The sequence below is a fragment of the Roseateles puraquae genome (assembly GCF_002205845.1).
GTDB lineage: Bacteria > Pseudomonadota > Gammaproteobacteria > Burkholderiales > Burkholderiaceae_C > Pelomonas > Pelomonas puraquae.
The window spans coordinates 53650-107748 of sequence record NZ_NISI01000014.1; the positions used below are offsets into that span (position 1 = coordinate 53650).

General features: G+C 64.9%; 61 protein-coding genes (1 of these 61 only partly in view). 34 read left to right on the plus strand and 27 right to left on the minus strand.

Annotation, left to right across the window (positions count from 1 at the left end; genetic code table 11):
- Window positions 1-203, plus strand: partial view of a BPSL0761 family protein gene (locus CDO81_RS23925; RefSeq protein ID WP_088485771.1) — the 3' portion only. It extends 97 nt beyond the left edge of the window; 203 of the gene's 300 nt are visible here — the last part of the coding sequence; its start codon lies off the left edge, out of view; it ends in the stop codon at window positions 201-203.
- On the opposite strand, the gene CDO81_RS29330 is transcribed toward CDO81_RS23925, so the two are convergent.
- The 6 genes from CDO81_RS29330 to CDO81_RS23955 all read right to left on the minus strand — a co-directional run bounded on the left by CDO81_RS29330 (window position 197) and on the right by CDO81_RS23955 (window position 2829).
- Window positions 197-445: a helix-turn-helix domain-containing protein gene (locus tag CDO81_RS29330; RefSeq protein WP_088485772.1), complete on the minus strand. Its 249-nt coding sequence runs from the start codon at window positions 443-445 to the stop codon at window positions 197-199. The genes CDO81_RS23925 and CDO81_RS29330 overlap by 7 nt on opposite strands.
- A complete protein-coding gene (locus CDO81_RS23935; RefSeq protein WP_088485773.1) occupies window positions 442-771 on the minus strand; it encodes a helix-turn-helix domain-containing protein in 330 nt (109 codons plus the stop codon). The genes CDO81_RS29330 and CDO81_RS23935 overlap by 4 nt, the downstream gene beginning before the upstream one ends.
- A 483-nt stretch (window positions 772-1254) precedes the next feature.
- Window positions 1255-1473, minus strand: a complete 219-nt coding sequence (locus CDO81_RS23940; RefSeq protein WP_088485774.1) for an anti-sigma factor family protein — start codon at window positions 1471-1473, stop codon at window positions 1255-1257.
- Window positions 1467-2099 carry a sigma-70 family RNA polymerase sigma factor gene (locus CDO81_RS23945; protein ID WP_088485775.1) on the minus strand — a complete coding sequence of 211 codons (633 nt, stop codon included), beginning with the start codon at window positions 2097-2099 and terminating at the stop codon, window positions 1467-1469. The genes CDO81_RS23940 and CDO81_RS23945 overlap by 7 nt, the downstream gene beginning before the upstream one ends.
- Before the next feature lie 3 nt (window positions 2100-2102).
- Window positions 2103-2333 (minus strand): nitrate/nitrite transporter NrtS, encoded by a 231-nt coding sequence (gene nrtS, locus CDO81_RS23950; protein WP_206602164.1) that lies wholly within the window; start codon window positions 2331-2333, stop codon window positions 2103-2105.
- Window positions 2334-2367: 34 nt separating this feature from the next.
- The gene (locus tag CDO81_RS23955; protein WP_144397386.1) at window positions 2368-2829 is read right to left on the minus strand and encodes a hypothetical protein; all 462 of its coding nucleotides are present in this window, start codon (window positions 2827-2829) and stop codon (window positions 2368-2370) included.
- 167 nt (window positions 2830-2996) lie between these two features.
- Between CDO81_RS23955 and arsS the strand changes: the two genes are divergently transcribed.
- From arsS to CDO81_RS23995, 8 genes are all read left to right on the plus strand, one after another.
- Window positions 2997-3965, plus strand: coding sequence for an arsenosugar biosynthesis radical SAM (seleno)protein ArsS (gene arsS / locus CDO81_RS23960; protein WP_088485777.1), 969 nt, complete (start codon window positions 2997-2999; stop codon window positions 3963-3965).
- 59 nt (window positions 3966-4024) lie between these two features.
- Window positions 4025-4861 (plus strand): phosphate/phosphite/phosphonate ABC transporter substrate-binding protein, encoded by an 837-nt coding sequence (locus CDO81_RS23965; RefSeq protein WP_241517121.1) that lies wholly within the window; start codon window positions 4025-4027, stop codon window positions 4859-4861.
- Window positions 4854-5864, plus strand: coding sequence for an arsenosugar biosynthesis arsenite methyltransferase ArsM (arsM, locus tag CDO81_RS23970; protein ID WP_206602165.1), 1011 nt, complete (start codon window positions 4854-4856; stop codon window positions 5862-5864). Before CDO81_RS23965 ends, arsM begins: the two co-directional genes overlap by 8 nt.
- Window positions 5861-6865, plus strand: coding sequence for a metallophosphatase family protein (locus tag CDO81_RS23975; protein ID WP_144397387.1), 1005 nt, complete (start codon window positions 5861-5863; stop codon window positions 6863-6865). Before arsM ends, CDO81_RS23975 begins: the two co-directional genes overlap by 4 nt.
- A 77-nt stretch (window positions 6866-6942) precedes the next feature.
- Window positions 6943-7689: a phosphonate ABC transporter, permease protein PhnE gene (phnE, locus tag CDO81_RS23980; protein ID WP_241517122.1), complete on the plus strand. Its 747-nt coding sequence runs from the start codon at window positions 6943-6945 to the stop codon at window positions 7687-7689.
- Between the two features lie 26 nt (window positions 7690-7715).
- Complete coding sequence (gene phnC, locus CDO81_RS23985) at window positions 7716-8483, plus strand: phosphonate ABC transporter ATP-binding protein (protein WP_241517123.1); 768 nt, start codon at window positions 7716-7718, stop codon at window positions 8481-8483.
- A 16-nt stretch (window positions 8484-8499) separates the two neighbouring features.
- The gene (locus CDO81_RS23990) at window positions 8500-9219 is read left to right on the plus strand and encodes a haloacid dehalogenase type II (RefSeq protein ID WP_158218405.1); all 720 of its coding nucleotides are present in this window, start codon (window positions 8500-8502) and stop codon (window positions 9217-9219) included.
- 179 nt (window positions 9220-9398) lie between these two features.
- The gene (locus CDO81_RS23995; protein ID WP_158218406.1) at window positions 9399-9956 is read left to right on the plus strand and encodes a carboxymuconolactone decarboxylase family protein; all 558 of its coding nucleotides are present in this window, start codon (window positions 9399-9401) and stop codon (window positions 9954-9956) included.
- Between the two features lie 39 nt (window positions 9957-9995).
- Here CDO81_RS23995 and CDO81_RS24000 read toward each other — a convergent pair whose 3' ends face one another.
- From CDO81_RS24000 to senA, 5 genes are all read right to left on the minus strand, one after another.
- Entirely contained in the window at window positions 9996-11372 is a 1377-nt protein-coding gene (locus CDO81_RS24000; RefSeq protein WP_088485782.1) for an FAD-containing oxidoreductase, read from the minus strand.
- A 57-nt stretch (window positions 11373-11429) separates the two neighbouring features.
- Window positions 11430-12254: a phosphonate ABC transporter, permease protein PhnE gene (phnE, locus tag CDO81_RS24005; RefSeq protein WP_088485850.1), complete on the minus strand. Its 825-nt coding sequence runs from the start codon at window positions 12252-12254 to the stop codon at window positions 11430-11432.
- 4 nt (window positions 12255-12258) lie between these two features.
- Complete coding sequence (locus tag CDO81_RS24010; RefSeq protein ID WP_088485783.1) at window positions 12259-13086, minus strand: PhnE/PtxC family ABC transporter permease; 828 nt, start codon at window positions 13084-13086, stop codon at window positions 12259-12261.
- Complete coding sequence (locus tag CDO81_RS24015) at window positions 13077-13904, minus strand: phosphonate ABC transporter ATP-binding protein (RefSeq protein WP_088485851.1); 828 nt, start codon at window positions 13902-13904, stop codon at window positions 13077-13079. Before CDO81_RS24015 ends, CDO81_RS24010 begins: the two co-directional genes overlap by 10 nt.
- A gap of 312 nt (window positions 13905-14216) precedes the next feature.
- Entirely contained in the window at window positions 14217-15437 is a 1221-nt protein-coding gene (gene senA, locus CDO81_RS24020; protein WP_088485784.1) for a selenoneine synthase SenA, read from the minus strand.
- On the opposite strand from senA, the gene senB reads away from it, so the two are divergent.
- From senB to CDO81_RS24035, 3 genes are read left to right on the plus strand one after another with little or no spacing between them, the layout of a single operon-like run.
- Window positions 15432-16412, plus strand: coding sequence for a selenoneine biosynthesis selenosugar synthase SenB (senB, locus tag CDO81_RS24025; protein ID WP_168928274.1), 981 nt, complete (start codon window positions 15432-15434; stop codon window positions 16410-16412). The two genes, senA and senB, sit on opposite strands and share 6 nt — an antisense overlap.
- The gene (gene selD, locus CDO81_RS24030) at window positions 16409-17482 is read left to right on the plus strand and encodes a selenide, water dikinase SelD (RefSeq protein WP_088485785.1); all 1074 of its coding nucleotides are present in this window, start codon (window positions 16409-16411) and stop codon (window positions 17480-17482) included. The genes senB and selD overlap by 4 nt, the downstream gene beginning before the upstream one ends.
- On the plus strand, window positions 17454-18116 hold the full coding sequence (locus CDO81_RS24035) for an SAM-dependent methyltransferase (RefSeq protein WP_158218407.1): 663 nt from the start codon (window positions 17454-17456) through the stop codon (window positions 18114-18116). The genes selD and CDO81_RS24035 overlap by 29 nt, the downstream gene beginning before the upstream one ends.
- Window positions 18117-18321: 205 nt before the next feature.
- Here CDO81_RS24035 and merA read toward each other — a convergent pair whose 3' ends face one another.
- The 4 genes from merA to merT are packed head-to-tail and all read right to left on the minus strand — an operon-like array spanning window position 18322 to window position 21143.
- The gene (gene merA / locus CDO81_RS24040; protein WP_088485787.1) at window positions 18322-20004 is read right to left on the minus strand and encodes a mercury(II) reductase; all 1683 of its coding nucleotides are present in this window, start codon (window positions 20002-20004) and stop codon (window positions 18322-18324) included.
- A 37-nt stretch (window positions 20005-20041) separates the two neighbouring features.
- Window positions 20042-20464: an organomercurial transporter MerC gene (gene merC, locus CDO81_RS24045; protein WP_088485788.1), complete on the minus strand. Its 423-nt coding sequence runs from the start codon at window positions 20462-20464 to the stop codon at window positions 20042-20044.
- A gap of 15 nt (window positions 20465-20479) precedes the next feature.
- On the minus strand, window positions 20480-20779 hold the full coding sequence (merP, locus tag CDO81_RS24050; protein ID WP_088485789.1) for a mercury resistance system periplasmic binding protein MerP: 300 nt from the start codon (window positions 20777-20779) through the stop codon (window positions 20480-20482).
- A gap of 13 nt (window positions 20780-20792) precedes the next feature.
- On the minus strand, window positions 20793-21143 hold the full coding sequence (merT, locus tag CDO81_RS24055; protein WP_088485790.1) for a mercuric ion transporter MerT: 351 nt from the start codon (window positions 21141-21143) through the stop codon (window positions 20793-20795).
- Window positions 21144-21214: 71 nt separating this feature from the next.
- On the opposite strand from merT, the gene merR reads away from it, so the two are divergent.
- Window positions 21215-21622 (plus strand): Hg(II)-responsive transcriptional regulator, encoded by a 408-nt coding sequence (gene merR / locus CDO81_RS24060; protein WP_088485791.1) that lies wholly within the window; start codon window positions 21215-21217, stop codon window positions 21620-21622.
- Window positions 21623-21767: 145 nt separating this feature from the next.
- Here merR and CDO81_RS24065 read toward each other — a convergent pair whose 3' ends face one another.
- The 3 genes from CDO81_RS24065 to CDO81_RS24075 form a co-directional block, all read right to left on the minus strand.
- Entirely contained in the window at window positions 21768-22796 is a 1029-nt protein-coding gene (locus tag CDO81_RS24065; RefSeq protein ID WP_158218408.1) for a hypothetical protein, read from the minus strand.
- Between the two features lie 80 nt (window positions 22797-22876).
- Window positions 22877-23611 carry a cytochrome c biogenesis CcdA family protein gene (locus CDO81_RS24070; RefSeq protein ID WP_088485793.1) on the minus strand — a complete coding sequence of 245 codons (735 nt, stop codon included), beginning with the start codon at window positions 23609-23611 and terminating at the stop codon, window positions 22877-22879.
- A gap of 13 nt (window positions 23612-23624) precedes the next feature.
- Window positions 23625-24107 (minus strand): thioredoxin family protein, encoded by a 483-nt coding sequence (locus tag CDO81_RS24075; RefSeq protein WP_241517125.1) that lies wholly within the window; start codon window positions 24105-24107, stop codon window positions 23625-23627.
- 66 nt (window positions 24108-24173) lie between these two features.
- Between CDO81_RS24075 and CDO81_RS24080 the strand changes: the two genes are divergently transcribed.
- Window positions 24174-24728 carry a sigma-70 family RNA polymerase sigma factor gene (locus tag CDO81_RS24080; RefSeq protein WP_088485795.1) on the plus strand — a complete coding sequence of 185 codons (555 nt, stop codon included), beginning with the start codon at window positions 24174-24176 and terminating at the stop codon, window positions 24726-24728.
- Window positions 24725-25360 carry a DUF1109 domain-containing protein gene (locus tag CDO81_RS24085; RefSeq protein WP_158218409.1) on the plus strand — a complete coding sequence of 212 codons (636 nt, stop codon included), beginning with the start codon at window positions 24725-24727 and terminating at the stop codon, window positions 25358-25360. The genes CDO81_RS24080 and CDO81_RS24085 overlap by 4 nt, the downstream gene beginning before the upstream one ends.
- On the opposite strand, the gene CDO81_RS24090 is transcribed toward CDO81_RS24085, so the two are convergent.
- The 7 genes from CDO81_RS24090 to mtnP form a co-directional block, all read right to left on the minus strand.
- Window positions 25361-26068, minus strand: a complete 708-nt coding sequence (locus CDO81_RS24090) for a DUF6969 family protein (RefSeq protein WP_088485797.1) — start codon at window positions 26066-26068, stop codon at window positions 25361-25363.
- Window positions 26069-26089: 21 nt separating this feature from the next.
- Window positions 26090-26281: a hypothetical protein gene (locus CDO81_RS24095; protein WP_088485798.1), complete on the minus strand. Its 192-nt coding sequence runs from the start codon at window positions 26279-26281 to the stop codon at window positions 26090-26092.
- Window positions 26282-26765: 484 nt separating this feature from the next.
- The gene (locus CDO81_RS24105; protein WP_241517126.1) at window positions 26766-27302 is read right to left on the minus strand and encodes a DoxX family protein; all 537 of its coding nucleotides are present in this window, start codon (window positions 27300-27302) and stop codon (window positions 26766-26768) included.
- Window positions 27303-27320: 18 nt separating this feature from the next.
- Window positions 27321-28088: an HvfC/BufC N-terminal domain-containing protein gene (locus CDO81_RS24110; RefSeq protein WP_206602167.1), complete on the minus strand. Its 768-nt coding sequence runs from the start codon at window positions 28086-28088 to the stop codon at window positions 27321-27323.
- A 5-nt stretch (window positions 28089-28093) separates the two neighbouring features.
- Window positions 28094-28960: an MNIO family bufferin maturase gene (gene bufB / locus CDO81_RS24115; RefSeq protein WP_241517127.1), complete on the minus strand. Its 867-nt coding sequence runs from the start codon at window positions 28958-28960 to the stop codon at window positions 28094-28096.
- A 34-nt stretch (window positions 28961-28994) separates the two neighbouring features.
- Window positions 28995-29297, minus strand: a complete 303-nt coding sequence (locus tag CDO81_RS24120; RefSeq protein ID WP_088485802.1) for a BufA1 family periplasmic bufferin-type metallophore — start codon at window positions 29295-29297, stop codon at window positions 28995-28997.
- A 181-nt stretch (window positions 29298-29478) separates the two neighbouring features.
- On the minus strand, window positions 29479-30438 hold the full coding sequence (gene mtnP, locus CDO81_RS24125; RefSeq protein ID WP_241517128.1) for an S-methyl-5'-thioadenosine phosphorylase: 960 nt from the start codon (window positions 30436-30438) through the stop codon (window positions 29479-29481).
- 110 nt (window positions 30439-30548) lie between these two features.
- Here mtnP and CDO81_RS24130 point away from each other — a divergent pair, with 110 nt between their 5' ends.
- The 7 genes from CDO81_RS24130 to CDO81_RS24160 are packed head-to-tail and all read left to right on the plus strand — an operon-like array spanning window position 30549 to window position 37718.
- Entirely contained in the window at window positions 30549-32708 is a 2160-nt protein-coding gene (locus CDO81_RS24130) for an FAD-dependent oxidoreductase (RefSeq protein ID WP_193466536.1), read from the plus strand.
- A 10-nt stretch (window positions 32709-32718) separates the two neighbouring features.
- Window positions 32719-33417: a TIGR04283 family arsenosugar biosynthesis glycosyltransferase gene (locus CDO81_RS24135; RefSeq protein ID WP_088485804.1), complete on the plus strand. Its 699-nt coding sequence runs from the start codon at window positions 32719-32721 to the stop codon at window positions 33415-33417.
- A 22-nt stretch (window positions 33418-33439) separates the two neighbouring features.
- Window positions 33440-34042, plus strand: a complete 603-nt coding sequence (locus tag CDO81_RS24140) for a TIGR04282 family arsenosugar biosynthesis glycosyltransferase (protein ID WP_241517130.1) — start codon at window positions 33440-33442, stop codon at window positions 34040-34042.
- A complete protein-coding gene (locus CDO81_RS24145) occupies window positions 34039-35166 on the plus strand; it encodes an FAD-dependent oxidoreductase (RefSeq protein WP_088485806.1) in 1128 nt (375 codons plus the stop codon). The genes CDO81_RS24140 and CDO81_RS24145 overlap by 4 nt, the downstream gene beginning before the upstream one ends.
- Window positions 35163-36092 (plus strand): HD-GYP domain-containing protein, encoded by a 930-nt coding sequence (locus tag CDO81_RS24150; protein ID WP_088485807.1) that lies wholly within the window; start codon window positions 35163-35165, stop codon window positions 36090-36092. The genes CDO81_RS24145 and CDO81_RS24150 overlap by 4 nt, the downstream gene beginning before the upstream one ends.
- A 9-nt stretch (window positions 36093-36101) precedes the next feature.
- Window positions 36102-36314, plus strand: a complete 213-nt coding sequence (locus CDO81_RS28960; protein WP_088485808.1) for a GDCCVxC domain-containing (seleno)protein — start codon at window positions 36102-36104, stop codon at window positions 36312-36314.
- A gap of 24 nt (window positions 36315-36338) precedes the next feature.
- Complete coding sequence (locus CDO81_RS24160) at window positions 36339-37718, plus strand: alpha/beta hydrolase (protein WP_158218410.1); 1380 nt, start codon at window positions 36339-36341, stop codon at window positions 37716-37718.
- Window positions 37719-37777: 59 nt separating this feature from the next.
- Here CDO81_RS24160 and CDO81_RS24165 read toward each other — a convergent pair whose 3' ends face one another.
- Entirely contained in the window at window positions 37778-39892 is a 2115-nt protein-coding gene (locus CDO81_RS24165; RefSeq protein ID WP_088485810.1) for a putative bifunctional diguanylate cyclase/phosphodiesterase, read from the minus strand.
- A 281-nt stretch (window positions 39893-40173) separates the two neighbouring features.
- Between CDO81_RS24165 and CDO81_RS24170 the strand changes: the two genes are divergently transcribed.
- From CDO81_RS24170 to CDO81_RS24180, 3 genes are all read left to right on the plus strand, one after another.
- Window positions 40174-40584 carry a DUF4148 domain-containing protein gene (locus CDO81_RS24170; protein WP_088485811.1) on the plus strand — a complete coding sequence of 137 codons (411 nt, stop codon included), beginning with the start codon at window positions 40174-40176 and terminating at the stop codon, window positions 40582-40584.
- A gap of 112 nt (window positions 40585-40696) precedes the next feature.
- Window positions 40697-41320: a sigma-70 family RNA polymerase sigma factor gene (locus CDO81_RS24175; RefSeq protein ID WP_158218411.1), complete on the plus strand. Its 624-nt coding sequence runs from the start codon at window positions 40697-40699 to the stop codon at window positions 41318-41320.
- 20 nt (window positions 41321-41340) lie between these two features.
- A complete protein-coding gene (locus tag CDO81_RS24180) occupies window positions 41341-41556 on the plus strand; it encodes a hypothetical protein (RefSeq protein WP_088485813.1) in 216 nt (71 codons plus the stop codon).
- A gap of 114 nt (window positions 41557-41670) precedes the next feature.
- Here CDO81_RS24180 and CDO81_RS24185 read toward each other — a convergent pair whose 3' ends face one another.
- Window positions 41671-42177: a YHS domain-containing (seleno)protein gene (locus CDO81_RS24185; RefSeq protein WP_206602168.1), complete on the minus strand. Its 507-nt coding sequence runs from the start codon at window positions 42175-42177 to the stop codon at window positions 41671-41673.
- A gap of 143 nt (window positions 42178-42320) precedes the next feature.
- Between CDO81_RS24185 and CDO81_RS24190 the strand changes: the two genes are divergently transcribed.
- The 9 genes from CDO81_RS24190 to CDO81_RS24230 all read left to right on the plus strand — a co-directional run bounded on the left by CDO81_RS24190 (window position 42321) and on the right by CDO81_RS24230 (window position 54094).
- On the plus strand, window positions 42321-43163 hold the full coding sequence (locus CDO81_RS24190) for an AraC family transcriptional regulator (protein WP_088485815.1): 843 nt from the start codon (window positions 42321-42323) through the stop codon (window positions 43161-43163).
- Window positions 43164-43297: 134 nt separating this feature from the next.
- Window positions 43298-43867 (plus strand): carboxymuconolactone decarboxylase family protein, encoded by a 570-nt coding sequence (locus tag CDO81_RS24195; RefSeq protein WP_088485816.1) that lies wholly within the window; start codon window positions 43298-43300, stop codon window positions 43865-43867.
- Window positions 43868-44073: 206 nt separating this feature from the next.
- Complete coding sequence (locus tag CDO81_RS24200; RefSeq protein WP_158218412.1) at window positions 44074-44496, plus strand: hypothetical protein; 423 nt, start codon at window positions 44074-44076, stop codon at window positions 44494-44496.
- A 92-nt stretch (window positions 44497-44588) separates the two neighbouring features.
- On the plus strand, window positions 44589-45854 hold the full coding sequence (locus tag CDO81_RS24205; RefSeq protein ID WP_088485818.1) for a TolC family protein: 1266 nt from the start codon (window positions 44589-44591) through the stop codon (window positions 45852-45854).
- A 4-nt stretch (window positions 45855-45858) separates the two neighbouring features.
- Complete coding sequence (locus tag CDO81_RS24210; RefSeq protein ID WP_088485819.1) at window positions 45859-47382, plus strand: efflux RND transporter periplasmic adaptor subunit; 1524 nt, start codon at window positions 45859-45861, stop codon at window positions 47380-47382.
- Window positions 47379-50510: an efflux RND transporter permease subunit gene (locus tag CDO81_RS24215; protein ID WP_088485820.1), complete on the plus strand. Its 3132-nt coding sequence runs from the start codon at window positions 47379-47381 to the stop codon at window positions 50508-50510. The genes CDO81_RS24210 and CDO81_RS24215 overlap by 4 nt, the downstream gene beginning before the upstream one ends.
- Window positions 50511-50521: 11 nt before the next feature.
- The gene (locus CDO81_RS24220; protein ID WP_088485821.1) at window positions 50522-51325 is read left to right on the plus strand and encodes a TIGR02391 family protein; all 804 of its coding nucleotides are present in this window, start codon (window positions 50522-50524) and stop codon (window positions 51323-51325) included.
- Window positions 51326-51661: 336 nt separating this feature from the next.
- Entirely contained in the window at window positions 51662-52705 is a 1044-nt protein-coding gene (locus tag CDO81_RS24225; protein ID WP_088485822.1) for a DNA-binding protein, read from the plus strand.
- 141 nt (window positions 52706-52846) lie between these two features.
- Complete coding sequence (locus tag CDO81_RS24230; RefSeq protein WP_206602169.1) at window positions 52847-54094, plus strand: hypothetical protein; 1248 nt, start codon at window positions 52847-52849, stop codon at window positions 54092-54094.
- Window positions 54095-54099 lie beyond the last annotated feature (5 nt).

The window sequence follows — 54099 nt, forward strand, 5'->3', positions numbered from 1 at the left end:
AGGCGTCGGCCGAGCTGCTCATCCGCTACCCCGCGCTTGCCATGATCAGGGACTGTGGCGACCACGACCTGGAGTCGCTGCAGATTCAGTACGCCAATGTTCTGGCGGCTGCCAGGGACCTGTTCCAGCGTATGCGCGTGAGTTCGGCCTGCTCAGAAGGCCGCCGATACACCTTGCTGGTGATACTGCGGCATTTCTATTGAGGAATTCGGGCGTCCAGGCGCCGGCCGAAATCTTCCAGGGTCGATCCGCACGTGAAAGCCCAGAGCTGCAGTTCCACGACACCGACGCGCCGCATACCCGCTTCGGCCCGCGTCACGACACACGCCTTGACGCCCAAGCGCCGAGCGAGCTCTTGCGGAGTGAGACCGGCCTGCATGCGAAGTCGAACCAGCTCGTCAAGGAACACCGCGTGGGCCAGTCCCTGGCCAGTACGAGCGGTCATGGCCCAGGCCTGCGCCGGTCACGCCGTCCCAAGCTCAGGTCTTTGAACGAGGCGATCTCTTCCTTCACACCGTCGAGCAGCCGCTCGACCTCGGCGGGCGTCCCCTTGCTGCAGAAGGCCAGCGTGAGCAGCGTCAGCGGGTGAGTGCCCATGACCTGGGCCAACTGAACAATTTTGTTGAGCGAAGGCTCAGCGCCGTTGTTTTCGAGCCGGCTGACGTACGTCCGCCCGGAGACCTCGTAGAAGTCTTCCTGTGAGAGGTCGCGCTCAAGCCTCACGGCGCGCAGCGCCTTGCCGAAGTTGGGAACGGAAGCCTTGGAACTCATTGCGGGCGTCAATCGGCCCGCATTGGCTCATCACGTACCTTAAAGGACTACACCTTATAAGGTGCGTTGCCTCGGTGCCCATCCCGAGTACCACTCCAGGCGACATGGACCACGCCGAATCTGCAAAGCATCCCTCTGCCACTACTGATTCAGGCTGCGCGAGACTCAACACATAGATCGTCTGGTCGATCAGGAGTCAGCACCACTTGTGCCGGCGACTCGCCGTGAAAAGTCCTGCTGGACATGCGGCATGGAAAAAACGAGGCCCCGGGCGAAGCCGGGGCCGTAAAGCTTCGTCGGTGTCATCACGCCGGAGCTCCTGCTCAGGGAGGTTTAGCAGGGAGGCCAGCAGCGCTGGCCTCTGCGATACTTTAGCAGGCCGGGCCAATATGAATCCGACCACCCTGCGCCCATGAGAAGCACCATCCGTACGCGGTGGCTGTGCGTGGTTCGAGCTCCGTCGCCTGGAGGAAAGTTTGGGTCCTATATCGGACCGCGCTCGCCCTTTGACGGATCGTCCGTCACGGCGCGCCCCTCTGCGTAGGTTTGCATGGCCTGACGAATGACGCGCAAGTGCCGACGATAGTTTGTGCAACCGGAGCACATCATCAGATGAGCGCCCAGGCCAAGTCGCTGCCCGAATGAAATCGGCTCTTCCATTTCCAGGGAGCAGATTTCGGTCACCTCCTTGCAGCTCAGCATGCGGTCTCCCCGGGACGGCCCCAGCCCATTTCCATACAACCTCGCAATTTGTGCCTAGCTCGATGCAGGATGACGTGCAGATTGGTTGACGTGATGCTCAACTGCGCGCAGATCTCCTCGGTGTCAAACCCGAGAAACTCGCGCATCATGAAGACGCGTCCTGTGTTGGGCGGCAGGTGATCAAGGCAGGCTTCGAACACCCGCCAGAACTGCTTGGACTCCATCGACTCCTCCGGCGCCGGCCAGGTCTTCGGCCTGGCTGACTCGCGCCATGCCCCCTTCTCGCTGAAGAGCGCGTCCTGCCGCTCGATCCAGCTGTCATCTTCCTCAAGCAAGCTTGAGATTGGCACAGTGCGGCCCGCCTGGCGGACATGGTCAATGATGCGATTGCGCAGGATCGCAAACACCCAAGTCTTGAGGGTTGAACGTCCTGCAAAGGTGGATGACTGCTTGAGGGCGGCTTCAATGGATTCCTGCACCAGGTCCTCCGCCGTCTCGGCGTTACGAACCTGAAGCCTGGCGAACTTCAGCATGTCCGCTCTGAGCGCAATTAACGCTTCTGCACTGATCGCCTGGACGGCGGCATCAGGCGTGTCATTGCGGAGAGGATCCGTGGCACGGCTCATTGATCAATCACCTCGTTCCCTTGCGGCCTCGTTGCGCGCCGCGCTGTAAGCAGAGACGCAGAACGGCACCAGGTAGTTCAACACCAGATGCCACGGATCGACGGCCTGTCCGGCCATGATCCGCCCACCATTGTTGATGACGTTCAGCACCGTCCCAACCACCAGCGCTACCTTCAGCGCCGGCCGGGCGATGCGTCCGCTGACCATCAGCTTGAGTACCGCCCGCAGGTTCATGGTGGCCGTTTCCGCGCTCGGGCAAGGCGCAACTTCATGAGAACAGCATGCGGATCGCCGAGATCGCAGCCTCTTGCATTGCACCCTGCTGCAAGTCCTCCTTGCGCAGGATCAGGAACGTCGAAGCTCGGTCCTGAGGCCGGGCGAGTCGAAAACCTGCAGGTCCAACTGCCCTGGCTTCGGGCTGCAAATCCCTGACGGCTCGCATCACCACCGCTTCCATGGTGGCGAGGTCCGCCATGCCTGCAAAAACCACGGGAAGGCTGGCGTTCGACTCGCGGATCTTGCGGAAGACTGTGGCGGCGTCGGCCCCCAAAGAAGACGTGACTGCAGTCGAAATGATGGCACCTTGAGCCGGCGTTCGGATCTCTTGGTCGAGCTGGTGCAGGCCGTCGATCCGCACGGGTGCGAAGCCGGCCGTGACCAGGAAGGGACGCATTTCATTGACGATGAATGCGTGCGGGCGGGCGAGAAGTACGCGTCGCAGGGGTGTCATGGCTCGGCTTCGATTCGGTTCGGTTCTGGGCGCTTGTCTCATGGCGAAATGCCACGACCGGCGTCCTACCTGCCTGTTGACGGATCGAACTCCTTTTCCTTACAGACGCTCTGTAAGAAACAGGCTCCGCCGTCGTCCAAGCGTCATCGCCCACCGAAAGCTCACGCATGCACGCCACTCTGCCGCTGCTGGCCAAGACCGATTTCCCTCCGCTGGCCCGCCAGGTGATCAGTACCTTGCAGGTCAACCTGGGATATCGGTGCAATCAGTCCTGCGTTCACTGCCACGTGGGTGCTGGCCCGAACCGGACGGAAGAGATGTCGCGTGAAACCGTCGACGCGGTAATCGACTTCATGGATGCCAATGCATCCATCCAAAGCCTGGACTTGACTGGCGGTGCGCCGGAGCTCAACCCACACTTCCGTCAATTGGTCATTGCCGCTCGTGCACGAGGCCTGAAGGTGATCGATCGCTGCAACCTGACGATTCTTGAAGAACCGGGGCATGAGGATCTCACGGAATTCCTGGCCGCACATCATGTGGAGGTCGTCGCTTCCTTGCCGTGCTACCTCGAGGACAACGTGGACCGGCAGCGGGGCAAGGGGGTCTTCGACGCCAGCATGCGAGCGTTGAAGCGCCTGAACGACCTAGGGTATGGCGCGCCGGGCAGCGGCCTCGTGCTCAACCTCGTCTACAACCCGCAGGGCCCCGTACTCCCCCCCGCCCAGGGACCACTTGAGCGCGACTACAAGCGGCACCTGGATGAAAAGTTCGGGGCGCGCTTCAACAGCCTGTTCACCCTGGCCAACATGCCCATTCAGCGATTCGGCTCGATGCTGGTTTCCAAGGGCCAGTTCAACACCTACATGACCCTGTTGCGGGAGGCCCATCGTGCGGCCAATCTCGAACAGGTGATGTGCCGCAGCCTGCTCAGCGTGGATTGGCAGGGCTACCTCTACGACTGCGACTTCAATCAGCAGCTCGGGCTCGGGCTCCAGAGCTCGGGCGGCCGTCGTGCGCACATCACGGAAATCACCGCAGCGGCACTAGAAGCCTCGCCGGTCCGCGTCGCCGACCACTGCTTCGGCTGCACAGCCGGGCAAGGTTCCAGCTGCGGCGGCGCCCTCGATCAATAAACACCCTTGAGGAGAATCTGATGTCCCGCAGGCATTTCTTGCTTCAATCGGCTGCGCTCTTGGCCGGTGCGCTGCCAGCGCCCGCCATCATGGCCCAGTCCCGCAAGCTTCGATTTGGCGTGGGGCCCTTCATGCCCACGGCAGAAGACACCCGCAAGGCGTTTTTGCCTCTGTTTGCGCACATTGCGAAGAGCCTTGGCGCCCCGGACTTCGATCTTGCTGTGAGCACCGACTGGGCGGGGCTCGCGGTTGCGATGGGCTCGGGCCAGCTCGACGCGGCCTGGATGGGCCCGTGGGGCTACGTCATCGCCAACAACGCGACCGACTGCCAGGCCATCGCGACGGTCAAGTACGACGACAAGCCCACTTACCAAGCCATCATCGTCGGTCGCCCCGACATCAGTGTGGCCCGCTTTCCGGACGACACGCGCGGCCGATCGATCTCGTTCGCCGACGTGGGTTCCACCTCGGGTTGGCTGATTCCCACCTTCTATGCGTCGAAGGTGTGGAAGATCGATCCCAAAGCGTTCTGGAAGTACAGCGAAGGCGCCTCGCATCCGGCCAACGAGGTGGCTGTCGCTTCTGGACAGGTCGACCTCGCCACGGACTACGACCGCAACAGAAACGCCATGATTGCGGCCGGGCGGATCAAGCCCGACGCCACGAAGATCGTCTGGACCTCGGACCCTCTGCCCAACGATGCCTTCGCCGTTCCGAAGCAGGCGCCCCGGGAGTTCACGCAGCAGTTGCAGTCCATCTTGCTGGCTTTGAGCGGTGACGCGGCCAAGGCCCTCATGCCCCCCCGCTACACCGGCTTCGTTGCCGCCACCCACGCCAGCTACAAGATGATCGAGGACGCGGGCCTCGCCATTGGCCGGATCAAGGCTCGTGGCTGATTCCGCGCCGATCATGGGCGGATACCTCGCCGCCGCTCAGGCTTTCTACGATGCGGCCGCCGAGACACCTGCACTGGGCGCGTGCTGCGTGCAGCGCAATGACCTGGAGCTGCCAGGCTTGGTGGTGCCGTCAGCGATGGAGGCTTTGACCTTCAGCTGTGGGACAACCGTCCATCCCGGCGAGTTGGCCGATGCCCCGACGGCGCTGTACATCGGCGTCGGCGGTGGGCTGGAAGCCCTTCAATTCGCGTGGTTCTCTCGCCGGCCTGCAAGCGTGATTGCCGTGGAGCCCGCGCCGCGCATGCGGCAGGCGGCGGAGGCAAACCTCATTCAGGCGGCAAGCCTCAATCCTTGGTTCGACCCAGCCTTCGTACGTGTCATGGCGGGCGACGCCTTCGCGCTGCCAGTTCCCGACGAGAGCGTGGACCTGGTGGCGCAGAACTGCCTGTTCAACATCTTTGAGCCCGCCGACCTGCGCCGTGCACTGGCCGAGGCAGCCCGAGTGCTGCGTCCGGGTGGGCGGTTGATGATGAGCGATCCCATCGCCGAACGTGACATGCCCAAGCACTTGCGGGCTGACGACCGCTTGCGCGCCATGTGCATGGCTGGCGCGTTGCGATTCGAGGACTATGTGGCTGAAATCGCCGCGGCGGGATTCGGTGTCATCGAGGTTCGGTCACGAAAGCCCTATCGCTCGTTGGAGCGCGTCGCTTTCGGACTGGACGCGGACCTCGCGCTCGACGCACTCGACACGGTCTCTCGCAAGACCGGACCGTATGGATCTGTCTGCGAGGCGGAGATCTTCACTGGGCGCCGCGCGGTCTACGTTGGACCGAACGACCGTATCGAGAGCGGCGGCGTTGAATTGCCCAGGCACCTGCCGATTGCTGTCAGTGATCGCACGGCTCTGCGACTGCAGACACGCCCGGAGAAGGATGTATTGATCACCCCGCCCACCTGGCGTCATGCGCCGGTGCGCACGGAAGTGGAGACGCTTGCATGAATTCCCCTGGCCAGTCTTGCCCCATCGAGTACCAGTACGCCGCTGCAGACTTTCGCGGCATGACGGTGGACCGAGTCGATACCGCTTACGTGATCGGTGGCCTGTACGGCAACCTCGACGCTTTGCACGCCATCCTGCGCATGCAGCAGGCCGAGGCCCGCCAGGGCAAACACGTGAGTCTCGTCTTCAACGGCGACCACAACTGGTTCAACGTCGACGCAGCGAGCTTCAAGGAAGTCAATCAGGTAGCGCTTGCGAGCCTGTCGATACGAGGCAACGTCGAGGCCGAACTCTCACGGCCGACGGACGCAGGTTGTGGCTGCAACTATCCCGACTACTTCAATGCCGACTACGTCGCCCGATCCAACGCGATCATGTCGCGGTTGCAGGGTACGGCGCGCGAGTTGCCGGTGCTGTGCCGAGGTCTGCAGGATTTGCCATTTTTCCGCGTCCTGGCTGTAGGCGAGACGCGGGTGGGCATTGTTCATGGTGACCCAGAGATGCTCGCGGGCTGGTCGTTCGCCGCTGAGCGCTTGAGCCCGATCGGCAAGTGCTGCTCGGGCGATGAGGCGGTTGCAGAACTCACGCCACCATCGAAGCTGGAACGTTGGTTCCGCGACGCGGATGTCGATGTCTTCGCCAGCTCCCATACCTGCCTTGCGCATGCGCGCGACCTGCAAGTCGACGGGCGAACCCGAGCGATTTTCAATAACGGCGCCGCAGGCCTGCCCAACTTTGCCAACGAAGGCTTCGGCATCGTGACCCGGATCTCCGCCGACCCGACGATCCCACGGGGAAGCTTGTACGGTTTGAACCTAAACGGTGTTCGCTACGACGCGATGCCGGTGCACTACGACGCGGCGAGCTGGGTCAGACACTTTCTTGCCAACTGGCCGCAGGGTTCACCGGCCTATGAGGCCTATTTCAAGCGCATCGTTGCCGGACCGGATTTTGACCGCCACGACGCAGTCGGCGGGGGCGTGACCCTGACGGTTCAATGATGCAAGAGCCCAGTTCCGCCGTCTTGCGGGCCTTGGAGGCGCGCGCTCGGGAAAGCGTTGGATGGAGCGGCCGACGAGTGCTTCGGGCTGCCTGCCTGGTCGCACTGCTGGTCCTGCTGGCTGCGAGCGCCCGTCTCGCCCAAGTGGACCTGGGGCGACTCATCGAGGGTCTGCCTAAGTTGGGCCACTGGTTGGCTACCGCCTGGCCGCCCAAGCTTGACGAGGTACCGATCTTCCTTTGGCGTACGGCCGAAACGGTGGCGATGGCAGCCGTAGGCACCGCCATCGCCACGCTGCTCGCAGTCCCAATGGCGCTGCTGGCCAGCCGCAACCTCACGCCCTGGCCCAGGCTGTACCTGCCTGCTCGCTGGCTGCTCAACGGACTGCGAGGAATCGACTCCTTCGTCTTCGCACTGCTCTTTGTCGCCGCTGTCGGGCTGGGGCCGTTCGCAGGTGTCTTGGGCATCGCGCTGCATACCTGGGGCAGCGCCGGCAAGTTCATGGCAGACACCATCGAGAGCGCGCCTCTCGGACCCATGCAGGCCGTCGAAACCACCGGGGCCGGGCGCCTGATCGCAGCGCGATATGCCCTTGTCCCTGAGGTGCTGCCCGCGATCCTGTCCAGCACGCTGTATTTGTTCGAGTTCAATGTGCGCGCATCCACCGTGCTGGGTGTCGTGGGCGCCGGCGGCATCGGCCAGGAACTGAAGAACAGCATGGATCTGCTGGACTTCGCGCGACTGGCCACCATCATCGCCATCGTCTTGCTGGTTGTGACCGCGATTGACCAAGTGGCAGCTTGGCTGCGTCGGAGGCTCGTGTGATCGGGGCGGCTGGCGTGACACTGGCCGTGCATGGCCTCACCAAGCGGATGGGTGGTCGCCAGGTGATCGACGACCTGAGCCTTTCCGTTCATCCGGGCGAATGCATCGCCTTGCTCGGGCCAAGTGGTGCGGGCAAGACCACGTTGATTCGATGCATGTCAGGGCAGTTGCCGCCCGACAGCGGTCACGTTCTGCTGGATGGCCAGGATGTGTTGTCAATGCGCCGGTCGACCCGTCGCCGCATCGCGGTGGTGTTTCAGCAGTTCAACCTCGTCGGTCGGCTTGACGCAACGGACAACGTTCTGGCTGGACGCCTGGGTCACATGTCCGCGTGGCGGGCGATGCTGCGCCGCTTCGATTCCAATGACCAGTTGCTGGCTCTGCAGTGCCTGGAGCGGGTGGGCATGCTTGAGCACGCCTCTCAGCGCGCGGATACCTTGTCCGGCGGGCAGCAGCAGCGAGTCGCGATCGCGCGAGCTCTCGCGCAACGGCCGAAGGTGATCTTGGCTGACGAGCCCATTGCCAGCCTGGATCCGGTCAACGGCGAGGCGATCCTCGATCTGCTGCGCGACATCGCGCGCACCGAGGGTGTTGCGGTCGTGTGCAGCCTGCATCAGCTTGAATTTGCGCGCGAATGGGCCGACCGGATCGTGGGGATGGCGCCCGATGGAGCCGTCGTTAATCTGCCCGCCAGGAGCTTTGATGCCCGGGCCAGGGACGACATCTACGGGCGGGTTTGGGGCAGCAAGGAAGAAGCCGGGCTGTCCCGCCTGCTGCGGGACCTGTACGTGTGAGCCTCAGGAGCACTGGATGCCGATTCGCGCTTTGACTTTCGATACTGGCGGCACCGTCCTCGATTGGCATGGCGGGCTCGTCCGAAGGCTGAACGCCGTCTGTGGAGATCGCCTCGCGGGCATGGAGCCGCACGTCCTCGTCAATGACTGGCGCAAGCGAGCGATGAAGGCCATCGTGGGGCAACTACAGCCCGCGTTCAACATGGACGACGTGCACCGCGAAACGCTGGGGGCAACGCTGCAGGCGTTTGGGCTCGTCGACCTGAGCGCATCGGAGCGGGAGGCCCTCTGGCGCGGTTGGTACGAACTTGACGCCTGGCCTGACTTCCCTGCAGCCTTGCAGGCGCTTGGCCGGGCCTTGCCGGTCGTCTCCTTCACCATGTTGCCGACGGCACTCGTCATGGGCGTCTCGCGGCGCAATGCTTTGGCTTGGGATGCCATCATCTCTTGCGAAATGATCGGCGTATACAAGCCGCACGCCGAGGCCTACGCCACAGCCGCTCGCTGGCTTGGCTTGGCGCCGCAAGACATCCTGATGGTGGCCTGCCACAACTTCGATCTCAACGCGGCCCAGGCAGCTGGATTCAAAACTGCCTTTGTTCGCCGCCCCGATGAATGGGGCCCACAGGGACCGCAGGATCCGCACCCGAATCGTCCGTATGACTTGGTGGTGGACGGCTTCGAAGAACTCAGGCGACAAGTTCTGAATGGGCCAGGAGCGTTCCCCGGACCGTGATTGACGACAAGGTTTCCCGATGCCGACCTTTCCGATCGTCATCGCGCGGAAAGTGGCTGTGAGATCCGGCATGAGAGCTCATCAGGCATCCCGTGCAAGTCAAGTTGCTCAGCACCGAGTCAAGTCGGACCTGAGCACACCAATTTTTCAGGAGACAACGAGTGGCCTTCCTTTCCACCTTGCCTGACGATGCCGGCGTACGACACATCCTCGCCCTGAACCCGGCCGCCGGTCGCGCGCTGATCGAGTTCCACAGCGCTGCGCTTCGTTCCGACTCGCAGCTTGACGCCAAGGACAAGGAGCTCATCGCCGCCTTTGTGTCCGGACTGAATGCATGCCAGTACTGCTACGGCGTCCACAAGGAGACGGCCAAGGCCTTCGGCGTTCCGGAGAGCGTCATCGAGGCCTTGCTTGCCGATGTCAACAGCGCGCCCGTCGATGAGCGCCTGAAGCCCCTGCTTTCCTACGCCAGGGTGCTCACCTTGACGCCGACCCGGGCGCAGCAAAGTCACGCCGATGCGATCCTTGCCGCCGGCTGGACCGAGCGCGACTTGCACGATGCCATCCTCACGGTCTGCCTCTTCAACTTCATGAACCGCTTGCTTGAAGGTCATGGGGTCAAGGGATCGGCCGAGCTGTACCAGGCCAGGGGGCAGGCGCTACACGCCGTGGGCTATGCGCCGCTGCTCGACATGCTGTCGACGTCCGAGGCCAAGCCGATCAGCTTGAAACCCTAATGCCCGAATGCGTCTCTTTGCGTGTGACGTGGAGCGGTCTCAAAGGGGCTTGAGCTGCTGCAGCAGGGTCGGCACGAGTTCGGTCACCGTCGGATGGATGTGAACCGTACGCGCGATTACTGTGTAGGGTTGCCGCGCTGCCATCACATCGAGCAAGGAGTGCACGACTTCGTCGCCGTTTAGGCCAAGGATCGCGGCCCCCAGGATTTGTTGGCTGTCGGCGTCGACGAGCACCTTCATGAAGCCCTGTGATTCGCCGGCCTCGCGCGCCCGCCCAACACGCTGCATCGGCATCTTTGCGCGCAGCAGGCGCTTGCCGCTGGCGACCGCATCGGCTTCGGACAGGCCGACGCGGCCGAGCGCCGGGTCGATGAATAGCGCGTAGCAGGGAATGCGGTCGCCGACGCGGCGCGGGTCGTTGTCGAACAGGTTGGCCACCACGATCTCGTGGTCGTTCCAGGACGTGTGTGTGAAGGCGCCGCGGCCGTTGCAATCGCCCACCGCCCAGACGCCCTCAACGCTGGTGCGGCACTGCTCGTCGACCACGATGAAACCGCGTGCGTCCATGCTGATGCCAGCGCGGTCGAGGCCCAGATCTTCGGTGTTGGGCTGGCGGCCGACAGCCAGCAAAACGTGACTGCCGGTGATGCCGTCCCCGGCTCCACCGCAAGCCGCACCGACCACGATGCGATCGCCCGAACGGGCCAGCGAGAGGCAGTCGGCCCCCAGCTCGAAGCGAACGCCCTCAGCCTCCAGGATTGCACGGATGCCATCAGACACATCTTCGTCCTCACGCGGTAGCAGACGCGCAGAGCGCTCGACCACGGTCACTCGGGCACCGAAGCGGCGCATCATCTGCGCGAACTCCAGACCGATGTAGCTGCCGCCGACGATGACCAGGTGCTCCGGCACGGCCTGCAGTTCCATGACCGATGTGCTGTCCAGCGTTGGTACCGTGTCGATGCCTGGCAGCGCGGGGCGTGTCGCGCGACCGCCGACGTTCAGGAAGATGCGCGGCGCTGTCAGGCGCCTCCCCGCCACCTCGAGCACCGCCGGCTCAGCGAAGCGCGCGTGGCCGACGATTACCTCAGTGTGCTTCAGGCCGCGCATCCAGCTTTCGACGCCCTCGCGTGACTTTGCGACGATGGCGTTCTTGCGTGCCATCACGCGGGCCATGTCGACGCGTAGGTCGCTCACGTCGAAACCGAACTCGCCGCCGCGCTGCGCCATGCGAACCGCGCGCGCACTGGCCACCAGCGTCTTGGTCGGCACACAGCCAACGTTGACGCAGGTGCCGCCGAAGTGATGGCGCTCGATCACCGCCGTCTTCAGCCCCTCGCGGCTGCAGCGCGCGGCAATGGCCGGGCCGGCCTGGCCGGCGCCGACGATGATGGCGTCGAAGGTTTCAATGTCCATGGCTCATGGTCTCCTTGCTCGACAACGAAACAGCATGCCTTCCTCGTGCCGCCCGCGCTAACGGGTGAGTAGCCGCCGCGAGCCGAAGCTGGCCCCATCCACCAGCGCCACCAGCAGCACCATCGCCATCAGCACCGTGGCGGTCTTATGCATCTGGAACAGCCCCATGTGAAATGCGAGCATCTGCCCGAGGCCGCCAGCGCCGACGACGCCCAGCACGGCGGCGGCGCGGATGTTGTTCTCCCAGCGGTAAAGCGTGTAGCTCATCAGCTGAGGCAGCACCTGTGGCAGCGTGGCGTAGAGAAAAACGCGAACACTGCCCGCACCCTGCACGCGCAGTGCCGCTGCCGGGCCCGGCGGCGCGTTCTCGATCGCTTCGGCGAACAGCCGCCCCAGCACACCCGTGGTGTGCACGGCCAGCGCTAGCGTGCCGGCGAAGGGCCCCAGCCCGACAGCGATCAATAGCAGCGCCGCCCAGACCAGTTCGGGGACTGCGCGCAGGGCGTTCAGCATCAGCCGCGCCGGGGCCCGGGCAGGCGCCGCATCGGTGTCGTGCAGCCGGCTCGCGGGCAGCGCCAGGATCCCGCCCGCCAGTGTGGCCAGCAGGGTCCCCAGCAACGACATGGCCAGGGTCTCCCACGTCGCCCTGGTCACCTGGCCCACGAAGGCCGGTGACAGGTCCGGCGATGAGAACTCGGCCAGAAAGCGGCCCATGCTGGCCAGGGCATCGCTGCTGAACAAAGCGGCCAGCGGCAGGTCCAGCGACACGAAGCTGGCCACGACCAGCACCAGCACGCCGGCGCAAAGCCAGCAGGCCCTGCAGCGAGCGTCGAACAGCGGCGGCGGTAGGCGGTAGCGGTGGTTGGCGGCGGGGCCACGCATCGCACTACCCCAGCGCCCGGCGCAGCGCGGCGCTGACGCGGTCGGCCAGCGCGACCAGCGCGACAAACACCACCAGGATGGTCAGCACCTCGCCGCCGGCAAACATCTTCAGCGAGCCGTCCATCTGCTGCCCCAGCCCGCCGGCACCGACGAAGCCCAGCACCACCGAGCTGCGGATGGCGCACTCCCAGCGGTACACCGTGTAGCTGGTCAGCTCGGCGGCGTTCTGCGGCAGCAGGCCATAGGCGAAGGCCTGCAACCGGGACGCGCCGTTGCGCAGCAGTGTCTGCGTGATCGCGGCCTCGCCGCTTTCCAGAATCTCGGCGTACACCTTTCCCAGCATGCCACCATAGGTGAGCGCGATGGCCAGCACGCCGGCCGCAGGGCCCAGGCCGACCACTCGCACAAGAGCCAGCGCCCAGACCAGCTCCGGCACACTGCGCAGCACGATCAGCACCGCCCGCGTCGCCTGTCGCAAGCCGCGCGGCAGCGGCGCGATGCGGCCGGAGAGCGCCGAGACCGAAAGTGAACGCGAGGCGATGAGCGCCAGTGGCACGGCCAGCAGCAGTCCCAGTGTGATGCCGGCGGTTGCAATGGCCACGGTGCGCCAGGTCTCGCGGGCCACGAGCAGCAGGAAGTCGGCCGAATGCGCCGGCGGCACGAAGCCGGCCAGGAAGCGACCTATCACGCGCATCGCCTTCGCATCCAGCAGCACCCAGGGCTTGAACTCCGTGGCCTGTAGCAGCGGCCACAGCAGCACCACGCCCAAGAGCGCCAGCCCCATGCGGCCGGGCCAGGTTGGGTCGCGCCGGGGTGCCGGACTCAGCGGCATTGCATGGCCACCTTCGGCGCCGGTGCCGGCGGGGCGTCGGCTGGCGGCGGCCCGCGCCGTTCGTCTTCGCTCTGGGCGTACAAGCGCGTGAGGTGATCGCGCGTTACGGCTGCGGCTGGCAGGTCGAACACCTTGCGTCCGTCGCGCAGCCCCAGGATGCGAGGGAAGTGGGCCAGCGCGGCGTCCACCTGATGCAGCGTGGCCACCAGGGTGGCGCCGCGCGAGCGGGCCTCGCGCACCAGGGCCGCAGCAGCCTGCTCGGCACGCGCAGGGTCCAGCGCCGAGAGCGGTTCGTCGACCAGCCACAGCCGCGCCGGGGCCACAAGCGCCCGCGCCAGGCCCACCCGCTGGCGCTCCCCGCCGGAGAGGCGGTCGACCCGTTCGAACAGCTTGTCTGCTAGGTTGAAGACCTCCAGCGCTTCTTCGGCGGCAGGGATGTCTGCCGGGTAGAACAACGAGCGCAGGCTCTTCATCAGTCCCCATGCCGGCAGGCGGCCCGCCAGCACGGCGGTGACGACGCGCTGGCGCGGCGGCAACGGCGGGACCTGCGGCACCAGGATGAGCCGGCCGCGCAAGGCGGTCAGGGCGGGTCGCGGCAGCGCCCAGGGGTCGACGTCGTCGATGTGCAGGCTGCCGGCCGCCGGCGGGCGCGCACAGGCCAGCACCTCCAGCAGGGTTGTCTTGCCGGCGCCCGAGGGCCCGATCACCGCGACCGCTTCGCCGGCCTGGACGCCAAAGCCGAGCCCCGCCAGTGCGTCAGCCGCGCCACGCTGCGCGGTGGCGTGCCGCGCCCCAAGGTCCTGCAGCAGAAGCTTCACGACCCGGGGCTCGAAGCAGCCCGGCGCTGCATGCAGGTGGCGCCGCCACAGGCCGGCAGTGTGCCGGTCAAGGGGAATCGCACCCAACGCAAGGACAAGAAACGGGCCATCGGAATCCTTTCACGGGCCGTCCGTTTCGGGCGGTCCTGTGCACTCTAGCGGCTTGTCAGCCTTGGCGCTGAGCCTGCCACGCTTGCCCAGGCGCCTGGCACAGAACCGCCCCACCAACGCCAGGTCATGTGCAGACCTCGCCCTTGCACGTCGATCGGAGGTTCGCGCAGGTCGTCGCTGGCGGCTGCTCGCGAGCCGCGATCAAACGGCGCAACTGCGGAACCCTGCGGGCACGTCGTTTCGCCCGGCCGGGAAGAAATTGCGGTAGCCAGCGTGGCGCATGCGCGGCTGGGTGCAGTGCGACGCTCCCTTCAGCACCGGCCGGCCGTCGAACCAGGGCGCTGAGTAGTCACGGTACGGATGCGGCGCGAAGCCTGGGAAGGGGGCGAACGGGCTGGCCGTCCATTCCCACACGTCCCCCCAGCGGAAGGCAGATCCCTCGACAAGTGCGGCGCACTCCCATTCCGCTTCGGTCGGCAGCCGCCGCCCGGCCCAGCGGCACCACGCCTCGGCCTCATGCAGCGTCAGGTGGCAGGCCGCCTCGGCCGGGTTAAGCGCCTGCCAGCGACCGCCGCGCCACTGCTGCCAGCCACCGTCGCCGCGTCGCAGATAGCGGGGGGCCGGCTCGGGCTGGGTCTTAAGCCAGCTTGCGCCCGCATCGGACCAGAGGCGCGCTTGCCCGTAGCCGCCGTCTTCCACGAACGGCAGGTACTCGGCCCAGCGCACCGCCTGCGGATCGATGGAATAACTTGCGAGGCGGAGGTCGACACCGGGTGCTTCGTTGTCGAAGACGAAACCTGCGTTCGTCGCGCCGCCGAGCCGCCAGACCTGCTCGCTGATCGCCAGGGGGAGTGGCGCTGCGGGCAGCGGCCGTGTCTCCCAACGCTTGTCGTCGATCACGATGCCCAAGTTGCGTGCCATGTACAGCGCGGCCTCGTGGTGCATGTCTTCATGAAACAGCGCGAGGCGGTAGAAGTACAACGCGTCGTCGTCGCTGTCGGCGTCGTTCAGCAGGACCAGGGAGCGGTCGAGCTGCCGCGTCAGGTCATCGCGTGTCGCTGCGGCGTCCGGCAAGGGCAGCCGCCAGCGGCTGTCGTGAGGCACGCGACTCGAGTTGTAGAGCTCGTCGGCACCCGGCCTTAAAGACGGTCCGCGCAAAGCTTCCGGGTCGGCCCGAGCTCCGAGACCTCGCTCCGGATTGCGGGCGATCCAGTACTCCTGGAACCAGCCAATATGCCCCAACTCCCACAACGGAGGATTCAGTTCGGCACGCAGCGGCACCCGAAGACCGGGCAGCGCCCGTTCATAGCAGCCGAAGGTGGCCATCGTGTCCGCACGACTCGCGCGCAAGGCATCAGCGAGAAATTCGGGTGAGCCCTGTCGGGCCGCCACCGCCTCTCGCGTTAGGCTCGCATCGTGCATCGTGATTCCCTGGTGATCGTGACGCCTGCGCTGGCATCAGCCAACAACGGCAACTGGCAGACAGCACGCCGCTGGGCGGCCATGCTGCGCTCAGCTTACCGCGTTGACCTGGCGGACCACTGGAGCGCAGGTGATGAAGCGCTGATGATTGCTCTGCACGCCCGGCGCTCGGCCGCGTCTACCGATGCCTGGCGCAGCGCGCATCCCAAGCGCCCGCTGCTGCTGGTACTGACCGGCACCGACCTGTACCGCGATATCGCCTTCGATACCGATGCCCAGCGCGCTCTGCGGCAGGCAGACGCCCTGGTGGTCCTCAATACGCTGGGTGCGCGCAGCCTGCCGCCAGGCCTGCGCGGAAAGGCGCACGTGATCTTGCAGTCATGCGCCGCGCGAGCACCGCAGGCCCGCACCCAGCGTCACCTGCGCGCTTTGATGGTCGGCCACCTTCGCGACGAGAAGGACCCGCGAACCTATTGGCGCGCTGCGCAAAGGCTCGCGTCTCGCCCGGACATCCTGCTGGACCATGTCGGTGCGGCGCTTGATCCGCTACTGGGCGCCGAGGCCGCTGGGCTGGCCGCAGGGCTGGCGCAGTTTCGCTGGCTGGGCGGGCTGCCGCACGGCGAGGTTCGGCGACGCATCCAGGCCGCGCATGTGCTGGTCCATGCCAGCCGCATGGAAGGCGGTGCGCACGTGCTGATCGAAGCCATGCGCAGCGGCACGCCGGTTCTGGCTTCGCGCATCGACGGGAACACGGGCCTGCTGGGGGAGGACTATCCCGGTCTCTTCGAGCCTGGCGATGACAGTGCGCTGGCAGCCCTGCTCGAGCGCGCCCGTGACGATCTGGATATGCTGCCCGATCTGATGGCACGTCTGGCCCCTCGTGCAAGTCGTTTTGCGCCGGAGGCTGAACGTTCCGCACTGCACGACCTTGTTGGCGGGTTGCTGGCCAGCCGACGTAACGAACTCATGCCATGAACGCACCTGCCTGTCCTGCCAATGCCGATGAACCACGCCTCACGTCGCTGTCGCACGGCGGCGGATGCGGCTGCAAGATTGCGCCGGGCGTGCTCTCCGAGATCCTCAAAGGCACCGCCGCGCTCCCGGTGCCCAAGGAGCTGCTGGTGGGCATCGAGACCGCCGACGATGCCGCGGTCTACCAGCTCAACGAGGGTCAGGCGCTGATTGCCACCACCGACTTCTTCATGCCCATCGTCGACGACCCGTATGACTTCGGGCGAATCGCCGCCACGAATGCCATCAGCGACGTCTACGCGATGGGCGGTCGACCGATATTGGCGCTGGCGCTTGTCGGTATGCCAATCAACGTGCTGTCCACGCAAACCATCGGGCGCGTGCTGGAAGGCGGCGCCTCGGTTTGTCGAAGCGCGGGCATTCCCATCGCCGGGGGACACACCATCGATTCGGTCGAGGCAATTTACGGCTTGGTTGCCCTCGGGCTGGTGCATCCGAAGCAGGTCAAGCGCAACGCCGACGCCCAGCCTGGCGACCTGCTGGTGTTGGGCAAGCCACTGGGCGTCGGCGTCATGAGCGCGGCGCTGAAGAAGGGGCAGCTCGATCCAAACGCCTACGCGCTGATGATCGCAACGACGACGCGGCTGAACACACCGGGGCCGGACCTGGCCCACCTGCCCGGGGTGCACGCGCTGACCGACGTCACCGGCTTCGGTCTTGCCGGCCACGCCCTGGAATTGGCTCGTGGTGCTGGCTGCACGGTGGAATTGGATTGGCCGGCAGTGCCTTTGCTCGCCGGCGTGAGTGAGTTGGCAGGGCGTGGGTTTGTGACGGGTGCTTCAGCTCGCAACTGGTCCGGCTATGGGCATGACGTGATCTTGCCGACGGATTTCAGTGCGGACAATCGAGCACTCCTTACCGACCCGCAAACCAGTGGCGGCCTGCTGGTCTCCTGCCATCCCTCCGCACTCGACGAGGTGTTGTCCGTGTTTCGTCGCCACGGGTTCGAGCATGCCGCAGTCGTCGGTCGAGTTACGGCAACGGATGACGCGCCGGCGCTCCGCGTTCTCTGACGCTGTCGTCCCGCCCATGAACAATAGCGTCGATTTCTTCAATCGCCAGTTCCAGCGCCAGACCCAGGGGCAGACGCCTGGCCCCGAGGCCGGCCTGAATCCGTTCGAGCTTGCCGCCCTGCCGCACCTAGGCGGCAAGGTGCTCGACTTCGGCTGCGGCCTGGGTCAACTATCGGTAGCCGCTGCACGGGCCAGCTGCGAGGTGGTCGCGCTCGACGCCAGCCCAGTGGCCGTGAATCACCTTCGCTGCGTCGCCGAGCGGGAGCGGCTGCCGGTCCGTGTGCAGCTCGCTGACCTGCGTTCGTACCGCCTGGAAGAAGACTTCGACGCCATCGTGTCCATCGGGCTGCTCATGTTCTTCGATTGCGAAACCGCCTGGCGTGCGCTCGATCAGATGGAGGCGCATTTGCGCCCAGGCGGCGTGCTGGTCGTCAACGTGCTGGTCAAGGGAACGACCTACATGGATATGTTCGATCCCCAGGGCTACTGCCTGTTCGAGCGCGATGCGCTCATCCATCGCTTCGCGACTTGGGACATCATTTCGTCGACCTTCGATGACTTCCCCGCGCCGGGCGAATTGAAGAAGTCATTCGCGACGATCATTGCGCGCAAGCCGCACCGAGCAGCGACCTGATGGTGCGAGTCGTCACTCGCCCAGTCCGCCTTTTCTGGAGCCTTGATCCAAGAAGCGGGGGCCATGATTTCATTCGTTGACAAACTTGGGCCTGTTCACCACCACGCCGTCGGATCAACCCGTCTGGCCAGAGCGCCTTCTGGGACGAATGGCATCGGGACGGAACCACACTCGCCGCTCCCTCTACAACCTCCCGGCCTCGCGGTCACCCGGCGCAGCAGGACAGTTGCTTCACGTCCTTGCTGAAGGTCTGCGCCGCGAGTTTCAAGCCCTCGACCATCGTCAGATACGGGAACAACTGCTCGGCCAGTTCCTGCGCCGTCATCCGCGCGCGGATCGCCAGTGCCGCGGTTTGGATCAGCTCACCGGCCTCCGGGGCCACTGCCTGCACGCCGATCAGCCGATGGCTGCCTTCCTCGATGACCAATTTGATGAAGCCGCGTGTATCGAAGTTGGCGAGCGCTCGGGGCACGTTGTCTAGGGTGAGCGTGCGACTGTCGGTTTCGATGCCGGCATCGTGTGCCGCCTGCTCGGACAGGCCCACGGTGGCGACCTGCGGATCGGTGAACGCAACCGCCGGCATGGCTGTCAGGTCCAGTGCCGCGTTGCCGCCGGTCATGTTGATCGCGGCGCGCGTACCGGCCGCCGCCGCCACGTAGACGAATTGCGGCTGGTCGGTGCAGTCGCCGCTGGCATAGATATCCGGGGCGCTTGTGCGCATGCCGGGGTCGATCTCGATGGCCCCTTGCTTGTCCACCGTCACCCCGGACGCTTCGAGGTTGAGGCTGTTTGTATTGGGCGTTCGGCCAGTGGCCACCAGCAGCCTGTCGGCGCGCAGTTCGCCTTGGTTGGTGTTCAATACAAACTCGCCGTCCATGTGCGCGACTTGGCTTGCTTGCGCGTGGTCCAGCACCTCGATGCCCTCGGCGCGGAACGCCGCCGTCACGGTTTCGCCGATGGCCGGGTCTTCGCGTGAGAACAGAGTGCTGCGCGCCAGGATCGTGACCTTGGCCCCAAGCCGGGCGAAGGCCTGCGCCAGTTCCACCGCCACCACCGACGAACCGATCACCGCCAACCTCGCGGGAATCGTGTCACTCACCAGCGCCTCGGTTGAAGTCCAGTAAGGTGTGTCCCTGAGGCCGGGAATCGGTGGCACCGCCGCGCCTGCGCCGGTGGCGATAAGGCACCGGTCGAATGAAACTACGTGCTCGCGGCCCTCAATCAGCCGCACGAAGAGGCTGTGGCCGTCCTTGAAGCGGGCTTCGCCCGCAAGCCGCGTGATGGCCGGATTGCCATCCAGGATGCTTTCGTACTTGGCGTAGCGCAGCGCATCGACGCGGGCTTGCTGCTGGACCAGCAGTCGTTCACGAAGGACCACGGGGGCGTTCGCCTGAAGTCCGCCATCGAACGGGCTTTCACGCCGGAGGTGGGCGATGTGGGCAGCGCGGATCATGATCTTCGAGGGCACGCAGCCGACATTGACGCAGGTGCCGCCAATGGTGCCGCGCTCGATCAGCGTCACCCGTGCGCCTCGCTCGACGGCCTTGAGCGCCGCCGCCATCGCGGCCCCGCCGCTGCCGATCACAGCGATATGCAGGCCTCCATCGTGGCTGGCCTTATCGCCGCCGGCGACCCAATCGCGCGCGCGGTCGAGCCGCCCGCCCTTGGGGAGCGGATCCGACGCATCGGCCAGCGCGGCCCGGTAGCCCAGTCCGGCGACGGCCGCAATCAGGGCTTCGGGCGAAGTACCGCCCGCGATGGCGAGCCGGGCGCTGCCCTTGGCGTAGGACACCTCGGCCGATTGCACGCCAGGCACGCTTTCCAGCGCTTGCTTGACATGGACCGCACAGGCATCGCAGGTCATGCCGTTGATCTTCAACTCCGTCATGGCGTCATTCCTCTCGATTCGATGGGGCTCAAGCCAATCAGCCTTGCTTCGCGGGCAGTGCGCAGCCATCAGGTCCGCAACGACGGTTGGCCGGAGATAGCAGGTCCCAGATGGACACGCCGACCATCAAGGCCAGGCCGGTGTAAACGAAACGGGCCGTCCACCAGTTGCCAAGCAGCCAGAAGGTCCCAGCGAACACGAGGGCCGGTCCAATCATGCCGAGCAGGCTGCGGTGCCACTGGCGGTGGCTGATCCATCCGATGGCGTTCGCCAGGAACGCCAGTCCGGCGAACAGCGGCAACAGCTTGGAGATGAACAGGCCCTCGTATTCCTGAAGGAAGCCCAGTCCGACAGCCGCGCCCAAGCTGGCGATCGCGGGAAAACAGGCCGCGCAGCCCGCCGCCGAGACGACGGCACCGAATGCACCCGCTTTATCGGCGATCTGAGCGATTGGCTTCATGCCGTCCTCCCTGGATCAGCGCTTGACGCTGGATGGATAGCCCGCGTCTTCGGTGGCCTTGGCCAGCTTCTGGACGTCGGCCTTGGCGTTGTCGAAGGTGACGACCGCCTCGCGCTTCTCAAAGGTCACATTGACCTGGCTGACGCCCTCGACCTTGGAGAGCGCCTTCTTGACGGTGATCGGGCAGGCGGCGCAGGTCATGCCGGGTACTGCCAGCGTGACGGTCTGGGTAGCGGCCCACACTGGCGCGGTGACTGTGACCAGCGCAAGGGAGGCAGCCAAATTTTTGGCTTGCGCCGAAACTAGCGTTTTCATGATGAACTCCTGATCAATAGAAGAAAGGCAGCACGTAGGGAAAACCAAGCGCGATCAGCACGAGCACGGCCACGATCCAGAAAATCAGCTTGTAGGTGGTACGAACCTGCGGAATCGCGCACACCTCGCCCGGCTTGCAGGCATTCACCGGCCGGTAGATGCGTCGCCAGGCGAAAAACATGGCTACCAATGCCACGCCGATGAAGATCGGCCGGTAGGGCTCCAGCGCAGTCAGGTTGCCGATCCAAGCACCGGAAAAGCCGAGCGTGACCAAGACCAGAGGCCCCAAGCAACAGGTCGAGGCGAGGATGGCGGCCAGCCCTCCGGCGGCCAGAGCGCCACGCCCTGCTTGCGGTTGCGACATCGTGTTTTCCTTTCGAGATTTCGCTTGAAGACTTAATCTTGCTTCCGTAGTCAAGTACGGAGTCAAGCGAAGTGGAAATCCATCTGAAGAACCTGACGATCGGCGCTTTTGCCAACGCCGCTGGGGTCAATGTCGAAACGATCCGGTTCTACCAGCGCAAGGGTCTGCTGCTCGAGCCGGACCGGCCTTACGGCAGCATCCGGCGTTACGGCGGCTCGGACGTGGCGAGGGTGAAATTTGTGAAGTCAGCTCAGCGCTTGGGCTTCAGCCTCGACGAGATCGGCGAGTTGCTGAAGCTCGAAGATGGCGCGCATTGCAGCGAGGCATCAGAGATCGCGGCGCTGCGTCTGGTCGACGTGCGCGCCCGCCTGACGGATCTTGCACGGATGGAAGCTGCCCTGTCGAAACTGGTGGACGAGTGTTGCGCGCGTCATGGCCAGGTGTCGTGCCCGCTGATTGAAGCGTTGCACGGTGACTGAACAATGCTCATGCGACCGACGACACGACGTGTTGGGTTCGTTGGAATTTCCGAAGTTCAGACTTCGTTTTGCCAGGGTTCAAATCGGCGACCGACGCGGGCCATCCCCGGGGGGGTGACGATGGCGCCTCGTTTGATCACGAGTCTCAGGGCATCACCGCCTCGATGGTGAACTGGTAGGCGTTGCCGCCAATCAGCTCGAACGTGGGGCGGTACAAGCCGGGCAACGAGCCGCTCTTGAACTGAACAGTCAGCAGCCCGGGGTTGGGCTTCCCGCCGCCGACCGCAGCCGGATAGGCAGCGTTGCGCTGCACTTCGCCCGACAGCACCGGGCGGCCGTCTGCCCCGATCGGACTGGTGGCTGCCTGCCCGGTGGCGCCTTGGGGTGCCGCGCCAATGATGCCGCCGACGACCTTGTCGACGGCTGGGTCGAGCCGGTGATCCCCGTTGGTGTCCTGCACGAGCAAGCCACCCGTGTACTTCGGGTATCGCGTGAGATCGCGCGCAGCGATGCCCACGCCATTCAATGCTGCACCGTTCGCACCCCACAGGAGCAGGCCCAAGGTCTGCGGCGCCACGGCGCCGGTTGCCACCTTCTGAAAATCGCCGTTCACGCCGGGTGGGAGTTGAAAGTTGGACGGCGCCAGACGCGCCGCAGGCGCTACATCGAGGACTTTGAGCTGGCCCTGCCAACGAGCGGTCGCGCCTCCAGTCGCCGACACCTGAGACACCGAGACCGGGTAGTCGCCCGGCATCGGGTTGAGAAAGGTTCTACCGCGCAGGTGGATGACCTTGATGCCGGGCGCGTTGGCGCCGCTGGCGGGAACATCCACCAGGGCTGTCACTCTCATCGCGTGAGCTGCTTCGTCAAAAGACACGCGGTACTGCCCCGCCAGTCGGACAGCACCCTGGGCCCAGCCCTTCGTGAGCACCAGGTTCGCATCGGTATCGGCCGACACGGACGTCGCCGCGTTGCGCTTGAACGCAGAAGGCATCGACAGCAGCAGGCTGTCGCCGGCACGCAGTGCCAGGCCCGGGGTCGCCGGATTGGCATCAGGAATGAGCATGAAGACAAAGTCTGTAGCCTCGCCCGCGACATTGCCTGCGAACGTGACCGGTGCCGGTGCGGTCATCAGCTGATTGGGGGCGACGGGCGGCACGGTGGCGCAGCCCACCATGAACGCAGCCGCAGCCGCCGAGGCTGCGGAGGTGGAAATCAAGCGAAAGCTCATGGAATTAGCTCCTGTGAAAGTCGTCAGATGCCAACGGTCAGGTTGACCCACGCATCGGGCAGCACGCGCAGCACCTGCGCCTCCAACCACTTGTCGCCACCCGTCAGGATGGCCACGCCCACCAGCCCCAACAGCAGCGCGAAGCCGCGCCGCACGCGGTCGATGCGGGCCAGTACCCAGTCACGCACGCGGACAAAGCCCTTGCGCGAGGCGTAAGCCACGGCCACGAGCGGGAGGGCGGCACCCAGCCCGAAGACGCCGAGCACCACACCACCGCGCGCCACGCCGCCCTCGCTCGCGACCAGGCTCAGCGCCGAGCCCAGCAGCGGCCCTGAGCAGGGACTCCAGACGAGCCCGAGCACGGCGCCCAGCAGCAGCGCACTGGTCAGCGTGCGGCCATCCAGTCGCGACGAGGCGTTCTGCGCCTGGCTGGCGATCGGCAGCATCCACTGGCTGAACCGGTCCCCCAGCGCGGGTACCAGCATCACGACCGCGAAGGCGATCAGCATGGCGGCCCCGGCAACCCGCACGGTGTCCCCATCGATGCCGAGCGCCGGCCCGAGGGCGCCCAGCACCATGCCGATCAACGCGAAAGACAACGTCATCCCGGTGCCCATGGCCAGCGGCGCCAGCCGGTTGCCCTGCAAGGCACTGCCCACCACCAACGGCAGCAGCGGCAGAACACAGGGAGATAGTGTTGTCAGGCTGCCGGCTGCCAGGCTCAGGCCCAGTTGCGGGACGGAAAGTGCGAGGCTCATCAGATCGTCTCGCTCAGAGCGCGGCCTTGAGCGCGTTGCGGATGCCGTCCGCGCTGGTGTCACCGGCCAGGCGGGCGACTTCCTTCGCCCCCTTCAGCACCACCATCGTCGACTGAACACGGATGTTGAAGCGCTTCTTCAGGTCCTTCTCGGTGTCGTAGTTGACGGTAAGCACGGTGAGGTCCAGGCCTTTCTCGTCCTTCATCGACTGCAGTGCCTTGTCCTGGGCGCGGCAGGTCGGGCACCAGTCGGCGTGGAAATGCAGCGCGACGGGTTGCCCCGCCTTCTCAGCCGCAGCCAGGCTTTCGGCCGAATAGGGCTTGATATCCAGGGCATGGACCCACGACACGGCGCCGAGCAACAGCGAAGAGACAATGATGCGAGCGAACTTCATGGATGGACCTTTCATGCGACGGTTGAGTGACAAAACCTTCGACGTGCGGTGCAGGTGCACACGACAGACGTTGCGAAAGGGGAAGTCGTTCGACAGCCGCATGGGGTTACAGCGAAGCGAAATATTTTTTGCGCTGTAACCCCGCAGGCAGATCTGACGAACTCACCGATGAGCGACCCGCGTGACTCCGTTGAGCAACGGCTGCGGCCGCTGTGGCTGGCGGCGCAGGCGGGTGACGAGGCCGCGTACCGGAAGTCGCTCGAGTTGATGTCACAGCGCCTGCGGGCGTACTTCCGGCGTCGCATGTCTGACGCACCGCATGACCTGGAGGATCTCGTGCAGGAAACCTTGCTGGCCGTTCATTTGCAGCGTGGCACGTTCGATGCAGCCGTGCCGGTGACTGCATGGCTGCATGCGATCGCCCGCCACAAGCTGGTCGACCTCTGGCGACGTACGGGTCGCAAGGGCGCCGTGACCGACTCTTTCGATGATCTTGACGAAGCCGCCCATCCGGTTGCGCCCTCTGCAGCGCCGTCGCGCGACCTTGGCGTTCTGCTGGAACGACTGCCACTGGCCATGCGTCGGTCGATCGTGAACACGAAGATCGAAGGGCTGTCGGTGGCCGAGGCGGCGCGGCTGGAGGGCGTGTCGGAATCGTCCGTCAAGGTCAATGTTCATCGCGGACTGCAAAGACTGGCGAAGCTGATCCGGGGAACGCCTTGAGAACGGACGAACTGATCGCTGCACTGGCGACGAACGCGGGGCCGGCTCCCACTCGACGCGGGCCAGCACGCATCACCATCGCGTTGATGGGCGGTGTTTCGGCCAGCACGCTCGCCTGTCTCACCTGCCTGGGCGCCAATCCGGCACTGTTGACGATGGGAACAGGGCTGGCCGTCAAGCTGGCTTACGTGATCGGCGTACTCGCCACAACGGCCTGGTGGCTCGGCCGTGCAGGCAGACCGGGTGCCGACTGGCGCCGCGCTGCGAGCGCTGCGCTGGTCGTCGCGGCCGTCATGGCGTTTTGGGCTGCGATCAGCGTCTGGCAGGCGCCTGCCGACGCCCGCAGCACACTTTTGCTGGGACAGTCCTGGACGTCCTGTCCATGGCGCGTGGCTGTGCTCTCGGTGCCAGCCTGGGCACTGGCCATGTGGGCGCTGAGCGGCATGGCGCCGACCCGACCGCATCTGGCCGGATTTGCTGCGGGTTTGTTTGCCGGCAGTGTCGGCGCCCTGGGCTACGCGATCTTCTGCCCGGAAGTCTCGCCAGCCTTCGTGTCGGCCTGGTACACGCTGGGCATGCTCATTCCTGCCTTCATCGGTGCGCTTGCCGGGCCACGTCTGTTGCGCTGGTAGTCACAGGCCGCGACGAGCGGCCTCTGCTTCGATGGCGTCGAGGTCGGCGGCCCAGTCGATCCGCCTCAAGCTCAGCACTTCGAGGCGGCGATCATCCAGTGCCGTCGCTAAAGCTCTGCGGCGCTCTAGGCGCTTGTCCCTCGCTTCAAGCAACAGCTCGATGCGCGCTTGATAGAAGCGCACGAAGCCGTTGATCCATCGAATGGACGAGGCATGCTCTCCTTCGGGACTCAAGGCGAACCGCTCAACGAAGGACATCGTCGTCTTCGCGTCGAACCAGTGCCCATCGGTCACCCAACGATTGACCGTGAACAGGCCAACGGGCAAACCCCGAGCGTCTAGCGAAATTGCCAACAGATGAGAGGGCGCAGTCCGGGTCCAAGAGGCGCGTCCTTCGCGCAGATAACGCCGTCGTCCCCCTCCGGTAGCGTGCCAGAACAAGTGCAAGTGCCCGTGTTCAAGATCGCCGTCCCGGTGAGCGTGGTAGTAGAACTGGGAGCCGAATCGTCGATCGACCACATCATCGGGCGGATAGTGGTCGTACTCGACGACCTCGCGTCCCTGAACCCAGCTCTGGATCAGGGACCCCGAAGTCTGCGTCGCCGCGCTGAAGGCAGCCACGCTGGCACGCGCCGCCTGCACCGCGACCGCCACCGCATCATCGGTGGCCTGTCGCCAGTGCCGGACCAGAACCGCGTCAGCGCTCATGGCGTGCCTCCTCGCGCGAGATTACTTCTTGGCGCCGCAAGCACCGCACTTCTTGGCCTTGCAGGCACCGCACTTGCTCGCACCGCACTTCTGCACTGCCGTGCAGCCACCGCATTTGCGGGCCCCGCACATCATGGCGCAGCCGCTCAGCGCTGCTGCGGTGACGACAGCTGAAGCCAGGGTGCGCGCCAGGGTGGTGGACATCGAGTTCATGAACGTCTCCTTGTATGAGGTCGGATTGCTTACTTCTTCGCGGCGCAACCGGCGCCGCACTTGGGCTTCACAGCGCCGCACTTTGCCTTGCACGCCGCAGCCTTCGCACCGCACTTCGCACCGCACTTGGCACCGCACTTCGCACCGCACTTCGCACCGCACTTGGCACCGCACTTGGCGCCGCACTTGGCGCCGCACTTGGCGGCATGCTTTGCACCGCATTTCGGAGCGCTGGCCTTGGGGCTGCACTTCGCAGGCGCGCAGCCAGCAGCGAACGCATTGCCGCTGAGCGCGGCTGCGGTCATGACGGCCGATGCCAACGCCTTGGAGAGTTGAGTGGACAGTTGATTCATGATGAAAGTTCCAGGTGGGGTTCAGGGAAAACCACGCAGCGATGCCGCTGGTGGCAAGGATCACCGGACGATTTCGATCGCCCGCGTGATGGGGAGCACGACGCGACTGCTTGCGTCGAGTGCATGGGGGGCTACTCGACCGATCGGCAGCGCTTGGCAATCAAGTGGTCTACCGACACAGCGCCGGGACCGCGGGCGATCAGGTACAGCAGAACAGCAGCCCAGGTTCCGTGTGTGGCGTAGGCGCCGGGGTACACGAACAGCTGGATCACCAGCGTCATGCCCAGAAGTGCCAGCGCCGAGAAGCGCGTTGCCAGCCCCATCAGCAGCAAGACGGGAAACACGTGCTCTCCGAGGGCAGCCATGGGCGCCGCAATCTCTGGGGGGATGAACGGCAGCTTGTACTCGTCCTGGAACAGCGCCAGCGCAGACTCCGACAGATGCGGGATTCCGAGTTTTAAATCTCCCGTGACCAGGTTGATGACGAAGCCCTCGACCTTGGTCTGGCCGGAGTTCCAGAAGACGGCCGCGATGGAAAAGCGTGCGAGGAACGCCACCGGGCTGAGCGGGATACGGGCCAACAGATTCACCAGCGAACTGATGTGTCCAACCAGTCCGCGGGCTGGGCGCGCCTTCTCGACGTTGGTGTCCATGGAGGTGTTGTGCATGGGAGCTCCTGCGGTGGGTCAGCGCAGCTCTAAGGCGGTGACCGCGCCTCGGCTGAACAATGTGGCTAGGAAAGCCACCAGATTGAAATCAGTGGCCTCAGTCTTTGCAGCTTCAAGCGCCACTGCAATCGACGAGGCCGCAGCAACAGCTTGGACAAACTGGGTCGAGGCCGAGTCGGTCGGCAGGACAAGGACATCCAGCGCCTGCCGAAGCACCACGGCGTCCTCACCGACGTTGACGTCGATGTCCTCTAGTCGGAGCTGCCCTTGGTGAGCGGCCCAGATGCTCACCGCGGCAAAAGGCGCGCAAAACACCTGTACCGATGGATGCAGCGAGAGGTAGATCTCGTCCAGAGATGCACCACTGCCGCTCAGCGCCTGCAGTGCCTCTGGCCCGACCGGATCGGCGTCAGCCGAGTGATAGGCCAGCACACGCAACCACTCCAACCTCGCAACATCAGCCAGATAGGGAACTTGCATCGCAGGCGGGAACGCAGCCACGAAGCCGGGGAACTCCCCACCATATTGGGCAAGCACAGGCATGCGCGGAGGAGCAGCGCGGACGAAAGCCGCGCCCATCGCGCGGAAGAACTCCTCTCCGACCAACTGCAGGGCCACGGGAAAGGTGTCGGCAAGCGCATCGATCAGGGAACTCAGGACGTTGTTCCTGTGAACTGCCAGTCGTCGCGCCGGGTCCGATTCATTCCAGGTACGCAAGCCCGTCGGCGTTGAATGACCCGGATCTAGCAGCGCTGGCGCCAAGCGCGCGGGTACCGCTTCGAGCATGCCTGTCATTGCGCGCCCTCTAGACAAAGGTCCGCATTCCGTTCCGACCCGCTCGATAGCAAGAGATCTGCCCGCTGGGCCTCGGCATGCAACTCGGACAGGCTTGGAATGTCCTGATCTCGTTCGAGCAGCGTTGGTACAGGACCCAGCCTGGCCAGCACACTGGCATACAGACCCCAGACCGCGACATCGACAGGCGCCGCATGGCTGTCGATCAGCAAGGGTGCTCCCGCCGCGTCTGCGTCGCGGGTGAAGCCGGCAACATGAACTTCACCGACTGCCGAGAGCGGGAAGTCTGCCAAACTGGCCACAGCATCACGGCCGTGATTGACACAGGACACGTGCAGGTTGTTCACATCGAGAAGCAAGCCGCATCCGGTTCTTGTCACCACCTCCGCCAGGAAGCCGCACTCGCTCATGGACGAGGTTTCGAATTGCACGTACGTGGAAGGGTTCTCGAGCAGCATGCGACGCCCCAGGCGCTCCTGGACATGGTCGATGTGCGAGCAGACACGCTGAAGCGTTGGCCGGTCATAGGCCACGGGCAGCAGATCGTTGTAGAACACGCCGCCATGGCTCGACCAGGCGAGGTGCTCGGAGAACGAGGCTGGCTCATACCGCCGCATGAGCTCGACCAGACGATCCAGATGGGCCTCATCAAGCGGGCCCGCACCCCCGAGATTCAGGGCCACACCGTGAATCGAGAGCGGGTACTGCTCACGGATGCGGCCCAGGAAGTGGTGGTAGGGCCCGCCCGCCACCATGTAGTTCTCGGCATGGACCTCGAAGAACCCAATGTCGGGCTGAACCGCCAGCACCTCGCGGAAGTGCTGGGGCTTCAATCCGATGCCGGCCCTTGGAGGGAGCTTCACGGTTACCTGCGCGGATCCGAAGCGAATCGGGCCGTCAGGCCTTCTTGGCCTTGAAGGCTTGCAGTTGGCCGAACCCAGTGGGCGAGGTCTTCGAGACGGTCTTTTCGCAGGTGCCCTTCGGCACAAAGGCCCAGGCATCACTTTGGTAGTCGACCTTGGAGGTTCCTGCGCAGGTCGTGCCGGCACCGGCGGCGCAGTCGTTCTTGCCCTTCAAGGCGACACCGAAGCACTTTTCCTTTTCAGGGGCCTGAGCGGCTGCAGGCATGGCTGCAAACGCGGCGCCCAGTGCGACGGCGAGCGCCGCGGCGGAAATCTTCGTGGAGGAAGGGCTCGTCATAGAAAGGCTCCAATGGGTCGAATGAAAGAAGGGGCTAGCGCTGATCCCGTCCCCGCCGCTGTCATGAACGGTCAGGTTCGGCTCGCAGTGCCATAGACGCTCAGCCAGCGACGTTCTTACAGCCAGGATGCGGAAATCTTGCGACCTCAACCTGGGGCAAACCCGCCGTCGCTGCGCAATCTCAAGAGCCCACAGCGGTTGTCTCTCGGCGTGCGAGCAGCGCAGCGAGCCGCTGGCGCACCTCCGCGGTCATCGCAGGAATTGGCGTGACCAGGGCAGCATCAAGTGCAGTGTGTGCAGTCGACGTGGGCCACTCGGCAGCCAGTCGCTCGACCGCGCGCCGAAGTAGCCGTTGCGCACGCTCCGCGTTTCCTCGCAGATTGCTGATCGCCATCTCGGCTGTCACGCAGGCCTGGTGGGGATGCCAGCAGTCCCAGTCGGTCGCCAGCGCCAGCGTGGCGTAGGCAATCTCGGCTTCGCGGGCGAGCCGGACTTCGGGCATGTTGGTCATGCCAATCACGGAGGCTCCCATGCCACGAAACCATATCGACTCGGCACGGGTTGAAAACGCGGGACCCTCGATGCAGACGTAGGTGCCCCCGCGATGCAGCCGGATGCCCTGCAAGTCGCATTCACCGAAGGCGTCGGCCATGACTTGCGACAGCACCGGGCACACGGGATCAGCGAGGGACACGTGTGCCACGGCGCCGTCACCGAAGAAGCTGCCCTCGCGGCGGCGAGTCAGGTCGATGAACTGATCTGGCAGCACCATGTCGAGCGGCGCGATCTCTTCCCGCATGGACCCCACGGCAGACACCGAAAGCAGGTACTGCACGCCCAGGGACTTCAAGGCGTAGATGTTGGCGCGGTAAGGAATCTGGCTCGGAATCCAGCTATGACTGCGCCCATGGCGAGCCAGGAATGCGACCTCGACACCGGCCAGTCGGCCCACGCAGATCTTGTCAGACGGCGCACCGAAGGGCGTGTCCAACGTGATCTCCTCAACGTCGGTCAAGCCCGGCATTTGATACAGGCCACTGCCGCCGATGATGCCGATTCGAGCTCGATTCATGAAAGTTTCCGAGTGGTGATGGGTGTTGGACGGCGAGCCTCGTGGGTTCTTACAGGGGCCCGGCAGCACGCAGCTGTGCTACCTGCCGTCTGTAAGGTCTGCGGCGCGATGCGCGTCTATGGCAGCAAAGGCGCTGGCTTCCCCCAGCTCCCCGAGTAGCTCCGCCGCAAAGGTCCTTGATGCGCTTGAACACCCGTTGGCTTCTGATCGGACTGCTCCTGGTCGGCGCAGTGCTGGTCTACCAGTCGGACTTTGCCCAGACGATGACCCTTGCAAGCATCAAGGCACGTCAGGCCGAACTGGAGGCATGGCGACGCGCCAGCCCTTGGTTGGCTGGTCTGATGTTCTTCCTGGGGTACGCGGCGGCGGCTGCCATCTCTTTGCCTGGCGCCGCCTTGATGACCGTGGCGGCCGGGGCCATCTTTGGGCTCGGTTGGGGAACGCTGATCGTGTCGTTCGCCTCCAGTCTGGGCGCAACCCTGGCGTTCCTGAGTTCACGCTGGCTGCTCGGTGCCTGGGTGAATGCTCGGTTCGGGACGCGGATGGCTGCGCTCAACGAGGGTGTGGCCCGGGATGGCGGCTTCTACCTGTTCACGCTGCGCCTGGTGCCGGTGCTGCCGTTCTTCGCAATCAACTTGGGCATGGGCCTGACAGCGATGCGACCGTGGACCTTCTACTGGGTCAGCCAGGTCGGCATGCTGGCCGCGACGCTCGTGTACGTGAACGCCGGGACTCAACTTGCCAACCTGAAGTCGTTGGGCGATGTCCTTTCCCCGGCGATGCTGGGCTCGCTGGTGTTGCTGGGGTTCCTCCCGTGGCTTGCAAAAGGGCTTGCAATAGGGCTTGCGGGCCGGCTGCGCGCGCACAAGGTCTACGCGCGCTGGCCGCGCCCCGGGCATTTCGACCGCAATCTCATCGTCATCGGCGGCGGATCGGCGGGGCTCGTCACGGCCTACATCGCGGCAGCACTCAAGGCACGTGTGACCTTGGTAGAGAAGCACGCCTTGGGTGGCGACTGCCTGAATACCGGCTGCGTGCCATCAAAGGCGCTGATCCGCTCCGCGAAGTTCGTTCATCAGATCCGCCGCGCGAAGGACTTCGGCATCCACGCTGCCGAGGTTAAATACGACTTTGCCGAGGTGATGGAGCGCGTGCAGCGCGTCATCAAAGCCATCGAACCTCACGACTCGGTGGAGCGCTACACCGCACTGGGCGTTGAGGTAGCGCAAGGCGTTGCGCGCGTGATCTCGCCCTGGCAGGTAGAAATCAACCACCGTGATGGTCGCGTTGAACGGCTCACCACCCGCGCCCTGGTGATCGCTGCCGGTGCCAGGCCCTTCGTGCCCCCCATTCCGGGCATCGAGCGTGTGCAGGTGCTGACCTCTGACAACGTCTGGCAGTTGCGCGCGTTGCCGCGTCGTCTGCTGGTGCTGGGTGGCGGCCCGATCGGCTGCGAGTTGGCCCAGGCCTTCGCACGCCTGGGGTCGAAGGTCACCCAGGTCGAAATGGCGGACCGCATCCTGTCGCGAGAGGATGCAGAGGTCTCCGAAACAGTCACGCAGCGCTTCGAGTCAGAAGGCGTGACCGTGTTGACCGGGCACGAGGCCCAGCGCATCGACCTCGAAGGCGATGACAAGTTCCTGGTGGCGATACACCGCAACGAGCATGTGCGAATTCCATTTGATGAACTGCTGGTAGCCGTAGGCCGCCAGGCCAACCTTGCGGGTTACGGGCTGGAGTCCTTGGGAGTTTCAGTCGGTCGTACCGTGGACGTGAACGGCTACCTGCAGACCAACTTCCCGAACATCTACGCGGCAGGTGACGTGGCCGGCCCCTATCAATTCACACACACGGCGGCGCATCAGGCCTGGTACGCCGCAGTCAACGCCTTGTTCTCTCCGTTCAAGAAGTTCCGGGCGGACTACTCTGTCATTCCGGCAGCCACCTTCGTGGAGCCCGAGGTGGCGCGTGTCGGGCTGAATGAACTGGAGGCCAAAGCGCGCGGTACGCCCTACGAAGTGACGCGCTATGGGCTGGATGACCTGGACCGCGCGATCGCGGACGGCGTGGACCATGGCTTCATCAAGGTGCTCACGGTGCCTGGCAAGGATCGCATCCTCGGCGCCACCATCGTGGGTGAGCACGCGGGAGACCTCCTGGCGGAGTTCGTTCTGGCAATGAAGCATGGCATCGGATTGAACCAGTTGCTCGCCACGATCCACATCTACCCGACCCTCGCCGAGGCCAACAAATACGTAGCCGGCAACTGGAAGCGCGCGCACGCGCCTCAAGGGGTTCTCAGAGGGCTGGCGCGGTTCCACCGCTGGCGCCTGGGATGAAAGCAGCACGATGAAGCCACGTCTTTGCATCATCGTCCCGGTATTGAACGAAGGCCCTCAACTGGCCGAACGTCTGAGCGCGCTTCAGATCTTTCGAAATCGCGGTGCGCATGTCGTCGTCGTGGACGGTGGAAGTCATGACGACAGCCTCGCCATCGCTCGCGAGCACGCCGATCTCGCCTTGCTCGCGCCGCGTGGCCGAGCTGCGCAGATGAATGCCGGTGCTGCAGCCTGTCCGGCGCCGGTGCTGCTCTTCCTCCATGCCGACACCGTGCTGCCGGCTCAGGCCGATCAGCTCGTGGCGGATGCATGCCGGCGGTCCATCGCCTGGGGACGCTTCGACGTTCACATCGACAGTGACCGGCCCTTGCTGCATTGGGTGGCCCGGCTGATGAATCTGCGTTCCCGCCTCACCGGCATCGCCACGGGCGACCAGGCGATCTTCATGCGCCAGGAGTTGTTCCAGCAGGTGGGAGGCTTCCCCGATTTGCCGCTCATGGAGGACATCGCGATGTCAACGCTGCTTAACAAACTGAGCGCTCCAGTCTGCCTGCGCACCCAGGTCCGGACATCGGCGCGCCGCTGGGAGAAGCACGGCGCGTGGCGCACCATTTGGCTGATGTGGCGCTTGCGCGCTGCCTACTTTTTCGGCGCCGATCCGGCGCAACTGGCAATTCAATATGGCTACCGTCCGCGCGACCCCCAGTAACCCGGCGCTCAGTCGCGTTCAAGTGGCGATCTTGGCCAAGGCGCCGATCGCCGGCCTGGCCAAGACGCGGCTCATTCCAGCGCTCGGCGCCGCAGGAGCGGCACGGTTACAGCGACAGTTCACACGCGACGCCGTCCGCACCGCACGGGCCGCTGGTCTGGGGCCGGTGACGCTTTGGTGCACGCCGGACATACGCCATCGCTTTTTCCGTGCGCTGGCGCGCTTCGAGGGCGTGCGCTGCCTGACGCAGCCCAGCGGGGATCTGGGCGAGCGCATGCACACGGCCTTCCGTCTGCAGTGTGTTGAAGGGCCGACCCTCCTCATTGGCACCGACTGCCCGGCCTTGCAGCCCCGGCATCTGCGCGAGGCCGCCCAGGCGTTGCTCGCCGGCCACGACGCGGTGTTCTATCCCGCAGAGGATGGTGGCTATGTGCTCGTCGGACTTAGGCGCCCGCAGCCGGCGCTGTTCGAGCGCATGACCTGGAGCACCTCCGCCGTCATGAACGACACGCGCGCCAGAGCGCAGGCACAGAGGCTCGCGGTTCGAGAGTTCGATCCGCTGTGGGACGTGGACCTACCCGATGACCTGACTCGGCTGCGGGCCTGGGTCGCTGACCCCGCATGACGCAACGCCAACTCATCCTGATCGGCGGCGGTCATGCTCATTTGCAGGTGCTGGCCGAATTGGCCCGGCGGCCGATCAATGGCTGGCAGGTGAGCCTGGTGAGTCCATCCCGCCGGCAGATCTACTCCGGAATGCTGCCGGGCTGGATTGCCGGCCACTACCGGTTGGAAGCCTGCTCGATCCAACTCGCCAATCTCGCAGCGCGCGCCGGCGTGACCTTCCATGAAACGGCCGTCATCGAACTGGACGCTGACTCCCGTCACGCGCGCTGTGCCGATGGACGCCTGCTGCACTTCGACCGCCTGTCGATCGACACGGGGCCCGTCGCAGCACTGGCCGCCGTGGCCGGTGCGGCAACTCACGCACTTCCTGTGCGGCCGATCGAAGGATTTGTAGCGGCATGGCCAGCGCTGGTAGACCGCATCCTGAGCCGCTGCGCGCGCTTCGAGCTCGCCATCATCGGGGCAGGTGCGGCAGGGGTGGAATTGGCGTTCGCCATCCGTCAGCGAGCCTGGCGCGACGGCTGGTCACATCTGCGCATCAGTCTGTTGGGGAGCGGATCTTTGCCCCTGGACGGTCTGCCCACCTCGGCGCAACGACGAGCCGAAGCTCTACTTCGCCAACACGGCATACGGTGGATTGGAGAGAGTCGGGTGATCGAAATCTGCCCGGACCATGTGCGGCTGGACGGCGGCGGCAGCCTGCCGGTCGACGCCGCGATGATGGTGACGGGCGCCGCAGCACCCGAATGGCCAGCGCGGGCAGGCTTGAGCACCGACGCACGCGGTTTCATCCGGGTGGGGCCTAGCTTGCAAAGCCGGTCCCACCCCGACGTCTGCGCCGCGGGAGATGTGGCTTGCTATTCAAGCGAGCGTCCCAAGTCGGGTGTCTTCGCCGTGCGCGCCGGCCCCGTGCTGGCGCAGAATCTTCGGGCACTTTGCGAAGGCCGTGCGCCGCGCGGCTGGGAACCCCAGCGGCGCGCCCTCTACCTGATCAGCACGGGCAACCGACAGGCGATTGCCAGCTGGGGTGGCTTTTCATCGTGGGGTCGCTGGACCTGGCGGTGGAAGGACCACATCGATCGCCGCTTCGTGGCGCGCTTGAACGACAAGGACCTCGCATGAGCCTGTTCAGCTTTCTGGGTATCAGCCGCCAGGCCGACGCGCGCGGACTTGGACAGGACCGGTGGGTCCAGCGCGAGCAAATCCTCGCCAGCCTGCTCGTCGTGGCCTGGGTCGTTGAAGCACGCGATCCGTACACCGGTGGGCACCTCTGGCGGGTGTCGCGCTACGCCGGTCTGTTGTGCGAACGCGCCGGCCTGCCCGAACACGAATGCGCCCGAATCGCGATCGGCGGCTTTCTTCACGACCTGGGCAAGGTGGGCATTCCGGATGCGATTCTGCGCAAGCCGGACCGCCTGACCGACGAGGAGTACCAGGTCATCAAGACCCACCCCGAGCAAGGCGCCCGGATGCTTGCTGGACATCCGCTGGCCGACCTCGCGCGCGAGGCGGTTCTTCATCATCACGAGACACCGGATGGACGAGGCTATCCGCGGGGATTGAGCGCCACCGCGATCCCGATGGCCGCCAGGGTGGTCGGCATTTGCGACGCCTTCGACGCGATGACCAGCAGCCGCCCCTACCGCCCCGGGATGCCCGTCTCTATGGCGCTGGACAAGCTTGAAGCAGCGCTGGGTCGGCAATTCGATGAATCCCTGGGCCGCCACATGATGGCGCTGGGCCGCGAGGGGCTTCTCGACCACATCGCCGGTCACAGTGACGATGGCATTCCTCTGAGGACCTGCTTGCGTTGCGGCCCCACCTTGGTGCTCCGGCGGGAGCAGCAGGCGGGAGAGCATGTCTGCTGCTTCAACTGCGGCAGTGACTACCGCCTGGAGGCGGATGTGCACGATGGTTCGCTGAACGCGATTGCCACTGAGCAGCGCGCGAGTGCCGCCGCACTCCAACCCACGCCCGACCTGGCCCTGATCCAGCGCTTCGTGGCCGACACTGCGCGCGAGTTTCTGAAGACGCTCGACGCGGCGTGAGGCGACTGCATGGAACTGATGTCGCTGCTGACATGCCCGTACTGTGGCCACGCCGAGCGGGCAACAATGCCATTCGATGCTTGTCAGTTTTTCTACGAATGCCCTGGGTGTCGGGTCGTGCTTCGACCCAGGCCCGGCGACTGCTGCGTTGTCTGCTCTTTCGGCAGCACACCATGCCCTCCCGTCCAGCAAGACGCGTCGGGCCGCTCGTGCTGCAGCTGATCGATCGCCTCGGTGCCACTTCAATTGACCGATCAAGACCGCTTACGCCCCGCACTCAGGTCGCGCGTCACAGCGTTCGTTGTGGCCCTTGTCCTGAGCGCCTGCAGCTTGCTGCCGCCAAGGCCGGACTTGGGAATCAGCTACCAGGGTGCCTCGACGTCGCCTGATCGGACTCCGCTGATTCTGATTCCCGGCCTCTTCGGCTCCAAGCTCCGGCGCGTGACGACGGGCGAGGAGATCTGGCCGGGCAGTTGGCAGAGCGTGCTCTTCTCCGACTATCGCGAGCTTGCGTTGCGCGGCAGCGTGGATTCGCCGGTTGAGGCCTTCGACCTGGCAGAGCAGGTCCTTGGTTTCGACTACTACAGACCACTGCTTGAAACGCTTGTGCGATACGGCGGCTATGTCAGGACGCGCCCCGGCCAGGCACCGCCGGCGACGGGGCGAGCGCTCTATGTCTTCCCCTATGACTGGCGCCAGGACAACGCCCTCCACGCGGTGGCGCTGGAACGACTCATCCAACAGATTCGCATCGACCACCACGATCCCAGACTCAAGGTCGACATCGTGGCGCACAGCATGGGCGGCGTGGTTGCCCGCTACTACCTCCGATTCGGGCCCAGGGATGTGCTGGGAGGAGACCCCGGCGACATCACCCTCTATGGTGCCGAACATGTGCGCAAGCTGGTTCTCCTGGGGACGCCGAACTTTGGATCCATCTCGGCACTCGAGGGAATGATCGGTGGAGAGCCCGTCGGTCTAGGCCGGATCCCGCCGGATGTCATCGCCACGATGCCGTCGGTCTTTCAGCTGCTGCCGCACCCTCTGGCTCCATGGTTGCTCGACGCGCAGGGGCATACCGTCGACGCGGATCTGTATGACACGACCACGTGGAGAAGCTTCAACATGGGCATCTTCGCCCGTTCAAGGACTGCCCAACGCCAGCAGCCTTCTGTCGATCGGGAAAACATCGACGAGCGGCTCTTCGCGACATATCTGGAAAGAGCACGTCGCCTGGCTTGGATGCTTTCGACACCGGAACCCCGTTCGCCGATCCGCTATGTGCTGTTTGGGGGCAACTGCGAGCAGACACCGGCGAGACTGCAGATTCGAGATGTTGACGGGGCGACACGCGCACAAGGGCCGAACACCGGATTTCGGGGGCGCGCCTCAGCTCATGACCTCTTTGAACCTGGTGACGGCAGGGTCACGAAGCCGTCGCTTCTCGCCCGGGAAACGCTGGATCCAAGTGCACCGCAGCACGAGGAGGCTTTCCTGCCCCTGGCCTACTACTTCTTCCTTTGCGAGCGCCACGACAGGCTGACCAGCAATCCGAACTTCCAGGACAACCTGCTCCACATCCTTCTGACGCCTATGCTCCCTTGGGATGCTTTGCCCCGCCGTTGAAGCACAGCCCCCCCGGCGGATCCGACACCATTGCCATCACGCTCCGACCCTGCGAACCTTCACATGGCTGCGAGTCGCCGCTCAAAGTCGACCAAAGGCATTGGTTTGGCGATGAGGTAGCCCTGGATTTCGTCGCAACGCAGGCGCTGCAGCAGGCTGTGTTCCTCGGGGCGCTCGACACCCTCGGCCACGACCCTCAGCTGAAGGCTGTGGCCAAGCTCGATGATGGTGCCCAGCAAAGCTGCAGCCTCTGGCGCGCCGTCAGCCTGTGTCACAAAGCTGCGGTCGATCTTCAGCTCGGAAACCGGGAGACGATGTAGGTACGAAAGCGATGAATAGCCTGTTCCGAAGTCATCGATGGATAGCTTCACGCCCAGCTCGCACAGCGCACGCAGTACTGGCATGACGGCGTCGGCGTGCGACATCAGCCCGCTTTCGGTGATCTCCAGCTTCAACATGTCGAGCGGCGCGCCGTGACGTGCGGCCATGCCTGCGATTCGCGTCGGCAGCGCCGTGTCGCGGATGTCGAGCGTGCTCACGTTGACGGCAATGCTCAGTAGCGGGTGTGTGAGTTTCCACCTGCCCAGAGTGGACAGTGCCTGTTCAAGCATGGCGTGCGTCACGATGCCGATATGGCCCGTCTGTTCTGCGAAGGGGATGAACTCCGACGGTGCCACGTAGCCCCAATCTGGATGACGCCATCGGACGAGCGCCTCCACGCTGCGCATCTGCCCAGAGGCGAGCTCCAGCTTAGGTTGCAGCCACATCTCAAGCTGAGCACTGTCAGCTGCAGACTCCAGCCCCGAGAGAAGTCCGAGCTGACGCGCGCGGGCCGAGACATCACCAGCCGCGTGCCAGCGCCACACCTGTTGCTGGCGCTTGGCCTCAGCAGCGGCTTGTTCGGCTTCGCGCAACAGGAGGTCGAGCGTCACAGGGCCGTCAGTGTCGCGAGCGGACAGCCCGTAAACCAGACGGACATCGATGGTCTGCAGAGCGCAGACCATCGAGCCGGAAAGCACAGCGTCCAGCCGGGCGCGCAGCTCCTCGACCGACTGGCGAGAACGGCTGGGGCTGATGCAGACGAAGACGCCCCCTTCAAGCCGTGCCAGCGTGAATCCTTCCAGCTGTGCCTGCGAACGCAGGCGGGCAGCCAAATGCATCAACACGTCGTCGCCCGCGTCGAAGCCCAATACCTCGTTGATGCTGCGCAATCGAGCCAAGTCGATGTGTATGACAGAAGGCCTTGGCCATGTGCCAGCGTCAGCCAAGCGCATCAGCCCATTGCGATTGGGGAGGTTGGTCAAGCGATCTGTATAGGCCAGGCGTTCTATGGCTCGCTCTCGTACCGCAACGGCTTTTGCCATCCTGTTGATGGCGTCGGCGACACGCGTAATCTCAGCGCCGCCCCGCACCTCGACACGGGAGGTGTACTGGCCCTGTTCAATGAGACTTGCAGCAGATTCGATGCGGGCCAGCGGCTTCGCAATGCTTGTAGTGATTCGCCAGGCCATGACCGCTGAGGCCACCAAGGCAGCCAGGGCTAGCGTCGCCAGGCCCCACTCTGAGCGAGCGATTCTTTCGGACACCGCAGATTGGCGGCGCTCGAGTGCAAGCCGCTCATGGGCCAGCAGTGCTTCGGAGGCAGCCAACAGGCGATTGAGCGCAGCCAGGCCCGGTCCGTTGAATAGCCGGCTCGCCTGAGGAACTTCATCCGCTTCGATGCTGGAGACCACGTCGATGAATATCGTCCGGTACTCTTGGCGGCGTAGGCCTACCTCAGCAAGGAATGGCAACGACTCCAGGTCCCCGACGCCTTGCTGCAGCTGCGCCAGTGTCCGGTCTATCTGAAGATACTCGGCGTCTGCGAGCACATAGACGGGCTCGCGATCAGCCCTCGGTGAGGTAAGCAGTCGCGCCATGGCTGCGCCGTGCCCCTGCGCGTGCTGGTAGACAGACTGCACGCGCAGCATTCGCTGGAAATCGACCTTGAGCATCCGGTCGCTGTGATGGGCCAGAGTCCTGAACTGAAGAACGGCTACGACGAGCAATACCGCCATCAGGACCAGCAGCGACGCGAACCCGTATGCAATGCGATGCCATAGCTTGAGGGGGCGGCCGGGCCTGCGCTCGCGCGCGAACCAGCCCCATGTGCGGCGGGCGGCTGTTGGGTTCATGGCGTCGGTTTCTGCAGGTGAGGATGGCCCGCCAAGCGGGCGCCACGCTGACCGCTAGACGAACGAGCCCTGGTATTCCTTACGCCGGCATCCAGCGCAGTTTCCAGCCAACGGATCGTTTCGGAACTTGGTCACATACCTGCGCCGCCTTCTACACGGTCACCGGTATGGGCCGTCACGTTTGACGGCTGCCGAGCGACTACTGCATCGACTGATCCAAAGACCTTGCCGTCCTGCGTTCAGTCGCCCTCAACAGCGGTCGAAGACCGAAAGGAACTCACATGAACAACCGTCATTTCATCGCCGGCCTGGCCCTCTCGATTGCCTCTTTCGCCAGCTACGCCGGCAACCCCAACTCTGCCCCCGATCAAACCGGCGCGCATCCCTTGACCCGAGCCGAGGTTCGGGCCGAACTGGTCCGGGCTCAACGGGCAGGTGAACTCGGGACGCTTGGCGACTCGCCTCGCTCGTTCGAGATGTCGGCCGGTGGCGTCGCACGCACCTCGATCACGCGAGACCAAGTGTTGGCTGAGCTTTCGCAGGCGCGTCACGACGGCAATCAGGCCGCAGCCAATGACGTCTACGGTGCAAACCTCAACCTGGGCAGGACGGCCCCGGCGACGTCGAATGACGTCGTGGCTGACGTGCGCCTTGCTGGCCGCAGCGACAGCGGCGCCGCTTCGAAGAAGTAGCAAGCTCCGTAATGAAAGAAGTGCTCAGCCGTCCAAGGGGGCAAGCAGCAGCGCAGGCCGGCAATCTTTTGCGCCCTGCGCGCCGCTGCGAAACCGCCAGGAGCCGCCTCTCATGTCGCCTGCCCAGCCCCGCAGCATTCACCACGCGGCTGAATCGCCGCGCGAATCGGCCGACGTACAGCAGCTGGGGAAGCATGCCCTCGCAGCTGCGCTTCCGTCCCTTCGTCAGCGCTTGCTCCGGCATGCACGGTTCGCCGTTCATGACCCAAGTGCTGCTGAAGATCTGGTTCAGGACACGCTGATCGTCCTGGTCGAGCAACAGTCACAGCATCGCGGGGAGTCTTCCCTCAGCACATGGGCGATCAGCATCTTGAAGCACAAGGTGTCCGATTGGTATCGATCGTCCGCGCGGCACCGAACGGTGCAATGGAACGCTGACGAGGACGCACTCCAGTCGGAGCTCGACCAGCAGTACGCGCCAGACGGCAGCTACGTCAATGCAGTACCCAACTGGCAACAGCCCGAGCATCGCGTGGAGCGGCGACAACTGATGGATGTGCTGGAACGCTGCGTTGGCGCGCTGCCGACGCAGACCGGCCGTGTATTCATGATGCGCGAGTGGCTGGGCTTTGAGAACGGCGAGATTTGCGAGCGCCTCGGCATCAGCTCAGACCACTGTCGAACCATCCTTCACCGCGCCCGGATGGCGCTGAGGATCTGTATTCAGCGTCACTGACTTAGGTCCGAGATATGCCAATGAATCTGCTGTATTCCTGTCGTCAGGTGGCTGAACTGCTGACGCTGAGTCAAGACGAATGCCTGCGCTGGCATCAAATCGTCCGGCTTCGAATTCACCTGGCCATGTGCAGCAACTGCAAGAACGTTGCTCTTCAGTTGACCGAGGTGCAGCAGTTGTCTCGGGACCTGTTCTCCGGTGGCGACGATGACACCGAGGCCCGTGAATCAAAGTGACGCGTTGCGCTGGTGACCGGCCGGCACGCGATGCGTGCTGAACCAGCCCAGCGCGGGCCCCACCGCCAGTGGACGGGCCGCCTTCGCGGCCACGTCCAGACCCCTTTCGCGCACTCAGAGCGTCTTGGGGACCTTGTCCTTCAGCTTGGGCCAGTTGCTGTTGGCTTGACTGATGTTGCCCGGCACGTTGTCGAGCCAGCGCTTCTGAACGTCCTTGTTGACGTTGAGGTACAGCTTGCCGTCGACGACCTTCCAAGCTTGGGGGTCCACATCTAGCTTCTTCTCGAGTGCGACACCCATGGCGCAAAACCCACCGAAGGCAGGTGCGTACTTGCCGGGATTTGCGAGGAAAGCATCTCGGCTTGCAGCCGAGATGAAGTGGTACGTCGCACCGTCATGCTGTGCTGTGAACTGTTCCTTGCCTTGTTGGGGCCCGCCACTGCCGAAATAGGTCACGGGGTCGTAGCCCTTCAGGGCAACGCCGCGCGTATCCACATTGATCGCGCTCGCTGACGTTTCGTCATAGGCCAGGGCGGTTGAGGGGATCGTCACAACGACGCTGGCAGCAATGGCCAGAGCGGCGAGAAGGCCTCGGCGCGGCATGCGCAGACTCGTATTCATCAGTTACTCCGATTTCAGTCATGGTTGTGAGAGACGCGTCATGCAAGACATGGGGGCTTGCGGTTGACAGAGGGCAATGTAGAGATCACCGTGATAGCTTCGGACATCAAACGTGCCGATCTGTTCACCCAACGTCTCAAAGCATGGACCGTCTCTCGTTACTGCTGAACCGCTACTCCCTAAGCGCCGGTGTCTTCTACGCTGGTCAGATTTGCGGGGTCCACGAGTTTTCGAGCGATGCGGCACGCGGTCATGTGCATCTCATCCGCCGCGGGCCGGTCCGGCTGATTGGGGAGCAAGGCGAGCGGCTAGATATCGAAGATCCGACCTTGGTCTTCATGCCCCGACCGGACCTTCACCGTCTTCTGACGGATGAGCGAGCCGGCGCGGACGTGCTCTGCGCCACCATCCAGTTTGGCGGCGGTGGCAGAAATCCAATCAGTGACTCCTTGCCGCACATGGTGCTCGTGCCGCTGGCGGAGTTGCCAGGCGCCGAAGCCATGATGGCGCTCATCGACGAAGAAGCCTTCTCGAAGCTGTGCGGTCAGCGGGCCGCGCTGGATAGGTTGTGCGAGTTGCTGCTGATCCGACTGTTGCGCTACTGTCTGGATCGCGGTCTCACGAGAGGCGGCACCCTTGCCGGGCTGGCCGACCCACGGCTGGCCAAAGCACTCACCCGCATCCATGACAACCCTACGCATGCCTGGGATCTGAACGAGATGGCTCACTTGGCTGGCATGTCGCGGGCCCGTTTTGCGGCGCACTTCAAGATCGTGGTCGGCGACACGCCCGCCGAGTACCTTGCTGGATGGCGAATTGCGCTCGCGCAGACGCTGCTGAAGCAGGGGCGGGCCATGAAGCACGTGGCAACAGAAGTCGGGTATGGCAGCCAAAGTGCCCTGACAAGGGCCTTTGTTCGTAAGGTGGGTCAGGCACCCGGCGCCTGGCTGCGCGGCGAATCCGTGTCAAACCACGACGCCGTCTGAACAATTCAAGACTCTCGGCCATGAAGGCGGGACGTGCGGTGAACGCGTTGAAGACCTGCATTCATAGGATCTCGCCACAGTCCTGCACATCACGAGGATGGACAGACTGAATGACTCATCTTCAAGGAGTTCCCATGACTGGCAAGCCCTTCCTACACAGCCTTCGCTCCATCGATCCCGCAGCGGCCCAAGGCCCGCAGAAGGAGATTCTTGACCTGGCGATCAAACAGGTCGGCTTCCTTCCGAACATGTACGCGAACATGGCCAACGCGCCTGCGGTCCTCAGCACATATCTGCATGGGTATGCGCTGTTTCGCAGTGAGTCTGGTCTCACACCGGCGGAGCAGGAAGTGGTGTTTCTCTCGGTCAGTCAGGTGAATGGCTGCACGTACTGCACGGCGGCGCACAGCATGCTGGCCGACAAGAAGTCGGGCGTTTCAGCACCGGTGCTGGCAGCGATTCGCGCGGGCGCTCCGATACCGGACGAACGGCTTGCAGCACTTCATGCGCTCACTGCCGAAATGGTTAGCACCCAGGGGCGCCCCACGCTGGAAAGACTTCAAGCCTTCCTCGCAGCCGGCTTCAGCGAGGCGGATGTGCTGTACATCATCCTCGCGATTGCAGTGAAGACGCTCAGCAACTACAGCAATCACGCGTTCGCCACGCCTGTGGATGAGGTGTTCGCCGCATACCGGGTTGATTGAGAAGCCGCGCTTTTTGGAAGGCAGTGCCCGCCGGTTCATGATCGGCGGGCAAGCTGCGGCTAAATAGGCCCGAGTTGTCAGCCGTGTAAGGCGCCCTGGGCGGTCTGTCGCCGAGCTCGCCAAGGCATACAAGGCCGGTAGGCCGGTAGGCCGACCTGCGTGCAGACGTTGGATGGATGGTCAGCCAGAGCTATAGACTGTCGTCCATGTCGCTAAAAAAGGCCTACCGACGCTGGATCGCAAGCATGCTTGCGCTGGCGCTGGTTTGCATGCAGCTGTGGACGGCCGCCTACGCCTGCCCGGTGCCGGCGACATCAGGCCCCATGTCGACGGCCAACATGGCAGGCATGACCGACTGCGAACAGATGTCCGGGATGGATGTTGAGCAGCCGCAGTTGTGCAAGGCGCACTGCGACCGCAACAAGCAGACGGTCAACAACGCGCCCGCATCCGACCTCTCACAGTTGCCGGTCGCCATGCTTGACCGGTTGCTGACCCGGCTTGCCCTGTGGCAGCCGTCCAAGGCGGCCGAGGCGGCCGAGGCGCTCCCTGCGGTCATGACCGCGCACACCGGACCGCCGGACGGCGCCCCTCCGGTCTACCTGGCACTCCAAGTTCTCCGCAATTGACTGATGACGCCCGCGCGGCCGCGTGTTGCGGCTGCGCGTCCGCGTCTCGCGATCTCGGGTGATCGCCTTATGGGTCTTTGTGGAGAGCCGACATGGCCAATTTCTTCCGGGCAGTACTGCGGTTCTGCCCCCGTCTCGCCGGCCATCTTGCGCTGGCGACATCCATCGCCGCTGGGCAGACGTCTCAAGCCGCGCCTGTCGGATTCGAACAGGCCCTTCAGCTGGCAGAACAGCGATCGGCGGCTCTGTCGGCGCGACAAGCCACGCTGGAGGGGGCGCAACAGGCGCGCACGGCGGCCGGCCAGCTGCCTGACCCCAAGCTCGCTGTAGGCGTCGAGAACTTCCCCGTCACCGGCCAGGACCGCTTCAGCTGGACCCGCGAGTCCATGACGATGCGCCGGGTGGGCGTCATGCAGGACGTGCCGAATGCCGCCAAGCGCGCGGCGCAGCGAGACGCCGCCGGCGCGAGGGCCGAGCGTGAGCGCGCGCTGCTGGACACCGAGCGCCTGGCGGTCCGTCGCGAAGCTGCCGTGGCGTGGCTGGGCCTGCATTTCGCGGAGAAGAAGTTGGCTGCCTTCTCCGCGCTGGAAGCGCAGAACCGGTTGCTTCAGGACACGCTGGCGGCACGCGTGACCTCCGGCGCTGCCAGCCCAACCGATGCGTTGATGGCCCGCCAGGATTCGCTCGATCTGGCTGACCGCCGCGACGAGCTGCAGGCGGGTGTTCATCAGGCTCGTGCAGCTCTCCAACGCTGGATCGGAGATCAGCCCGACCTGTCCGCCGCCGGCGAGGCGCCGCGGCAACGCCCGGATCTGCCGCGACTTCTGGCGGACCTTGAGCGCCATGCCGACCTTCGTGCCTTCGGCCCCATGCTCGCCATGGCCCGGGCCGACGTTGAAGAAGCGGTTGCCATGCGCCGGGGCGACTGGGGATGGGAAGTGGCCTACGCCAATCGTGCCAAGGCCTTTGGCGACATGGTGTCCTTCCAGCTGACCTTCGAGCTTCCCGTCTCGAAGTCGACGCGCCAGGAGCCGGCGATCGCCGCGCGGCAGAAAGAAGTGGAGCGGCTGCAGGCCGAACGCGATGACGTCTTGCGCCGCGTTCGCGCCGAAGTGGACGCGCAGATTGCCGAGCTTCAGCGCCTGGAGCGCACGCTGCAGCGTCAGCAGGAACTGACGCTGCCCCTGGCGAAGGAGCGCGCCCAGCTGAGCCTTGCCGGCTATCAGACCGGCAGGGCCGACCTCGGCGCCGTGCTCGCCGCGCGCAAGAACGCCATCGAGACCGAGCTGCGCGTGCTCGATCTTCAGAGTCAGGTGTCCGCCCAGCAGGCGCGACTGTCCCATCTCATCGTGGAGTGACCCCATGACCTCCAACAAGAAGTTGTCCCTGGCCGCCGTCGCACTGGTGGTGCTCGGCGTCGGCATTGGCCACGGCGCAGCCCAATGGCGCTCGGCATCCCTTGCAACCGCCCGCCCGGAGGCGCCTCACTCCAGCGCCGCCGCCAGCGTATCGACAGGTGAGCGCAGGGTGCTCTATTGGTACGACCCCATGTTGCCCCAGCAGCGGTTCGACAAGCCCGGCAAGTCGCCCTTCATGGACATGCAACTGGTCCCGAAGTACGCGGACGACGCACCTGTTGGGGGCGTCGCCGTCGACCCGCGCGTGGCGCAGACACTGGGCGTTCGAACGGCCACTGTGACGAAGCAGCACTTGGGCATCTCGTTGCAGGTGCCCGCGACCGTTTTGCTCAATGAGCGGGACGTTGCCATTCCGCAGGCGCGCACCGCGGGTTTCGTCCAGCGGGTTGCGCGGCTGGCCCCCGGCGACGTGATCTCGGCGGGCGCCCTCATCGCCGAGGTCCTCGTGCCGGAGTGGGCAGGCGCCCAGCAGGAGTTCCTCGCAGTTCGCCGCACCGGCGACGAAGCCCTCACCTCGGCATCACGCCAACGTCTGCTGCTGATGGGCATGCCGATGGAGCTTGTCCAACGGGTTGAGCGTACCGGTCAGGTCGAGACTGTGATGGCTGTCCACGCGCCGGCCGGTGGCTTGGTGCAGGAGGTGATGGTGCGCCAGGGCATGACGGTGTCGGCGGGTATGAGCCTGGCCCGGATCACCAGCCTCTCCACGGTCTGGGTGGAGGCTGCGCTTCCCGAGGCACAGGCCGGTTTGGCTCGCGTCGGCGAGCAGGTAGAGGTCGCGTTGTCGGCCTACCCCGGCAAATCCCTGCGCGGCAAAGTCAGTGCTGTCCTACCGGAGACCAATGCCGCCACCCGCACGCTGCGCGTGCGCGCCGACCTGGCGAACCCGGGAGGTCGACTCAGAGCCGGCATGTTCGCGCAGATGAGGCTGGGTGGCTCCTCGGAGGAGGCCCTGGTGGTGCCGACGGAAGCCGTGATCCGCACCGGCCAACGGGCCATCGTCTACGTCGTGGACCGGCCTGGGCGGTTCTCTCCCGTCGAGGTTCGCGTGGGCCGTGAGCTGGCCGACAAGCTGGAGGTGCTGCAAGGCTTGCAGCCCGGCCAGCAGGTGGTCGTGTCGGGGCAGTTCCTGATCGACTCGGAAGCCAGCATGCAGGGCGTGCTGCAGCGTCAGGCGAGCTCGGTCGCCGTTGCCGCCAGCGCGGCGTCTGCTCCCTGGACGCCGGCGGCTGCGGTTCACGAAGCCAACGCAACGGTCGTCGCAGTCAGCGGCAACGAAGTCACGCTGAATCACGAGGCGGTGCCAGCGCTCAAGTGGCCGGCGATGGAGATGGCATTCCCTCTCGGCCAGGCTGAACTCGCGAAGGGCATCCAGCCCGGCGACAAGGTGCGCTTCACCTTCCGTGAGGCCAAGGACGGTTTCGAGATCGTCGCCCTGCAGCGAGTGCCCAAGGGAGGCGCACGATGATCGCCGCTCTGATCCGCTGGTCGGTCGGCAACCGTTTCCTGGTGCTGCTGGCCACGCTGTTCCTGGCCGTTGCGGGCGTCCTGTCGCTGCGCACGACGCCCATCGATGCGCTGCCCGATCTGTCGGACGTCCAGGTCATCATTCGCACGAGCTACCCCGGCCAGGCGCCGCAGATCGTCGAGAACCAGGTCACCTACCCGCTGGCGACCACCATGCTGTCCGTGCCGGGCGCCAAGGCTGTCCGAGCCTTCTCCTTCTTCGGCGACTCCTTCGTTTACGTGCTGTTCGAGGACGGCACGGACCTGTACTGGGCCCGCTCGCGCGTGCTGGAGTACCTCAGCCAGGTGCAGGACCGCCTGCCCGCCACAGCGAAGGCGTCGCTCGGCCCGGATGCCACCGGGGTGGGCTGGGTCTTCCAGTACGCCCTGGTGGACCGCTCCGGCCAGCAGGATCTCTCGCAGCTGCGAGCACTCCAGGACTGGTTTCTCAAGTTCGAGCTCAAGGCCGTCGCCAACGTTGCGGAGGTGGCCACGGTTGGCGGCATGGTCAAGCAGTACCAGGTCGTGATCGATCCGGCCAAACTGATCGCCTATGGCATCACGCACAACCAGGTACGCGAAGCGCTGATGAACGGCAACCAGGAGACCGGTGGCGCGGTGCTGGAACTGGCCGAGGCCGAGTACATGGTGCGCGCCGGCGGCTTCCTGAAGTCGCTGGATGATTTCCGCGACGTCGTGCTGGCAAACCGCAATGGCGTGCCGGTGCTGCTCGGCCAGGTGGCCACCGTGCAGATCGGCCCGGAAATGCGTCGTGGCATCACCGAGCTGGACGGCGAAGGCGAAGCGGTGGGAGGCGTTGTCATCTTGCGCACCGGCAAGAACGCGCAGGCCACCATCGCAGCGGTGAAGGACAAGCTCAGGCAACTCCAGGCCAGCTTGCCCAAGGGGGTCGAGATCGTCACGACCTACGACCGCAGCTCGCTGATCCAGCGCGCCATCGACAACCTGTCGCACAAGCTGGTCGAGGAGTTCATCGTCGTGGCCCTAGTCTGCGCGGTGTTCCTGTGGCATCTGCGCTCGGCGCTGGTGGCCATCATCTCGCTGCCGCTGGGCGTCATGGCGGCCTTCCTGGTCATGCAGCAGCAGGGGCTCAACGCCAACATCATGTCGCTGGGCGGCATCGCCATCGCCATCGGCGCCATGGTCGATGCGGCGGTGGTCATGATCGAGAACGCCCACAAGAAACTGGAAGCCTGGCAGCACGGCCATCCGGGCGAAGAACTCAAGGGCGATGCGCGCTGGGCCGTCATCACCGATGCCGCCGTCGAGGTCGGCCCGGCGCTGTTCTTCTCCCTGCTCATCATCACGCTGTCCTTTGTGCCGGTGTTCACACTGCAGGCCCAGGAGGGGCGACTGTTCGGGCCGCTGGCCTACACCAAGACCTACGCCATGGCGGCAGCGGCCGGCCTATCCGTGACGCTGATCCCGGTGCTGATGGGCTACTGGATCCGCGGCCGCATCCCGGACGAGCACCGCAATCCCATCACGCGCGGGCTCATCGCCTTGTATCGGCCGGCGCTGGAGGCGGTCTTGCGCTGGCCCAAGGCCACGCTGCTGGTGGCGATCGCCGTGTTCGCCACCACGGCGTGGCCGCTCATGCGCCTGGGCGGCGAGTTCCTGCCGCCGCTGGATGAAGGGGACCTGCTCTACATGCCCTCGGCGCTGCCAGGCCTCTCCGCCCAGAAGGCTGCCGAGTTGCTGCAGATCACCGACCGCATGATCAAGACGGTGCCCGAGGTGAAGCGGGTGTTCGGCAAGGCCGGACGTGCGGAGACGGCGACCGACCCGGCGCCGGTCGAGATGTTCGAGACCACCATCCAGCTGAAGCCTCGCGAAGAATGGCGCGCCGGCATGACGCCAGAGAGGTTGATCGAGGAATTGGACCGAACGGTGAAGGTGCCCGGTCTTTCCAACATCTGGATCCCGCCCATCCGCAATCGCATCGACATGCTGGCCACGGGCATCAAGAGTCCGATCGGCGTGAAAGTGACCGGCACGGACTTGGCGGTCATTGACCGAGTCGCGACCCAGATCGAGGCTGTGGCGAAGAAGGTCCCGGGGGTCAGCTCGGCACTGGCCGAGCGGCTGACAGGAGGACGCTATGTGGACGTCCAGATCGATCGACCGGCGGCGGCGCGCTTCGGCATGAACGTGAGCGATGTCCAGTCGGTCATCTCAGGTGCGATCGGCGGCGAAAACGTCGGCGAGACCGTGGAAGGCCTGGCGCGTTTCCCGATCAACTTGCGCTACCCGCGGGAACTGCGCGACACGCCCGAGAAACTGCGCAACCTGCCGGTGCTGACGCCCGGCGGCCAGCAGGTGACGCTGGGTACGCTGGCAACGCTCGCGCTGGTCGATGGGCCACCGATGCTCAAAAGCGAGAATGCCCGCCCATCCGGCTGGATCTACATCGACGTGCGCGGCCGCGACCTGGCCTCGGTGGTCGGTGATCTGAGGCGGGAGGTCGCGCAACAGGTCCGGCTGGAGCCCGGCATGAGCCTGTCCTATTCCGGCCAGTTCGAATACATGGAGCGCGCCAACGAACGACTGAAGGTTGTGGTGCCTGCGACCCTGCTCATCATCTTCGTGCTGCTTTACCTGACCTTTCGACGCGCCGAAGAGGCCGCGCTCATCATGGCCACCCTGCCGCTGGCTCTCACCGGCGGCATCTGGTTCCTGTACGTGCTGGGCTACCACCTGTCGGTGGCGACCGGCGTGGGCTTCATCGCACTGGCTGGCGTGTCGGCCGAGTTCGGTGTGGTGATGCTGCTGTACCTAAAGCACGCCCTCGAAGACCGCATGCGCTCGGGGCAACCCATCACCCGGGAGATCGTTCTCGACGCGGTGCGCGAGGGCGCGGTACTTCGGGTGAGGCCCAAGGCCATGACGGTGGCGGTGATCCTGGCCGGCCTCGTTCCAATCGTCTGGGGCAGTGGCACCGGCTCGGAGGTGATGAGTCGCATTGCTGCACCGATGCTGGGCGGCATGGTGACCGCGCCACTGCTGTCGCTATTCGTCGTGCCGGCGGGCTTCGTTCTGATGCGCGCGCGCTGTCGGGACACTACTTGACGTAAGGGTTGATGGTGAACCACCTGCCATGCTTCGATGTCTCGGTGCTTGAGGCCGCATGCCGCGTCCTCGGCGACACGCATGAGGGTCTCTCAGGCCCTGAGATCGGGCACCTGCTCGCTGACATGGGCGTCGAGGATCCGTCGCCCGGCTTTACCAAATGGAAGCGGCTGTACAACGCGCTCGCCCAGCAGCAGAACAGGCACCAGGTGGGCAACCACCTCATCATGTTCATCAACCGTGCCATGAAGCCGGCCCGGTTTGTTCAAGAGCCGGAGAAGTTCCACCGTCTCCAGGACGGGCTCAACGTCGTGCTGTCTCTGGCAGGCTATGCCGTCAACGATCAGGGCCAGGTGATTCGAACCACGAAGGAGACGACGGTCGTTGGAGCCGTCGCGCGGGCTCGTCGCTTGAAGGCCTTGCTTGAGTCGCGAGGCACTCATCCCGAGGTGTTCGCGTACTGCACGGCCGAGCTGTTGGCTGAGAATTACTTCCATGCCGTCTTTGAAGCCGTCAAAGGGCTCGCTGAGCGTCTGCGCCTGATGTCCGGGCTGACGCTGGACGGTGCCGAACTTGTCAACCAGGCGCTGTCGACGAAGGTTCCGCTCATCAACTTGAACGGCCTGCGCACCGAGACCGAAGTGAGTGAACAGAAGGGCATTGGCAACCTCCTGGTGGGCCTGTTCGGCGCCATCCGCAACCCGACTGCGCATGCGCCAAAGGTCGTATGGGTGATGCCAGAGCAGGACGCGCTTGACATGCTCGCGCTAGTGTCCTTCGTCCATCGAAAGCTGGATGCTGCCACCAAGGTGTAGCCGCAACTCTCCGCTTCGACTGACTGCCATCGAATCTCGAAGGGTGGGTTCGGCCAGTGGACTCTGCTCGGGCTATCGCTCCACCGCACGAGCAGCGGTCGGCCGTCCCTCTACCCGCCGTGCATCGGGGCCAACTCGCGGGGAACGCTGGGGGCAACTTGGCTGATTTCCTGGTTTTCGTGCGCCGGCCGCAGGCTCGTGGCCTCCAGCCCCCGCCTCAGAAGGAATAACAAGCTATTAAGCCTTCTGATAAACCGGCCGATTTCTACGCCTTGACGCCTGTATCGTGGTACGTAATACTCGCATTACGTAATACATACGAAATTGGTGGCAGACATGGCACGAGCAGGCGTGACGAAGGGCGAGGTCCAACGGGCTAGGCTGGCGCTGATCAAGGCGGGCAAGCACCCGTCGATCGACGCCATCCGCATCGAACTCGGCAACACCGGGTCGAAGGCGACGATCTTTCGCCACCTGAAGGACATCGAGGCCGACGAAGGTGGCGCCGGCGTGCCGCAGGGATCGGTCAGCGAGGAGCTGCTGTCCTTCGTCACCAACCTGGCCGGTCGCCTGGAATTCGAGGCGCAAGAGCGTTTCGACGCGCTCAAGGCCGGTCATGCCGAAGAGGTGCGCGGCCTGAAGGAGCAGCTGGAGAAGGCCCGTGGCGAAGCCCGCTCGGGCCGGACCGAAGCGGAGCGCAGCCAGGTCGAGCTATCGACCGAGCGCGCCGCGCGCCAGCGGGTGGAGGTCGAGCTGGCCGCGCTGCGCCTGGAACATGGCCAACTGATCACGCAGCTCACCGCCCAGCTCGAAGGCGCCCAGGAGCAACTCAAGGCGGCCCAGGCCCAGGTGGCATCGCTGGAAGAGAAGCACGCCCATGCGCGCGAGGCTTTGGAACACTTCCGCAATGTGTCCCGCGAGCAGCGCGACCGGGAGGCCCGGCAGCACGAGCAGCAACTCCAGTACCTGCAGCGCGAAGTGGCCACCGCCGCCGAGGCCCTGACGGCCAAGCAGACCGAACTGCGATCGGCGCTGCAGGAGAAAGCGGATGCCCTTGCGCAGCTCTCTGCCGCACGAGCCGAGCGGCGTCAGGTCGACGAGCAGCTGCGCGAGCTGAAGCCGGCAGCCGAGCGCCTGGCCGTCCAGAACCAGCTTGTCGAGGACATGCGCGGCCACGCTCAGCAGGCGGCCCAGCAGTACGAAACCCTGCGCGCCCGGGCCAGCGACCTGGAGCAGCGCAATGCCGAGCTGGAGCGCTCGCTGGCGGGTGCCACCGCTACGGCGCAGTCGCAGAGCGAAATGGTCAAGGAATTGCTGGCCCGGATCAGCCAGCCAGCGCCTGCTGGCAAAGCCAAGAGCAAAGCTGCCGCGGCAGGCTGACCGCGGCGATTGCCGTAGCAACGGCGGCCAGCGCCGGTCGCCGGTGCAGTGCCTCAGCCGAGCAGTTCCCGAATAGCAGCCAACACTCAACAAGCGAAACGGCGGAGCGACGTGCTAGCGACAGAGATGACCACAGCGCAGATGCCTGCGATCTATCGGCGGCTTGCGACCGCGATTGGGCCGGAACACTGGCAAGGGGCCGTGGCGAGGCAAGAGGCCGCCATCCGCTCAAATCCCTTTCTGCAGGACTACCTGCGATCCGAGTACGCCATTGCCTACCAGTTGGAGAAGCTGCGCGTACTGGTGGCCGCACGTGGCGACGTGCCGCCATGGGCCTTCAACGACCGGTCCATCTTTCCCGCTCTAGGGTTCGCCGCGCAGGTGCTGGGGGTCTTGAGCCTCTGCACGACGAAGCAGGCTCGTACCTTTGTCAAGCGCGTCAAAACGGCCTTCAGCAGCTCGGAGAACATGCACGGACTGCGGCTTGAGTTGCAGGCTGCAACGCACTTCACGCGTCGGGGAAATCAAGTGTCGTGGCACCGGGCGAACAACACCGGCACCTTCGATCTTCTGGTCGACGACCTTGGCCCATCCGGGCTCGAAATCGAATGCAAGTCGATCTCCGATGACAAGGGCAGACGCATTCATCGATTGGATGCGCTCAACTTCTGGGGAGAGGTATGGAAGGACATCTCCGCTGTAGCGCAGCACTTGCGCAATGGCCTGGCCGTCGTGTTGACGGTGCCCAATCGGCTGCCAAGTGACCCGGAAGAGCGGGCGGCGCTCACCCGGGCGGTAGTTTCTGGGGTTGTGGCAGGCACCAGCACCAGCCTGGGCGGGGGTATGGAACTACGCTTGGCGAACTTCGAGCCAGAGCACCTCTCAGCGGCCATGGCGGGTGATCGCCAAACCTTTCGCGATGCCATCGATGCAGCAACAGGGACGACCAACCGCGAGGCGGCCCTGTATGGCACGCCGAGCGGGGGCATGCTGGCCCTCGTCATTCAGAGTGCCGTCGAGGACGATGTCCTGGATCAGGTGTTTGCGACGCTCAAAGACTCGGCTTCCCGGCAGTTCACGGGACAGCGAGGCTCCCTGTTCTGGGTCGCGCTCCAAGGATTGGACGCCGAGCAGTTGATGTCGGTCCATGAGCAAGACAGCGACCCTAGCCAGCAACCCACGGCGCTGCGCAAAGGCGTCAGCGACTTCCTGACGAACGCGCCTGACCACGTCGTGGGTGTCGTCTTTGGCAGCCGCAGCGGCCTATACCCGACGGACGACGGCATTACGGACATGGGGGGCGTGACGAACTTCTTCGTGAAGGAGACGAGCCCCCATTGGCACGAGAGCTTTAGGGCCCCGCTCAGGGGCTCTGGCGGCATCAGCTAGGCCGA

Bases quoted from the DNA above. Each gene is read 5' to 3' on its own strand.
- CDO81_RS29330 (WP_088485772.1), bottom strand. From the start codon at position 445: ATGACCGCTCGTACTGGCCAGGGACTGGCCCACGCGGTGTTCCTTGAC.
- CDO81_RS23935 (WP_088485773.1), bottom strand. From the start codon at position 771: ATGAGTTCCAAGGCTTCCGTTCCCAACTTCGGCAAGGCGCTGCGCGCC.
- CDO81_RS23940 (WP_088485774.1), bottom strand. From the start codon at position 1,473: ATGCTGAGCTGCAAGGAGGTGACCGAAATCTGCTCCCTGGAAATGGAA.
- CDO81_RS23945 (WP_088485775.1), bottom strand. From the start codon at position 2,099: ATGAGCCGTGCCACGGATCCTCTCCGCAATGACACGCCTGATGCCGCC.
- nrtS (WP_206602164.1), bottom strand. From the start codon at position 2,333: ATGAACCTGCGGGCGGTACTCAAGCTGATGGTCAGCGGACGCATCGCC.
- CDO81_RS23955 (WP_144397386.1), bottom strand. From the start codon at position 2,829: ATGACACCCCTGCGACGCGTACTTCTCGCCCGCCCGCACGCATTCATC.
- arsS (WP_088485777.1), top strand. From the start codon at position 2,997: ATGCACGCCACTCTGCCGCTGCTGGCCAAGACCGATTTCCCTCCGCTG.
- CDO81_RS23975 (WP_144397387.1), top strand. From the start codon at position 5,861: ATGAATTCCCCTGGCCAGTCTTGCCCCATCGAGTACCAGTACGCCGCT.
- CDO81_RS23990 (WP_158218405.1), top strand. From the start codon at position 8,500: ATGCCGATTCGCGCTTTGACTTTCGATACTGGCGGCACCGTCCTCGAT.
- CDO81_RS24000 (WP_088485782.1), bottom strand. From the start codon at position 11,372: ATGGACATTGAAACCTTCGACGCCATCATCGTCGGCGCCGGCCAGGCC.
- phnE (WP_088485850.1), bottom strand. From the start codon at position 12,254: ATGCGTGGCCCCGCCGCCAACCACCGCTACCGCCTACCGCCGCCGCTG.
- CDO81_RS24010 (WP_088485783.1), bottom strand. From the start codon at position 13,086: ATGCCGCTGAGTCCGGCACCCCGGCGCGACCCAACCTGGCCCGGCCGC.
- senA (WP_088485784.1), bottom strand. From the start codon at position 15,437: ATGCACGATGCGAGCCTAACGCGAGAGGCGGTGGCGGCCCGACAGGGC.
- selD (WP_088485785.1), top strand. From the start codon at position 16,409: ATGAACGCACCTGCCTGTCCTGCCAATGCCGATGAACCACGCCTCACG.
- CDO81_RS24035 (WP_158218407.1), top strand. From the start codon at position 17,454: ATGACGCGCCGGCGCTCCGCGTTCTCTGACGCTGTCGTCCCGCCCATG.
- merA (WP_088485787.1), bottom strand. From the start codon at position 20,004: ATGACGGAGTTGAAGATCAACGGCATGACCTGCGATGCCTGTGCGGTC.
- merC (WP_088485788.1), bottom strand. From the start codon at position 20,464: ATGAAGCCAATCGCTCAGATCGCCGATAAAGCGGGTGCATTCGGTGCC.
- merP (WP_088485789.1), bottom strand. From the start codon at position 20,779: ATGAAAACGCTAGTTTCGGCGCAAGCCAAAAATTTGGCTGCCTCCCTT.
- merT (WP_088485790.1), bottom strand. From the start codon at position 21,143: ATGTCGCAACCGCAAGCAGGGCGTGGCGCTCTGGCCGCCGGAGGGCTG.
- CDO81_RS24070 (WP_088485793.1), bottom strand. From the start codon at position 23,611: ATGAGCCTCGCACTTTCCGTCCCGCAACTGGGCCTGAGCCTGGCAGCC.
- CDO81_RS24075 (WP_241517125.1), bottom strand. From the start codon at position 24,107: ATGCGGCTGTCGAACGACTTCCCCTTTCGCAACGTCTGTCGTGTGCAC.
- CDO81_RS24080 (WP_088485795.1), top strand. From the start codon at position 24,174: ATGAGCGACCCGCGTGACTCCGTTGAGCAACGGCTGCGGCCGCTGTGG.
- CDO81_RS24090 (WP_088485797.1), bottom strand. From the start codon at position 26,068: ATGAGCGCTGACGCGGTTCTGGTCCGGCACTGGCGACAGGCCACCGAT.
- CDO81_RS24095 (WP_088485798.1), bottom strand. From the start codon at position 26,281: ATGAACTCGATGTCCACCACCCTGGCGCGCACCCTGGCTTCAGCTGTC.
- CDO81_RS24105 (WP_241517126.1), bottom strand. From the start codon at position 27,302: ATGCACAACACCTCCATGGACACCAACGTCGAGAAGGCGCGCCCAGCC.
- CDO81_RS24110 (WP_206602167.1), bottom strand. From the start codon at position 28,088: ATGCTCGAAGCGGTACCCGCGCGCTTGGCGCCAGCGCTGCTAGATCCG.
- CDO81_RS24120 (WP_088485802.1), bottom strand. From the start codon at position 29,297: ATGACGAGCCCTTCCTCCACGAAGATTTCCGCCGCGGCGCTCGCCGTC.
- CDO81_RS24130 (WP_193466536.1), top strand. From the start codon at position 30,549: ATGCGCTTGAACACCCGTTGGCTTCTGATCGGACTGCTCCTGGTCGGC.
- CDO81_RS24135 (WP_088485804.1), top strand. From the start codon at position 32,719: ATGAAGCCACGTCTTTGCATCATCGTCCCGGTATTGAACGAAGGCCCT.
- CDO81_RS24145 (WP_088485806.1), top strand. From the start codon at position 34,039: ATGACGCAACGCCAACTCATCCTGATCGGCGGCGGTCATGCTCATTTG.
- CDO81_RS24150 (WP_088485807.1), top strand. From the start codon at position 35,163: ATGAGCCTGTTCAGCTTTCTGGGTATCAGCCGCCAGGCCGACGCGCGC.
- CDO81_RS28960 (WP_088485808.1), top strand. From the start codon at position 36,102: ATGGAACTGATGTCGCTGCTGACATGCCCGTACTGTGGCCACGCCGAG.
- CDO81_RS24165 (WP_088485810.1), bottom strand. From the start codon at position 39,892: ATGAACCCAACAGCCGCCCGCCGCACATGGGGCTGGTTCGCGCGCGAG.
- CDO81_RS24170 (WP_088485811.1), top strand. From the start codon at position 40,174: ATGAACAACCGTCATTTCATCGCCGGCCTGGCCCTCTCGATTGCCTCT.
- CDO81_RS24175 (WP_158218411.1), top strand. From the start codon at position 40,697: ATGTCGCCTGCCCAGCCCCGCAGCATTCACCACGCGGCTGAATCGCCG.
- CDO81_RS24180 (WP_088485813.1), top strand. From the start codon at position 41,341: ATGAATCTGCTGTATTCCTGTCGTCAGGTGGCTGAACTGCTGACGCTG.
- CDO81_RS24185 (WP_206602168.1), bottom strand. From the start codon at position 42,177: ATGAATACGAGTCTGCGCATGCCGCGCCGAGGCCTTCTCGCCGCTCTG.
- CDO81_RS24190 (WP_088485815.1), top strand. From the start codon at position 42,321: ATGGACCGTCTCTCGTTACTGCTGAACCGCTACTCCCTAAGCGCCGGT.
- CDO81_RS24195 (WP_088485816.1), top strand. From the start codon at position 43,298: ATGACTGGCAAGCCCTTCCTACACAGCCTTCGCTCCATCGATCCCGCA.
- CDO81_RS24200 (WP_158218412.1), top strand. From the start codon at position 44,074: ATGTCGCTAAAAAAGGCCTACCGACGCTGGATCGCAAGCATGCTTGCG.
- CDO81_RS24205 (WP_088485818.1), top strand. From the start codon at position 44,589: ATGGCCAATTTCTTCCGGGCAGTACTGCGGTTCTGCCCCCGTCTCGCC.
- CDO81_RS24210 (WP_088485819.1), top strand. From the start codon at position 45,859: ATGACCTCCAACAAGAAGTTGTCCCTGGCCGCCGTCGCACTGGTGGTG.
- CDO81_RS24215 (WP_088485820.1), top strand. From the start codon at position 47,379: ATGATCGCCGCTCTGATCCGCTGGTCGGTCGGCAACCGTTTCCTGGTG.
- CDO81_RS24220 (WP_088485821.1), top strand. From the start codon at position 50,522: ATGGTGAACCACCTGCCATGCTTCGATGTCTCGGTGCTTGAGGCCGCA.
- CDO81_RS24225 (WP_088485822.1), top strand. From the start codon at position 51,662: ATGGCACGAGCAGGCGTGACGAAGGGCGAGGTCCAACGGGCTAGGCTG.
- CDO81_RS24230 (WP_206602169.1), top strand. From the start codon at position 52,847: ATGCCTGCGATCTATCGGCGGCTTGCGACCGCGATTGGGCCGGAACAC.